The sequence below is a fragment of the Parapedomonas caeni genome, assembly GCF_041060555.1.
Taxonomy (GTDB): Bacteria; Pseudomonadota; Alphaproteobacteria; order Sphingomonadales; family Sphingomonadaceae; genus CAUJIW01.
Map to the genome: position 1 here is coordinate 112,005 of NZ_JBEUDS010000003.1, position 55,718 is coordinate 167,722.

Annotated in this window: 57 protein-coding genes and 3 tRNA genes (2 of these 60 cut by a window edge); 47 read left to right on the forward strand and 13 right to left on the reverse strand. The window is 66.2% G+C overall.

Annotated elements, in window-relative coordinates; genetic code table 11:
* The 6 genes from secG to ABU113_RS03675 form a co-directional block, all read left to right on the forward strand.
* On the forward strand, positions 1–104 hold the 3' end of the coding sequence (secG, locus tag ABU113_RS03650) for a preprotein translocase subunit SecG (protein ID WP_454558122.1). Its footprint begins 223 nt before the window's first position; the window shows 104 of its 327 coding nt (coding positions 224–327); its start codon lies beyond the left edge, outside the window; the stop codon is at positions 102–104.
* 82 nt (positions 105–186) lie between these two features.
* Complete coding sequence (locus tag ABU113_RS03655) at positions 187–1,815, forward strand: CTP synthase (protein WP_454558123.1); 1,629 nt, start codon at positions 187–189, stop codon at positions 1,813–1,815.
* Between the two features lie 108 nt (positions 1,816–1,923).
* Positions 1,924–2,745 carry a potassium channel family protein gene (locus ABU113_RS03660; RefSeq protein ID WP_454558124.1) on the forward strand — a complete coding sequence of 274 codons (822 nt, stop codon included), beginning with the start codon at positions 1,924–1,926 and terminating at the stop codon, positions 2,743–2,745.
* A 108-nt stretch (positions 2,746–2,853) separates the two neighbouring features.
* A tRNA-Pro gene (locus ABU113_RS03665) sits at positions 2,854–2,930 on the forward strand.
* Positions 2,931–3,024: 94 nt separating this feature from the next.
* Positions 3,025–4,014 (forward strand): hypothetical protein, encoded by a 990-nt coding sequence (locus tag ABU113_RS03670; RefSeq protein WP_454558125.1) that lies wholly within the window; start codon positions 3,025–3,027, stop codon positions 4,012–4,014.
* A 190-nt stretch (positions 4,015–4,204) separates the two neighbouring features.
* Complete coding sequence (locus ABU113_RS03675; protein WP_454558126.1) at positions 4,205–5,758, forward strand: lipopolysaccharide biosynthesis protein; 1,554 nt, start codon at positions 4,205–4,207, stop codon at positions 5,756–5,758.
* A gap of 21 nt (positions 5,759–5,779) precedes the next feature.
* Here ABU113_RS03675 and ABU113_RS03680 read toward each other — a convergent pair whose 3' ends face one another.
* Entirely contained in the window at positions 5,780–6,190 is a 411-nt protein-coding gene (locus ABU113_RS03680; RefSeq protein ID WP_454558127.1) for a nuclear transport factor 2 family protein, read from the reverse strand.
* Between the two features lie 210 nt (positions 6,191–6,400).
* Here ABU113_RS03680 and ABU113_RS03685 point away from each other — a divergent pair, with 210 nt between their 5' ends.
* The 3 genes from ABU113_RS03685 (at position 6,401) to ABU113_RS03695 (ending at position 9,206) form a co-directional block, all read left to right on the forward strand.
* Positions 6,401–7,513: an S-(hydroxymethyl)glutathione dehydrogenase/class III alcohol dehydrogenase gene (locus tag ABU113_RS03685; protein ID WP_454558222.1), complete on the forward strand. Its 1,113-nt coding sequence runs from the start codon at positions 6,401–6,403 to the stop codon at positions 7,511–7,513.
* Between the two features lie 113 nt (positions 7,514–7,626).
* A tRNA-Asp gene (locus ABU113_RS03690) sits at positions 7,627–7,703 on the forward strand.
* A 156-nt stretch (positions 7,704–7,859) separates the two neighbouring features.
* Positions 7,860–9,206 (forward strand): L,D-transpeptidase family protein, encoded by a 1,347-nt coding sequence (locus ABU113_RS03695; protein WP_454558128.1) that lies wholly within the window; start codon positions 7,860–7,862, stop codon positions 9,204–9,206.
* A 20-nt stretch (positions 9,207–9,226) separates the two neighbouring features.
* On the opposite strand, the gene ABU113_RS03700 is transcribed toward ABU113_RS03695, so the two are convergent.
* The 7 genes from ABU113_RS03700 to ABU113_RS03730 all read right to left on the reverse strand — a co-directional run bounded on the left by ABU113_RS03700 (position 9,227) and on the right by ABU113_RS03730 (position 12,540).
* Positions 9,227–9,736, reverse strand: a complete 510-nt coding sequence (locus ABU113_RS03700; protein ID WP_454558129.1) for a murein L,D-transpeptidase catalytic domain family protein — start codon at positions 9,734–9,736, stop codon at positions 9,227–9,229.
* Positions 9,737–10,000: 264 nt separating this feature from the next.
* Positions 10,001–10,273 (reverse strand): chorismate mutase, encoded by a 273-nt coding sequence (locus ABU113_RS03705; RefSeq protein ID WP_454558130.1) that lies wholly within the window; start codon positions 10,271–10,273, stop codon positions 10,001–10,003.
* Positions 10,274–10,292: 19 nt separating this feature from the next.
* A complete protein-coding gene (locus ABU113_RS03710) occupies positions 10,293–10,514 on the reverse strand; it encodes a DUF2842 domain-containing protein (RefSeq protein ID WP_454558131.1) in 222 nt (73 codons plus the stop codon).
* Positions 10,511–10,993, reverse strand: a complete 483-nt coding sequence (locus ABU113_RS03715) for an NUDIX hydrolase (RefSeq protein ID WP_454558132.1) — start codon at positions 10,991–10,993, stop codon at positions 10,511–10,513. Before ABU113_RS03715 ends, ABU113_RS03710 begins: the two co-directional genes overlap by 4 nt.
* On the reverse strand, positions 10,983–11,684 hold the full coding sequence (locus ABU113_RS03720; RefSeq protein WP_454558133.1) for a 5-formyltetrahydrofolate cyclo-ligase: 702 nt from the start codon (positions 11,682–11,684) through the stop codon (positions 10,983–10,985). Before ABU113_RS03720 ends, ABU113_RS03715 begins: the two co-directional genes overlap by 11 nt.
* Positions 11,685–11,861: 177 nt before the next feature.
* The gene (locus ABU113_RS03725; protein ID WP_454558134.1) at positions 11,862–12,179 is read right to left on the reverse strand and encodes a cell division protein ZapA; all 318 of its coding nucleotides are present in this window, start codon (positions 12,177–12,179) and stop codon (positions 11,862–11,864) included.
* 1 nt (position 12,180) lies between these two features.
* On the reverse strand, positions 12,181–12,540 hold the full coding sequence (locus ABU113_RS03730) for a hypothetical protein (RefSeq protein ID WP_454558135.1): 360 nt from the start codon (positions 12,538–12,540) through the stop codon (positions 12,181–12,183).
* Positions 12,541–12,680: 140 nt separating this feature from the next.
* Here ABU113_RS03730 and tkt point away from each other — a divergent pair, with 140 nt between their 5' ends.
* The 35 genes from tkt (at position 12,681) to queA (ending at position 47,977) form a co-directional block, all read left to right on the forward strand.
* On the forward strand, positions 12,681–14,654 hold the full coding sequence (gene tkt / locus ABU113_RS03735) for a transketolase (RefSeq protein ID WP_454558136.1): 1,974 nt from the start codon (positions 12,681–12,683) through the stop codon (positions 14,652–14,654).
* Between the two features lie 48 nt (positions 14,655–14,702).
* Positions 14,703–15,710, forward strand: coding sequence for a type I glyceraldehyde-3-phosphate dehydrogenase (gap, locus tag ABU113_RS03740; protein WP_454558137.1), 1,008 nt, complete (start codon positions 14,703–14,705; stop codon positions 15,708–15,710).
* 111 nt (positions 15,711–15,821) lie between these two features.
* Positions 15,822–17,018, forward strand: a complete 1,197-nt coding sequence (locus tag ABU113_RS03745; RefSeq protein WP_454558138.1) for a phosphoglycerate kinase — start codon at positions 15,822–15,824, stop codon at positions 17,016–17,018.
* Between the two features lie 115 nt (positions 17,019–17,133).
* Positions 17,134–18,054 carry a class I fructose-bisphosphate aldolase gene (locus ABU113_RS03750; protein WP_454558139.1) on the forward strand — a complete coding sequence of 307 codons (921 nt, stop codon included), beginning with the start codon at positions 17,134–17,136 and terminating at the stop codon, positions 18,052–18,054.
* A 111-nt stretch (positions 18,055–18,165) separates the two neighbouring features.
* Positions 18,166–18,855 (forward strand): thiamine phosphate synthase, encoded by a 690-nt coding sequence (gene thiE / locus ABU113_RS03755; protein WP_454558140.1) that lies wholly within the window; start codon positions 18,166–18,168, stop codon positions 18,853–18,855.
* Between the two features lie 156 nt (positions 18,856–19,011).
* Positions 19,012–19,311: a hypothetical protein gene (locus ABU113_RS03760; RefSeq protein ID WP_454558141.1), complete on the forward strand. Its 300-nt coding sequence runs from the start codon at positions 19,012–19,014 to the stop codon at positions 19,309–19,311.
* Positions 19,312–19,448: 137 nt separating this feature from the next.
* Positions 19,449–21,686 carry a hypothetical protein gene (locus ABU113_RS03765; protein ID WP_454558142.1) on the forward strand — a complete coding sequence of 746 codons (2,238 nt, stop codon included), beginning with the start codon at positions 19,449–19,451 and terminating at the stop codon, positions 21,684–21,686.
* A gap of 215 nt (positions 21,687–21,901) precedes the next feature.
* On the forward strand, positions 21,902–22,465 hold the full coding sequence (gene efp / locus ABU113_RS03770) for an elongation factor P (RefSeq protein ID WP_454558143.1): 564 nt from the start codon (positions 21,902–21,904) through the stop codon (positions 22,463–22,465).
* Between the two features lie 147 nt (positions 22,466–22,612).
* The gene (locus ABU113_RS03775; RefSeq protein ID WP_454558144.1) at positions 22,613–23,431 is read left to right on the forward strand and encodes an inositol monophosphatase family protein; all 819 of its coding nucleotides are present in this window, start codon (positions 22,613–22,615) and stop codon (positions 23,429–23,431) included.
* 148 nt (positions 23,432–23,579) lie between these two features.
* A complete protein-coding gene (locus ABU113_RS03780; protein WP_454558145.1) occupies positions 23,580–23,957 on the forward strand; it encodes an NADH-quinone oxidoreductase subunit A in 378 nt (125 codons plus the stop codon).
* Positions 23,948–24,499 carry a NuoB/complex I 20 kDa subunit family protein gene (locus tag ABU113_RS03785; protein WP_454558146.1) on the forward strand — a complete coding sequence of 184 codons (552 nt, stop codon included), beginning with the start codon at positions 23,948–23,950 and terminating at the stop codon, positions 24,497–24,499. The genes ABU113_RS03780 and ABU113_RS03785 overlap by 10 nt, the downstream gene beginning before the upstream one ends.
* A complete protein-coding gene (locus ABU113_RS03790) occupies positions 24,496–25,134 on the forward strand; it encodes an NADH-quinone oxidoreductase subunit C (protein WP_454558147.1) in 639 nt (212 codons plus the stop codon). Before ABU113_RS03785 ends, ABU113_RS03790 begins: the two co-directional genes overlap by 4 nt.
* A gap of 14 nt (positions 25,135–25,148) precedes the next feature.
* Complete coding sequence (locus tag ABU113_RS03795) at positions 25,149–26,327, forward strand: NADH-quinone oxidoreductase subunit D (protein WP_454558148.1); 1,179 nt, start codon at positions 25,149–25,151, stop codon at positions 26,325–26,327.
* Positions 26,327–26,956, forward strand: coding sequence for an NADH-quinone oxidoreductase subunit NuoE (gene nuoE, locus ABU113_RS03800; RefSeq protein WP_454558149.1), 630 nt, complete (start codon positions 26,327–26,329; stop codon positions 26,954–26,956). The genes ABU113_RS03795 and nuoE overlap by 1 nt, the downstream gene beginning before the upstream one ends.
* Before the next feature lie 12 nt (positions 26,957–26,968).
* Complete coding sequence (nuoF, locus tag ABU113_RS03805; RefSeq protein WP_454558150.1) at positions 26,969–28,261, forward strand: NADH-quinone oxidoreductase subunit NuoF; 1,293 nt, start codon at positions 26,969–26,971, stop codon at positions 28,259–28,261.
* Between the two features lie 11 nt (positions 28,262–28,272).
* Positions 28,273–30,327: an NADH-quinone oxidoreductase subunit NuoG gene (gene nuoG, locus ABU113_RS03810; RefSeq protein ID WP_454558151.1), complete on the forward strand. Its 2,055-nt coding sequence runs from the start codon at positions 28,273–28,275 to the stop codon at positions 30,325–30,327.
* Entirely contained in the window at positions 30,320–31,366 is a 1,047-nt protein-coding gene (nuoH, locus tag ABU113_RS03815; RefSeq protein WP_454558152.1) for an NADH-quinone oxidoreductase subunit NuoH, read from the forward strand. The genes nuoG and nuoH overlap by 8 nt, the downstream gene beginning before the upstream one ends.
* A 13-nt stretch (positions 31,367–31,379) precedes the next feature.
* On the forward strand, positions 31,380–31,865 hold the full coding sequence (nuoI, locus tag ABU113_RS03820; RefSeq protein WP_454558153.1) for an NADH-quinone oxidoreductase subunit NuoI: 486 nt from the start codon (positions 31,380–31,382) through the stop codon (positions 31,863–31,865).
* A gap of 114 nt (positions 31,866–31,979) precedes the next feature.
* On the forward strand, positions 31,980–32,588 hold the full coding sequence (locus tag ABU113_RS03825) for an NADH-quinone oxidoreductase subunit J (protein WP_454558154.1): 609 nt from the start codon (positions 31,980–31,982) through the stop codon (positions 32,586–32,588).
* A gap of 11 nt (positions 32,589–32,599) precedes the next feature.
* Positions 32,600–32,908, forward strand: coding sequence for an NADH-quinone oxidoreductase subunit NuoK (nuoK, locus tag ABU113_RS03830; protein WP_454558155.1), 309 nt, complete (start codon positions 32,600–32,602; stop codon positions 32,906–32,908).
* A 5-nt stretch (positions 32,909–32,913) separates the two neighbouring features.
* The gene (nuoL, locus tag ABU113_RS03835; protein ID WP_454558156.1) at positions 32,914–34,965 is read left to right on the forward strand and encodes an NADH-quinone oxidoreductase subunit L; all 2,052 of its coding nucleotides are present in this window, start codon (positions 32,914–32,916) and stop codon (positions 34,963–34,965) included.
* A 6-nt stretch (positions 34,966–34,971) separates the two neighbouring features.
* The gene (locus tag ABU113_RS03840) at positions 34,972–36,600 is read left to right on the forward strand and encodes an NADH-quinone oxidoreductase subunit M (protein WP_454558157.1); all 1,629 of its coding nucleotides are present in this window, start codon (positions 34,972–34,974) and stop codon (positions 36,598–36,600) included.
* A gap of 5 nt (positions 36,601–36,605) precedes the next feature.
* Positions 36,606–38,057, forward strand: coding sequence for an NADH-quinone oxidoreductase subunit NuoN (gene nuoN, locus ABU113_RS03845; RefSeq protein WP_454558158.1), 1,452 nt, complete (start codon positions 36,606–36,608; stop codon positions 38,055–38,057).
* 82 nt (positions 38,058–38,139) lie between these two features.
* Positions 38,140–38,868, forward strand: a complete 729-nt coding sequence (locus tag ABU113_RS03850) for a biotin--[acetyl-CoA-carboxylase] ligase (protein ID WP_454558159.1) — start codon at positions 38,140–38,142, stop codon at positions 38,866–38,868.
* A 5-nt stretch (positions 38,869–38,873) separates the two neighbouring features.
* Positions 38,874–39,656 carry a type III pantothenate kinase gene (locus tag ABU113_RS03855; protein WP_454558160.1) on the forward strand — a complete coding sequence of 261 codons (783 nt, stop codon included), beginning with the start codon at positions 38,874–38,876 and terminating at the stop codon, positions 39,654–39,656.
* Positions 39,653–41,296 (forward strand): ribonuclease J, encoded by a 1,644-nt coding sequence (locus ABU113_RS03860; protein ID WP_454558161.1) that lies wholly within the window; start codon positions 39,653–39,655, stop codon positions 41,294–41,296. Before ABU113_RS03855 ends, ABU113_RS03860 begins: the two co-directional genes overlap by 4 nt.
* Before the next feature lie 16 nt (positions 41,297–41,312).
* Positions 41,313–41,717 (forward strand): methylmalonyl-CoA epimerase, encoded by a 405-nt coding sequence (gene mce, locus ABU113_RS03865; protein WP_454558162.1) that lies wholly within the window; start codon positions 41,313–41,315, stop codon positions 41,715–41,717.
* A gap of 3 nt (positions 41,718–41,720) precedes the next feature.
* Positions 41,721–42,002 (forward strand): DUF1467 family protein, encoded by a 282-nt coding sequence (locus ABU113_RS03870; protein WP_454558163.1) that lies wholly within the window; start codon positions 41,721–41,723, stop codon positions 42,000–42,002.
* Between the two features lie 412 nt (positions 42,003–42,414).
* Positions 42,415–42,762 carry a hypothetical protein gene (locus tag ABU113_RS03875; RefSeq protein WP_454558164.1) on the forward strand — a complete coding sequence of 116 codons (348 nt, stop codon included), beginning with the start codon at positions 42,415–42,417 and terminating at the stop codon, positions 42,760–42,762.
* Between the two features lie 125 nt (positions 42,763–42,887).
* Positions 42,888–44,207 (forward strand): proline--tRNA ligase, encoded by a 1,320-nt coding sequence (proS, locus tag ABU113_RS03880; RefSeq protein WP_454558165.1) that lies wholly within the window; start codon positions 42,888–42,890, stop codon positions 44,205–44,207.
* Between the two features lie 40 nt (positions 44,208–44,247).
* A complete protein-coding gene (locus ABU113_RS03885) occupies positions 44,248–45,495 on the forward strand; it encodes a lipoprotein-releasing ABC transporter permease subunit (RefSeq protein ID WP_454558166.1) in 1,248 nt (415 codons plus the stop codon).
* A complete protein-coding gene (locus tag ABU113_RS03890) occupies positions 45,488–46,186 on the forward strand; it encodes an ABC transporter ATP-binding protein (RefSeq protein WP_454558167.1) in 699 nt (232 codons plus the stop codon). The genes ABU113_RS03885 and ABU113_RS03890 overlap by 8 nt, the downstream gene beginning before the upstream one ends.
* Positions 46,186–46,728 carry a phosphatase PAP2 family protein gene (locus ABU113_RS03895; RefSeq protein WP_454558168.1) on the forward strand — a complete coding sequence of 181 codons (543 nt, stop codon included), beginning with the start codon at positions 46,186–46,188 and terminating at the stop codon, positions 46,726–46,728. Before ABU113_RS03890 ends, ABU113_RS03895 begins: the two co-directional genes overlap by 1 nt.
* 89 nt (positions 46,729–46,817) lie before the next feature.
* Positions 46,818–46,892, forward strand: a tRNA-Glu gene (locus ABU113_RS03900).
* A gap of 32 nt (positions 46,893–46,924) precedes the next feature.
* On the forward strand, positions 46,925–47,977 hold the full coding sequence (queA, locus tag ABU113_RS03905; protein ID WP_454558169.1) for a tRNA preQ1(34) S-adenosylmethionine ribosyltransferase-isomerase QueA: 1,053 nt from the start codon (positions 46,925–46,927) through the stop codon (positions 47,975–47,977).
* 12 nt (positions 47,978–47,989) lie between these two features.
* On the opposite strand, the gene ABU113_RS03910 is transcribed toward queA, so the two are convergent.
* Entirely contained in the window at positions 47,990–49,330 is a 1,341-nt protein-coding gene (locus ABU113_RS03910) for a protoglobin domain-containing protein (RefSeq protein WP_454558170.1), read from the reverse strand.
* Positions 49,331–49,591: 261 nt separating this feature from the next.
* On the opposite strand from ABU113_RS03910, the gene tgt reads away from it, so the two are divergent.
* The 3 genes from tgt (at position 49,592) to ABU113_RS03925 (ending at position 51,754) form a co-directional block, all read left to right on the forward strand.
* A complete protein-coding gene (gene tgt, locus ABU113_RS03915; RefSeq protein ID WP_454558171.1) occupies positions 49,592–50,737 on the forward strand; it encodes a tRNA guanosine(34) transglycosylase Tgt in 1,146 nt (381 codons plus the stop codon).
* 93 nt (positions 50,738–50,830) lie between these two features.
* Positions 50,831–51,169: a phasin family protein gene (locus ABU113_RS03920; RefSeq protein WP_454558172.1), complete on the forward strand. Its 339-nt coding sequence runs from the start codon at positions 50,831–50,833 to the stop codon at positions 51,167–51,169.
* Positions 51,170–51,265: 96 nt separating this feature from the next.
* The gene (locus ABU113_RS03925; RefSeq protein ID WP_454558173.1) at positions 51,266–51,754 is read left to right on the forward strand and encodes an Hsp20/alpha crystallin family protein; all 489 of its coding nucleotides are present in this window, start codon (positions 51,266–51,268) and stop codon (positions 51,752–51,754) included.
* Between the two features lie 34 nt (positions 51,755–51,788).
* On the opposite strand, the gene ABU113_RS03930 is transcribed toward ABU113_RS03925, so the two are convergent.
* From ABU113_RS03930 to ABU113_RS03945, 4 genes are all read right to left on the reverse strand, one after another.
* Positions 51,789–52,484 (reverse strand): TadE/TadG family type IV pilus assembly protein, encoded by a 696-nt coding sequence (locus ABU113_RS03930; protein ID WP_454558174.1) that lies wholly within the window; start codon positions 52,482–52,484, stop codon positions 51,789–51,791.
* A gap of 4 nt (positions 52,485–52,488) precedes the next feature.
* Positions 52,489–53,088, reverse strand: coding sequence for a TadE/TadG family type IV pilus assembly protein (locus tag ABU113_RS03935; protein ID WP_454558175.1), 600 nt, complete (start codon positions 53,086–53,088; stop codon positions 52,489–52,491).
* A 17-nt stretch (positions 53,089–53,105) separates the two neighbouring features.
* Positions 53,106–54,989, reverse strand: a complete 1,884-nt coding sequence (locus ABU113_RS03940) for a pilus assembly protein TadG-related protein (protein ID WP_454558176.1) — start codon at positions 54,987–54,989, stop codon at positions 53,106–53,108.
* A gap of 148 nt (positions 54,990–55,137) precedes the next feature.
* On the reverse strand, positions 55,138–55,718 hold the 3' portion of the coding sequence (locus ABU113_RS03945) for an MlaA family lipoprotein (protein ID WP_454558177.1). 346 nt of this gene lie beyond the right edge of the window; only the last 581 of its 927 coding nucleotides appear in the window; the start codon falls outside the window, past its right edge; it ends in the stop codon at positions 55,138–55,140.

Below are 55,718 nucleotides of genomic sequence, written 5' to 3' on the forward strand. Positions count from 1 at the left end.
AGGGGCCGAGCCGGGTCGACAAGTTGCTGGAGGCGCCCGTGGCGCCCGTGGCGACGCCGGTCACGCCGGTGCCTGCCGAGCCGACGGTCCCCGTTTCCGACTAAATCGGGTTGTCCACAGGTTTATCGCCCACCATCGCAAGATTTGGTGGTGCGAGAGGTTTTTGTTCGTCTATAGTGTAGGCCCATGGCGCGGTTCATCTTCATCACCGGCGGCGTGGTTTCGTCCCTTGGCAAAGGCCTGATGGCAGCGTCGCTCGCGGCTCTGCTGCAGGCGCGTGGCTTCAAGGTGCGGCTCCGCAAGTTCGACCCCTATCTCAACGTCGATCCGGGCACCATGAGCCCGTATCAGCACGGCGAGGTCTATGTCACCGACGACGGGGCGGAAACCGACCTCGACCTCGGGCACTACGAGCGTTTCACTGGTGTGCCGTCGAAGCGCACCGACAACATCACCTCCGGCCGCATCTACTCGGACATCCTGGCCAAGGAACGCCGGGGCGAGTTCCTCGGCGGCACGGTGCAGGTCATTCCGCACGTCACCGATGCCATCAAGACCTTCGCGCTCACCGACGTCGACGATGTCGACTTCGTGCTGTGCGAGATCGGCGGCACGGTGGGCGATATCGAGAGCCTGCCGTTCCTTGAGGCGATCCGCCAGCTGGGCAACGAGCTGGGGCGCGGCAACGCCGTGTTCATCCATGTGACGCTGGTGCCCTACATTGCAGCCGCCGGCGAACTGAAGACCAAGCCGACCCAGCACTCGGTGAAGGAGTTGCGCGGCATCGGCATCCAGCCGGACGTGCTGGTGTGCCGTTCCGAGCAGCCGCTGCCGGAAAGCGACCGGGCCAAGATCGCGCTGTTTTGCAACGTGCGTCCGTCCGCCGTGGTGCCGGCGCTGGACGCCGAAAGCATCTACGCGGTGCCGCTGCAATATCATGAGGCCGGTCTCGACACCGAGGTGCTGGCCGCGTTCGGTATCGCCGACGCCCCGGCGCCCAGCCTCACCAAGTGGACCGACATCATGGAGCGGATCGCCCAGCCGGAAGGCGAGGTGACCATCGGAGTCGTCGGCAAGTACACCGGCTTCAAGGATGCCTACAAGTCGCTCAACGAGGCGCTGGTGCATGGCGGCATCGCCAACCGGGTGAAGGTCAACATCCGCTGGATCGACTCGGAGATCTTCGAGCAGGAAGACGCGGTGCTGCACCTGGAGCCGATGCACGGCATTCTGGTGCCCGGCGGCTTCGGCCAGCGCGGCGCGGAAGGCAAGATCGCCGCCGCCCGTTTCGCCCGCGAGCGCAAGGTTCCCTATTTCGGCATCTGCTTCGGCATGCAGATGGCGGTGATCGAGGGCGCGCGCCATCTTGCCGGCATCAATGGTGCTTCCTCCACCGAGTTCGGCGCCTGCGCCGACCCGATCGTCGGCCTGCTCACCGAGTGGAAGCAGGACGGGCGGACCGAGACCCGTGCCGAAGGCGGCGACCTCGGTGGCACCATGCGGCTGGGCGCCTTTCCGGCCAGGCTGCGCGGGGACACGCGGATCGCCGGCATCTACGGCTCGACCGAGATATCCGAGCGGCATCGCCATCGCTACGAGGTGAACATCGGTTACCGCGAGCGGCTGGAGCAGGCGGGCATGTGCTTCTCCGGCCTTTCGCCCGACGGCGCGCTGCCGGAGACCATCGAATATCCGGATCATCCATGGTTCATCGGCGTGCAGTTCCACCCGGAACTCAAGTCCAAGCCGTTCGATCCGCATCCGCTGTTCGCCAGCTTCATCGAGGCGGCGGTGGCCCAGAGCCGGCTGGTCTGAGGCGAGGATGACGTCCCCGACCCTGGACGTGATGGGCACCCCCCGCGGTGTCCCCACGCGTCGCGGGACGACCCGGCGGCGCCGGCACCGACAGGAGGCGAGGTCGCGATGAGGACAAGGCGTCCCGCGCATCGTCCATCGGACGACGGCGATCCGTCACGCGACCGGCGACTGCAGTCGCTGCTCAAGGAGCTTTATTTCGGCCAGACCCCCGCCGCCGTACGTTTCCAGGGCTGGATGTTGCTGTTCGACATCGTGCTGATCGCCCTGTTCATCGTCGCGCCGTTCCTGGAAAAGGGGTTCTGGTTCCTGGTGGTCGACTACTGCATCGCCGCGTTGCTGTTCCTTGACCTTGCGGCGCGCGCCTGGGCCTATGGCGACTTCAAGCGCTGGATCATGCGTCCCATCGTCTGGGCCGACCTCGCGGTGCTGGCCTCGCTGGTGGCGCCACTGTTTGCCGCCAATCTCGGTTTCCTCCGGATTTTGCGCGCCTATTCGATGGTGCACGGCAAGACCTTCTGGCGCTGGCTGGGGGGCGGGCGCTGGCGCGATACCCAGGTTGCCGACGCGGTGATCGCCGGCGTCAACCTGTTCGTGTTCGTGTTCATGATGACGGCGCTGGTGCATTCGCTGTTCGCGGCCCGCGTGCCCGAGATCGGCTCCTTCGTCGATTCCCTCTATTTTACCGTGACTTCGCTCACGACGACGGGGTACGGCGACATCACCTTGCCGGGTGTTGCCGGCCGACTGTTATCCATCTTCATCATGATTGGCGGCGTTTCGCTGTTCTTCCGGCTGATACAGGTAGCCATGCGCGCCCCCAAGGTGCGCTACCCCTGTCCCGGCTGCGGCCTGACCCGTCACGAGGGCGATGCCGTCTACTGCAAGGCCTGCGGCACCCGGCTGAAGATCCTGCAGGACAACGACTGAACCGTGCCGCCGGTCGCGACGGGGGCGGCGGCTGATTGCCCCTGCCAGTTTGCCCCTGCCAGTTTGCCCTTGCGAGCCTGTGCACGGACACTTAAGGGATGGGGCTGTCGGGGAGTAGCGCAGCCTGGTAGCGCATCTGCTTTGGGAGCAGAGGGTCGCAGGTTCGAATCCTGTCTCCCCGACCATTTCTGTTTTTCTATTATTTTTCAGTATCTTAAGCGGTTTCATCCCGGCAAGTTGGGACACCTTTTTGGGGGTACTTGACGTCGGAGGGGCGGCATGAGTCGTGAGCAGCGGGATCAGCCCGCAGGTGAACACCAGCGTCCGGCGGCGGCCTCCGTGAAGGCCTCGCTGATTGCGCGCGGCGTCCGCGCAACGATCGAGTTTGTCGGCACGCATCCCTTTGCCACCGGATTGATGGCCATCCTCGGCATTGTCGGCTTTGTGCTGTCCGTCATCTCATTCCGCATGGACATCGAGAATGCCGCGCAAAGCCAGGCCGACACCGATGCGCTGAAACAGGGGCTGGAGACCGTGGTGGCGCAGACGACCGCCGACTGCCGGCAGGCGCCCTGCTGGGATCTGGCGACGTTCGTCAGGAACGACCCCATCGGCAAGCCCAAGGAGCTGATCGAGAACAAGCTGCCGGCGGCGCTGGCGAAGAACGGCGGCGAATATCTCCACGAGATCGACGGCTGCCGGGTGCGCATCGAATATACCAATGACGCGGTGACCTATTTCATGGTCTCGCTGTACCGCCACCAGTCGGGCGGTGCCGTCACGCCGTGCCTCTTCGACATCGCCGATATCGTGCCGACGGAGACGACGCCGCTGGGCAAACCGCATGAGGCCGTGGAAATGGCGGACCTGCTGCGGATGATGGTCCGCCCGGCCAGCGCCTCGGCGGACGCTTTCGTCCCGGAACTCTATATCGCCCAGGCGTGCATCGACTGCGGCAATGCCGCCGAGCCGTTTCTGGAACTCCAGAAGCCGGGAACCCATGCCGAGAATTTCCGCGCCGTGCATGTCCGCACCGAGTTCGCGGCGGTGAACGACGTCGACGATCAGGGCTTCGCGATGTGGAGCGATTTCAGCCAGGCGATGAAGGCACGCATTGGCCCCGACGCCGCGTATGGCATCGAGCTCAGCGCGTTGTGCGACAAGGACGTTTTCCAGGAAACAGTGACGATCCTCGGCAGCAGCCAGATCAGCGAAGTCGGGGTCAGTGTTGCCCCGCGCGTCCAGCCCAACGCCTTTCATTGCACCTGAAGTCCGACGTCGGTGCCATGGCGGCCAGCCCGCTCTTGCCCGCCCCGCCTTTTCCCGGCATGGCATCCGCCAGGGATGGCGGCCAGCGACGTCGCAGAACTGGCGGGTGCCGCGCGGCGGCGTATAGACGGAGCCGCACGGCGGCGGGCAGGATGATGCGCATGACGATCGACCGGGGATTGCCCGAGGCATGAGCCAGACGCCGGACGGAGCGGACCCGGCGGGGAAGACCCGCGCCCACGTCACCTCGCGCGATGTGGCCCGTGGTGCCGGCAGCGCGACGCTGGCGCGCCTGGGCGCGCTGATCGAGGTGGTGAGCCAGCCCGCCTACACCTGGATGTTCGGCCTGGCGACCTACGGTCTCTACACCGTGCTGTGGTCGCTGGTGAACATGCTCTCCAACGTGCTCGATCTCGCCATGACCAGTGCGTTGCAGCGGGTGGTGCCGCAGGCCGATGGCGAGGAGCGGGCACATGCGGTGGTGAAGATGGCGCTGCTGCTGGGCGTGCTGCCCAGTCTCGCTGTCGCGGCGGGGATCATTGTGTGCGCCGAGCCCTTGTCGGGGCTGCTCAATGTCGCGCCCGCCGACGCTGGAGATCTTGTGCTGTCGGTGCGTATTTTCGCGCTTGCCCTGCCGCTGTGGAGCCTGGTCGAGGTGGTGACCTCGGCGGTGCGCGCCCGCCGTGCCTTCGGGCCGGAAATCCGTCTGCGCCTGTTCTGGGAGCAGGTGACGCGGCTGGGGCTGGCCGCCGGGCTGTTTCTGGCCGGGCTGCACAGCATCGGCCTGATGGTGGCGCATGTCGCCTCGCTCACCCTGACCGCCGGCCTCGGCGTGCGGCTGCTCGGCCGCTACTACCGCCTTGAGCTGCTGTGGGCCGCGCCGCTCGACCGGGCGGCGGCGCGCGAACTGCTGCGCTCGGGCCTGGCCATTCTGCCGGCCAACATCATCCGCCGCTGCTTCAGCGATCTGCCGCCGGTATTGCTCAACCTGATGTTGCCTGGTGCCGCGGGCGCCACGGCGGCCGGGCTCTACGGCATTGCCCGCAAGGTCTCCAGCGTGGCTCAGAGCATCCGCATCGCGTTCGGCTATGTGCTGGCGCCGCTGGCCTCCCACCAGTCGACGCTGGACCGTGCCGGCATCCAGCCGCTCTACGGCTTCGCGGTACGGCTCTCGACCCTGCTGGTGGTGCCGCTGGCCACCGTCACCATCCTGCTGGCCGACGAGATCTTGCGGCTGTTCGCGCCGGAGGCCCACGCCGCGCGCGATCTGCTGATCGTGCTGACCGTCGCCCGCGCACTGGAGGCCGTGGCTGGGCCGTCCAACGCGATCCAGGAGGTGATCGGCCGTCGGGTGCTGCCGGCGGTGAACAGCGTCGTCGGGCTGGCACTGTGGTTGCTGGCCGCCGCACTGCTGGTGCCCCGTCTGGGTGCACTGGGCATGGGGCTGGCGGTTGCCGTCGGCATGGTGGTGTCGAGTTACCTGTCGGTGTTCCAGCTGATCATGTCGGACAGTCTGCGGCCGTTCGCGCCGCCATTCGGCCGCACCGCACTGGCCGCCGCCATGGTGGCCCTGGTGCTCGCGAGCCTGTCGAGCCTGCTGTCATCGCTCCCCGACCCGGCGCAGGCCACGGTTCTGGTCGTGGCCTGGCTGGCCGGCACCTGGCTTGCCCTCCGGCTGGGTCTGGCGCGCGAGGATGTCGCCGCGCTGGGGCGGCTGGGTGCTGTCCTGCGCCTGCGTCGTTGAGCGGGCGGGAACGGCCATCGGTCAGGCGCGGTGGATGTTCTTGAACACCCGGCGGCTGAACAGCCAGCGGCCGTCCTGCTTCACCAGTTCGTCGTTGTAGACGCCGCGATCGCGCTTGGTGACGCCCTCCTGGTCATAGACCTCCGAGGTGTAGGAACGCGCGGTGGCGCGGTCGCCCTCGACGATGATCTCGCCCGGTGTGGCGACGAAGATGATGCCCGGATAATGCTTCATCGCCTCGATCCACATGGCGACGATGGCGGCCTTGCCCTTGACCTCGCCGAACTGGGGATAGTCCGGCATCGACCACACCGAGTCTTCCGCCCAGCAGGCACCCCAGGCCTCGGCATCGACACGGCAGACGGCATCGGCGTAGGTTTCAAGCAGTTCGCGGATGGCGAGACGGTCTTCGATCGGCCCGGAATAGCTCATGGCGTGTCCTTCCCCAGGATGGTCTGATATCGGCACGCGATGCGCGCCCTTGTTGGACGCCAAGTTAGCCACAGCCGGGTCGGCCCGCGCGCCTGCGCTTATGGATAGATCGCTGCCTGGACCTTGTCACAGGCTGGCGATAAGACGGTGACAATAGTTTCATTGGTTACGGCTTTTGCCGTGACGGTGCTCGAAAGGACCCAGTTCGCCATGAAAACCCGTGCCGCCCTTGCCGTTGCCCCCAACAAGCCGCTGGAAATCGTCGAGCTGGACCTGGCGGGTCCCAAGGCCGGCGAGGTGCTGGTGGAAGTGATGGCGACCGGCATCTGCCATACCGACGCCTACACCCTGGAGGGCAAGGACTCCGAGGGCATCTTCCCCTCCGTGCTCGGGCATGAGGGCGCGGGCATCGTCCGCGAGGTCGGTCCGGGTGTCACCTCGGTGAAGGTGGGCGACCACGTCATCCCGCTCTACACGCCGGAATGCCGCCAGTGCAAAACCTGCCTGTCGCGCAAGTCCAACCTGTGCACCGCCATCCGGTCGACCCAGGGGCAGGGGCTGATGCCAGACGGCACCAGCCGGTTCAGCCTCAACGGCAAGCCGATCTACCACTACATGGGCTGCTCGACCTTCTCCAACTTCACCGTGATGCCGGAAATCGCGGTAGCGAAGATCCGGCCAGACGCCCCGTTCGACAAGGTCTGCTACATCGGCTGCGGCGTCACCACCGGCATCGGCGCCGTCCTCTACACCGCCAAGGTGGAGGCGGGTGCCAACGTGGTGGTGTTCGGCCTGGGCGGCATCGGCCTCAACGTCATCCAGGGCGCGCGCATGGTGGGCGCCGACAAGATCATCGGCGTCGACATCAATCCCGCCAAGCAGGCGATGGCCGAGAAGTTCGGCATGACCCACTTCGTCAACCCGATGGAGGTCGGCAACGACAAGGTGGTGCAGGCGATTGTCGACCTCACCGACGGCGGCGCGGATTATTCCTTCGACTGCACCGGCAACGTGCGGGTGATGCGCCAGGCGCTGGAATGCTGCCATCGCGGCTGGGGCCAGTCGATCATCATCGGCGTCGCCGAAGCCGGGCAGGAGATCGCCACCCGGCCGTTCCAGCTGGTCACCGGCCGGGTCTGGAAGGGCTCGGCCTTCGGCGGCGCGCGCGGCCGCTCGGACGTGCCGAAGATCGTCGACTGGTACATGGACGGCAAGATCAACATCGACGACCTCATCACCCACACCATGGGGCTGGAGCAGATCAATTCGGCGTTCGACCTGATGCACGAGGGCAAGTCGATCCGCTCGGTGGTGGTGTATTGAAGCGGTCAGGGTGGCGTCGGGGCGGGCCGGGGGGAAGATGTGGATTTTACAGAATTGCGATGCGAGATCGCTTGACAGGGCAGGGCTCACCCCATAGGAAGCACCCCTGTCGCGCGGGTGTAGCTCAGTCGGTTAGAGTGCCGGCCTGTCACGCCGGAGGTCGCGGGTTCGAGCCCCGTCACTCGCGCCACTTTCCCTTCAGGAAAGGGTAAAGCAAGCCACCGCAAGGTGGCTTTCTTTTTGCCGGACCGGTCGGGGCGACAGTGCCGCCGCCATGTGCTATCCCACTTTCATGTTTGCTGTTGTGCACTCCTTACGGACGTCGCGGACCGGGCGTTCGGCCGCCATGGCCATCGCGGTCATCGCGCTGGCTGCCTGCCAGCCTTCCCAGCCGTCATCCGTACCCGACATGCTGGTGGACAGCAGGCCGGTGCAGGCCGTGCCGACGCCGGCGGTGGTGGCGCGGGTTGACCGCAATCTTGGCGATCTGCTGGCGGCGATCACCGAGAGTGCAGCCCATGGCCTCAATCCGGCGGACTATCAGCCGGAACGCCTCAGGGCACTGGCGGGCACCGCCGCGGGCACGTTGCTGACGCGGGAAATGGCGCTGCGGCTGGCGCGTGATCTGGCGCATGGCCGGGTGTCGGCCGGGCGGGTCGATTCGGCGTGGCACATCCGCGACTCCGATCCCGATCCGACATCAGCCGTGGACGCTGCCCTGCACGCGCAAACCCTGGCGATGACGCTGGCGGGATTGGCGCCGGCCGCCGCTGAATACCAGCTTCTGACGACCGAAATGCGCAGCCTTGGCGCCGGTAACGCCATCGTGTCGGCCGATCCGGCCCGCCAGCGGCGTCTTGAAAGCCTGCGCGCGACCCTGGAACGCTGGCGCTGGTTGCCGCGAACCCTGCCGGCGCACCGGCTGTGGGTCAATCTGCCGGAATACCGGCTGTTCCTGTGGCGGGGTGGCGCTGCGGTGCGTGCCCACGATGTGATCATTGGCAAGGTCGCGCACCCGACGCCCTCCTTCCGTGTCGACGTTACGGGCGTGGTGTTCAATCCGTGGTGGGATCCGCCGCGCCGGCTGGTCAGCGAGTCCGTCATTCCGGCGCTGCGTCGCGGCCAGGGCGCCAGGCTGGATTACAGGCTCTATCGCGACGGCCTGCCGGTGCCGTTGACGACGCTGGGCTGGAAGAGCCTGTCGTCACTGCCCAGCGGGTATCGCCTGCGGCAGGCGCCCGGGCCCAGCAACGCGCTGGGCCAGGTCAAGCTGCGGATGTACAACACCTATGACATCTATCTTCACGACACCCCGAACAAGGAACTGTTCGATCAGCCGAAACGGGCGCTGAGCAACGGGTGCATCCGCACCCGCGATGCCCTCGGTCTTGCCCGGGCGCTGGTCGCCGGCACGGCGGGGTGGGACGCGGCGCGGGTTGCCACCGCGCTGGAGACCCGGCGGGAAACGACGGTTGGACTCGGTCAGCCGCTGCCGGCCTTCCTCGTCTACATGACGGCAGTGGTGCGCGATGGCGCCGTGATCACGCTGGACGACGTCTACGGCCGGGATGCCGGGGTAGTGGCGGCGCTCGATACGCCGCGCGACGCACGGGCCGATCTCGACGCGCCTGTCGCGGCGACAGCGGCGACCGGGGCCGCTGATGACGATGGCGCGTCACGCTGCGCGGTCTGACCTCTGGCGGGTGACGGCGATCAGACCTTGGCTGCGTAAAGCAGCCGGCCGTTGCCAAAATTGTCGAGAAAGTAGGCCAGCTCCTGCGGGTTGACGGCGAAGCAGCCCTGGCTGCGGCCGATCTTGCCGTGCTGGCGCACCAGGTCTTTCGATACATACCAGGCCGAATGCAGCACGATGGCGCGGGCCTCGGCGTTGTCATTGGTCGGGTCGACGCCATGGAGGCGCATCGAGGGGCCGTGCTGGCCGACATAGCGGGCGCCGGTGATGTAGGCGCCATCCGACGAGGCGTTGGATCCTGGTGTATTGGAGAAGCGTTGCAACAGCCCGGTATGCGCGGGGTCCGAACCACGCCCGTGAGACACCAGGTGCGTGCTCACGTCACCGCTGTGCATGTCCAGCACATGAAAGCGCGGCTCGCTGGAGTGTCTGGAGAAATCGACGATTCCAATGAGATCGCTTGCCTTGATGCGCGGTTTCAGCTCATGGAACCGCTCCAGGGCAGCGTCCAGCAGCGGCCGTCGGATCACGCGTTTCGGGTCATGCCGGCTGATTGTCGCGGGTGCCGTGAAGGCCCGGCCGACAGAGGGGCGGGCAGCGGCGGTGGCGGCAATCGCCAGGGGAACGGAACGCAGCAGGGATCGGCGAGAGATCATGGCGGGTCCATCGGTTCGCGCGCTGTACCAGCGCGGCATGGCACACATTCCCCCTCAAGATAGGAAGTGCCGGCGATAGTAAAAGACCCGAGGCGGGTGCTGCAAGATGTCGCGGCCGGGGACGAGGGCGGCGCGGCGTCAGCCGTTCAGGGCGTCAAAGCGGTCAAATTCATGGGCGATGCTGAACTCGACCAGGCGTTCGTAGAGGTCTTCCACCAGGGCGGCGGGCAGGTTGAGCCGTTTGGCCTCGGCGACGGCGTTGGCGATCACCGCGGCCTTGCGGACCTCGTCGCGAACCAGGGCGCGGGCCGGTTTGATGCGGGCGGCGGCCTCGATGAAGTCGAGCCGGCGGCGCAGCAGCGCCACCAGTTCGCGGTCGATGTCGTCGATGGCCGCCCGAACCTCGGCCATGGATGTCACGCTAGCCGGATCAACGCTCACGACGTACCCACCATTTTCCTGTTTCCATCCACACCAAGACCGGCCGGGCGGCGAAAATCCAGGCGATGCCGGCCACGGCGTAGAGCAGCAGCCGCGCGGCCTCCGGCAAACCCTGCATGGCACCGATGACGCTGGCCGCGACCAGGACGTAGGTGAGCAGGCCGCCGACCAGCAGCAGCATGCCCGCGAGCTTGCGTGTCTTGATCGTCATCCTTCTGGTGTCCCCGTACCGGCGGCCCCGGCGCGCGCGAGAGCCTGATCGATCACGGCGCGGGTCTTGGACCATAGATCGAGCATGGTCAACTCCTCGGGGGTGAACCAGCGCGCATCGGCCGCGTCGTCACCGGCCACCGGCTCGCCGGCCGCCGCCGTGCCCCGGAAGTCGATGAGCGTGTAGTGGCGCCGGACTCGCCCCGCGTCATCCGGCTCGATCATGTCGATGACGTCGAGCAGATCGTGCAGTGTCACCTCAAGCCCGGTTTCCTCGCGTACCTCGCGGATGCCCGCCTCGCGCACGGTCTCGCCGATCTGCTGCATCCCGCCCGGCAGGCTCCATTGGCCGGCACGCGGCGGCTTGGCGCGGCGGATCAGCAGCACCTGGCCGTCGCGGATGACAACGACACCGACGCCCACCAGCGGATGGGCGGTATAGAGGCGCGGATCGGCCGCCGCGGAGAGCTCATCGGTCAAGGGTGTTGTCCTCGTTGTCGGGGCGCGCGGTGTCAGGGCGGCAGCCGATCCAGCATGTCGGCGTCAGCACGGCATCGAGCGGCTGATCGTGCGGCTCGGCCGGGATCGGGGTGATCTGGGCGTCGTAGGCCAGACCGAGCGCCAGCACCGGCCCTGTCGCGCGCAAGGACGCCAGCGTGCGATCGTAGTAGCCGCCGCCCTGGCCAAGGCGGTGACCGGCGGTGTCGGCGCCCACCAGCGGCACCAGCAGCACGGCGGGTCGGACGACCGGCAGGCTCGGGTCAGGCTCCGCGATGTCGTGGGGGCCAGGGATCAGCCGGGCGGGGTCGTCGAGGCGGTGGAAGGCCAGCGCCTGATCCGGCCTGGTGATGCGGGGCAGGGCGATGCTGTGGCCATGATCGCGCAAAACCGCCTCGATCGGCGCGGGATCAAGCTCGCTCGCCACGGCGCGGTAGCTGGCGATGATGGTGGGCGCGGCGGGCAGATGCGCCAGCAGTCGGGTGGCCATGTCGCCGGTGATGCGCTGTCGCGTGACGGCGGGCAGGGCTGTAAACGCGGCATGGGCCTCTCGCCGTGCCGCCCGCAGTGACGCGCGCAGCGATGACTTGCCGGCTCGCGCGGCGGTGTCGGGCTGGCCGATGTCCGGCGGGCCGATGTCCGGCGGGCCGTCAGGGGGGGGCGTGTCAGGCATGGCGGGGTGGCGGGACCGCATGGGTCGGTGGCTGGAAGATCCTCTGACGCCCAAACGTCAGGTGGGCGCCGTATAAGTCAAGCCAGGACTTGCTCAGGGACAGCTCCCATAGGATGTTAATATCGCCTCAGGGATGTTCGCGACGCTCGTATCCTGCAGTACCCGCCGACGTCCTATTTAGGCGCTGATGGGCAAAGGCTCAAGGCCATCGGCCAGAGCGTCGAGTCGGGCTGCGGCCGAGGCGAGCGCCTGTTCGGCGGCTGCCAGCGTCGATGGATCGCTGCCGGCCTGCTGGCGCGCTTCCGCCAGTTCGTCCGCCAGCATCAACGCCGCCATCAGCAGCAGCCGGCCCTCACCCATCTGGCCGAGCGCCGCCGTCAGCTCATCGGCCTTGCGGTTGACGATGTCGGCAAGCCGGCGGACCTGCTCCTCCTCGCCGTCGCCACAGGCGATCGGGTAATGGCGGCCGCCGACCAGGATGTTGATCTGGCCCATCTCAGTTGCCTCCCGCCTGCTGCACCCGCGCGATCAGGCCATCGACCCGTTCCAGCGCCCCGTGGGCCGCCTGTTCCAGCTCGGCATGACGCAATTCCAGTTCGCCATAGCGCTGGATCAGCGCGTCGTGCGCGGTGGCCATGGCGTCCAGTTCATCGAGCAGGGCGGCGATCTCGCCCGCCGGCGCCTCGGCGTCCGTTGGCGGGCCGGCAGCGGCCTGCTGGACCTGTTCGATCAGCATGTCGCGCTCGATGCGCAGCGCCGCCACCTCGGCCTCCAACGCGCGAATCCGCCCGTCGATGCGGGATTCGAGGCGCCGCATGGCGTCGTCCAGATGCTGGATGGCCGTTTGCAGGGGCATGGTCGGCCTTCGTTCTCAAAGAGTTGTCGCAAAAGCATAAGACTTTGCTTGCAGCGGCGTCAACACGAGTCACGGCATAAGTTGACGTCGGGCGCCGCATCCCTATTGTGCGCGCGATTTCAATCCAGGTAGTTCCGCCCATGACCGTCACGCAGCAGCAAATGGCCAACGCGATCCGCGCCCTCAGCATGGACGCCATCGAAAAGGCCAAGTCCGGCCATCCCGGCATGCCGATGGGCATGGCCGACGTCGCCACCGTCCTGTTCACCAGGGTGATGAAATATGATCCGGCGGCGCCGCGCTGGGCGGACCGCGACCGCTTCGTGCTGTCGGCCGGTCACGGCTCGATGCTGCTGTATTCGCTGCTGTATCTCACCGGCTACGCCAACCCGACCATCGACGAGATCAAGGCTTTCCGCCAGCTCGGCAGCCCGTGCGCCGGTCACCCGGAGTTCGGCGAGCTGGCGGGTGTCGAGACCACCACCGGGCCGCTGGGGCAGGGGCTGGCGACCTCGGTCGGCATGGCGCTGGCCGAACGGCACCTCAACGCGCTGTACGGCGACGACCTGGTCGACCACCGCACCTATGTGATTGCCGGCGATGGCTGCCTGATGGAAGGCATCAGCCAGGAAGCCATTTCCATGGCCGGCCACTTCAAGCTCGGTCGGCTGATCGTGCTGTGGGACGACAATAACATCTCCATCGACGGGCCGATCAGCATCGCCTCCTCGGAGGACATTCCGGCCCGCTTCGCGGCGGCCGGCTGGCACGTCCAGCGGGTCGACGGCCATGATCCGGTGGCGGTGGAAGCCGCCCTGCTGGCGGCACAGGCCGATCCGCGCCCCTCGCTGATCGGCTGCAAGACCGTCATCGGCAAGGGCGCGCCCAACAAGCAGGGCAGCAAGGACACCCACGGTTCGCCGCTGGGGGCCGCCGAGATCGCCGCCACCCGCGAGAACATCGGCTGGTCCGCCGAGCCGTTCGTGGTGCCGGCCGACATCCTGGAGGCCTGGCGCGCCGCCGGTCGCCGGGGCGCGGCCGATCATGCCGCCTGGGTCCAGCGTTTCGCCGCCGCGCCCGCCGAGACCCGCGCCGAGTTCGAGCGCCGCATGGCCGGCGACCTGCCGGCGGGCCTCGATCAGGCGCTCGCCGACTATATCGCCGGGCTGATCGAGAAGCCGCAGACGGTCGCCACCCGCAAGGCGTCCGAAATGGTGCTGGAGGCGATCAACGTCGCCGCGCCGGAAACAGTGGGCGGCTCGGCCGACCTCACCGGCTCCAACAACACCAAGACCAAGGGGCTCGCCATCCTCAACGCCGACAACTACGGCGGCCGCTATGTCCACTACGGCATCCGCGAGTTCGGCATGGCGGCGGCGATGAACGGCATGAGCCTGCATGGCGGCATCATCCCCTATGGCGGCACCTTCCTGGTGTTCACCGACTATTGCCGGCCGGCGATCCGCCTGTCGGCACTCCAGCACCAGCGGGTCGTCTATGTCATGACCCACGACTCCATCGGTCTGGGCGAGGATGGGCCGACCCACCAGCCGATCGAGCATCTGGCGAGCCTGCGGGCGATGCCCAACGTGGCGGTGTTCCGCCCCGCCGACGTGGTGGAAACCGCCGAGTGCTGGCAGCTGGCGCTGCAGCGCGCCGACGGGCCGTCGGTGCTGGCGCTGACCCGGCAGAACCTGGCGCAGCTTCGCCTGGAGGCCACCGGCGGCAACCTGTCGGCCCGTGGTGGCTATGTGCTGCGCTCCGCCGACAATGCCCGGGTGACCCTGATCGCCACCGGCTCCGAGGTCGGCATCGTCTGCGACGCGGCGGCCCTGCTGGCTGAGGCGGGGATCGCCGCCGAGGTCGTCTCGATGCCCTGCACCGAGCTGTTCGACGCCCAGGACGCGGCTTATCGCGCCTCGGTGCTGAAGCCCGGCACGCTGAAGGTGTCGGTGGAGGCCGGCTGCACCCAGGGGTGGCGCGCCTATGTCGGCGACAACGGCCTGACGCTGGGCATCGACCGCTTCGGTGCCAGCGCGCCGGCGGAGCAGCTCTACGATTTCTTCGGGTTAACCGCGAACAAGATTGCCGAAAAGGTCAAGGCTGCGCTATAGCCCCGCGCGATTTGCGACGTTCACGTTCTTTGCCATTGGGAGACTAGGATGACCGTTCGGGTTGCCATCAACGGGTTTGGCCGCATCGGCCGCAACGTATTCCGGGCCATTGTTGAATCGGGCCGGACGGACATCGAGGTGGTCGCCATCAACGACCTCGCTTCCGCCGAGGACAACGCCCACCTGCTGAAGTACGACTCGGTGCATGGCCGCTTTCCGGCCGCGGTCAGCGTCGACGGCAACAGCCTGGTGGTCAACGGCAAGAAGGTGGCCGTCACCGCCGAGCGTGATCCCGCCAAGCTGCCGCACGCCGACATGGGCGTCGACATCGCCATGGAGTGCACCGGCTTCTTCACCGACGCCGACAAGGCCGGCGCCCACTTGGCCGCCGGCGCCAGGAAGGTGCTGATCTCGGCGCCCGCCAAGGGCGAGGACATCACGGTGGTCTATGGCGTCAACCACCAGCTGCTGAAGCCGGAGCACAAGATCGTCTCCAACGCGTCGTGCACCACCAACTGCCTGGCGCCGGTCGCCAAGGTGCTGAACGACCTGGTGGGCATCGAGCGTGGCTACATGACCACCATCCACGCCTACACCAACGACCAGCGCATTCTCGACCAGATCCATTCCGACATGCGCCGCGCCCGCGCCGCCGCGCTGTCGATGATCCCGACCTCGACCGGTGCCGCCAAGGCCGTCGGTCTGGTGCTGCCGGAACTCAAGGGCAAGCTGGACGGTTCGGCCATCCGCGTGCCGACGCCCAACGTGTCGGTGGTGGACCTGAAGTTCAACTCCGCCCGGGACACCACGGTCGAGGAAGTCAACGCCGCGCTGAAAGCGGCCGCTGAAGGCCCGATGAAGGGCGTGCTCGACTATGTCACCGAGCCGCTGGTGTCGATCGACTTCAACCATTCGGCCTTCTCGTCGAACTTCGACGCCACCCAGACCCAGGTGATCGACAAGCGGCTGGTCCGCGTCGTTTCCTGGTACGACAACGAGTGGGGCTTCTCCAACCGCATGAGCGATACCGCCGTGACCATGGCGAAGCTCGGCTGAACGCCGGCGCGCCCGCTCGCCCTTCGACGGGCTCGGGACGAGCGGGCCTGATGGCTGGAACGGTGCGATTCCGTTCGTGGCGAGCCTGTCCAGCCGCGAACGGAGTCTTTCATGCCGAACTTCAAGACCCTTGATGATCTTTCTGATCTGACTGGTAAACGCGTCCTGGTCCGTTCGGACCTCAACGTGCCGATGCACGACGGCCGGGTGAGCGACGCGACCCGCCTGGAGGCCACCGCGCCGACCATCCGCGACCTCGTCGCCAAGGGCGCGACGGTGCTGGTGCTGGCCCACTTCGACCGTCCCAAGGGCAAGCGGGTGCCGGAAATGTCGCTGAAGCCGGTGGCGCCGGCGCTGGCGACGGTGCTGGGCCGCGACGTGGCCTTCATCGACGACTGCTGCGGCGCCGGGGCGGAAGCGGCGGTCGCCGCCCTGCCGGCGGGCGCGGTGGCGGTGCTGGAAAACACCCGTTTCCACGCCGGCGAGGAAAAGAACGACCCCGAACTGGCGGCGGCGATGGCCCGCCTGGGCGACCTCTACGTCAACGATGCCTTTTCCTGCGCGCACCGGGCGCACGCCTCCACCGAGGCGCTGGCGCGGGTGCTGCCGGCCTATGCCGGCCGCTCGATGGCCCGTGAGCTGCAGGCGCTGGAAAACGCGCTGGGCAACCCGCAGCGGCCGGTCGCGGCCGTGGTCGGCGGCGCCAAGGTGTCGACCAAGCTCGACGTGCTGACCAATCTGGTCGGCCGCGTCGATCACCTGATCATCGGTGGCGGCATGGCCAACACCTTCCTCGCCGCGCGCGGGGTCAATGTCGGCAAGAGCCTGTGCGAGCACGACCTCGCCGAGACGGCGCTGGCCATCCTCGACAAGGCGGAGGCCGCCGGCTGCACCGTCCATCTGCCCTATGACGTGGTGGTGGCGCGCGAGTTCAAGGCCAATGCCGACAATCGCGTCGTCAACGTGCATGAGGTGGCGGCGGACGAGATGATCCTCGATGTCGGCCCGGCCGCGGTCGAGGCGCTGGCGGATGCGCTCAAGATCTGCAAGACGCTGGTGTGGAACGGTCCGCTCGGCGCCTTCGAGATCGCACCGTTCGACAAGGCGACGGTGGCGCTGGCGCAGGTGGCGGCGGCGCTCACCGAGGCCGGCGGCCTGCTGTCGGTGGCCGGCGGCGGCGATACGGTCGCCGCGCTCAACCACGCCGGCGTGGCGGCCAAGTTCAGCTTCGTCTCCACCGCCGGCGGCGCCTTCCTCGAATGGATGGAAGGCAAGGCTCTGCCCGGCGTCGACGCGCTGAAGGCTTAACCGGTTGGCAGGGAGAGGGCGGGTATCCGCGTCGTCTCCTGTACGTTTTCTTGTGGGCGGCTGTGATGTATGAGGCCGCCAGAGCTGTTGGACACCAGATCAGAGGGGCACGCCCATGAAAGTCACACGCAAGGTCAAAGACATTCTCTCGTGGTACGAGACCGAGAACGCCGGCACCAAGGCCAATCTCGCCCGTATCCTGTGCACCGGTCGCCTGGCCGGCACCGGCAAGATGATCATCCTGCCGGTCGACCAGGGTTTCGAGCATGGCCCGGCCCGCTCGTTCGCGCCGAACCCGGCCGGCTATGATCCGTTCTACCACCCGTCGCTGGCCATCGAGGCCGGGCTGAACGCCTACGCCACGCCGCTGGGCATGATGGAAGCGGTGGCTGACCGCGTCGCCGGCCAGATTCCGCTGATCCTCAAGATGAACTCGGCCAACTCGCTGTCGGGTCTGAAGGACCAGGCGATCACCGGCAGCATCAACGATGCGCTGAAGCTGGGCTGCTCGGCCATCGGCTTCACCATCTATCCGGGCTCGGACGACTGCTACAACATGATGGAGGAGTTCCGCGAACTCTCCGAGGAAGCCAAGTCGGTCGGTCTGGCGGTGGTGCTGTGGTCCTACCCGCGCGGTGGCGGCCTGTCGAAGGACGGCGAGACGGCGATGGACATTTGCGCCTATGCCGCCCACATGGCGGCGCTGATGGGCGCCAACATCATCAAGGTGAAGCTGCCGACCGATCATCTGGAGCAGGCGGAAGCCAAGAAGGTGTACGAGAAGGAAAAGATCGACCTCTCGACCATGGCCAAGCGCGTCGAGCACGTCATGCAGGCCGCCTTCGCCGGTCGTCGCCTGGTGGTGTTCTCCGGCGGCGCGACCAAGGGCGCCGACTCGGTGTATGACGATGCCCGCGCCATCCGCGACGGCGGCGGCAACGGCTCGATCATTGGCCGCAACACCTTCCAGCGTCCGAAGGCCGACGCGCTGGCGATGCTGGACAAGATCGTCAACATCTATCTCGGCAAGGCATAAGCCGCCGGGGGCTGTCGGGCCCGTGGCGTGCCACGGGCCTCGAACGACCGCCACGGTCGTGGGTGGCCGGGCTGATGCCCGGCCATGGCATTTGAGGGGCAGGAGAGCATCATGACCGACGCGATCGACAGCGACATCACCGCCTTCGGACGCGACGACGCGCGCCCGCCCTGCCAGCTCTATCTCATCACGCCGCCGGCGCTGGAGATTCCGGCCTTTGTCGAGACGTTCCGCCGGGCGCTGGACGGCGGCCCGGTGGCGGCGTTGCAGCTGCGGCTGAAGGACGTGCCGGACGACGTGGTGCTGCGCGCGGCGGAGGCCCTGCTGCCGGTGTGCCAGGCGTCAGATGTGGCGCTGATCGTCAACGACCGGGCGGACCTCGCCAAACAGGCCGGTGCCGACGGCGTGCATCTGGGCCAGACCGACGGCTCGGTGCGCGAGGCGCGCCGCTTGCTGGGCGAGGGCGCGCAGATCGGCGTCACCTGTCATGCCAGCCGTGACCTTGCCATGCGCGCCGGCGAGGAGGGGGCGGATTACGTCGCTTTCGGCGCCTTCTATCCCACCGACACCAAGACGCCGCCGAGTTTCGCGCAACCGGATATCCTCACCTGGTGGGTGGCGCTGTCGGAAATTCCCTGCGTCGCCATTGGCGGCATCACGCCCGCCAATGCCGCCCCCCTGGTGGCGGCGGGCGCGGATTTTCTCGCCGTCAGCGCTGGCGTGTGGGCCCATGCGGCCGGACCCGCCGCTGCGGTCGCGGCCTTCAATGCCCTGTTTGTCACACAACCTGCTGGCGAATAAGAGTTAATCAAGACTCCGGCGAAACAACAGCGGCAGTCGTGCGGCCGCTGTGGTATAAGCGCAAGCATCAGCCAAACGACAAAAACAGACCATCTGGGTCGCATCGAACTGGTTCCGGGGGGGAGCCGGTAGCACGTGCGTTCGTGGTGGAGAGATATGCCTGTATTGACCGTGGATCTGCAGGAAGGCTTTGCCGACGATCATGTGACCGTTCTGGTGGATGATCGCGCGGTGTTTGACCGACGCGGCGTGCGCACCCGCTATGAGATCGGCTTCGCGGCTCGTGCCGAGATCGAGCTGGATCGGGGCGCGCACAAGGTGTGCATCCTGCTGCCCGACAAGGGCGAGGTCGCGGAGACGACCGTCGACACCCAGTCGGTCAGCCATGTCGGCGTGGAACGCGCCGAAGGGCAGGTCATCATGCGACCGTCCGCCGAGCCGTTTCGCTATATGTAGGCCGGAACCGCCGGGCATCGCCTGACGATCGGTTATCGCCGGAAGGCCCGTTATCGAAAGTCTCTCCACGTCGTTGCGTGGCGCTGGCGCGCTCATGTTCGCGCGCCCGTTCCCAACCAGATAATGGAGAGACGACGATGACCGACATCAAACACGGTGAGAACGGATATGGCGACGAGGCCGACGCGGGCTTCGATGAAACCGCCTACTATCCCGAAACGGCAACCCAGCTGACGCCGGCGGACCGCCTGACCCCCAGGCTGCCCCTGCCGCTGTTCGCCAGCGGCTTGTATCAGTGGAGCCAGCGGCTGCTGGTGCCGGACCTGCCCGTCCGGCCCATTCCGACGCCGTTGCCCATCCATCCCGACCTGCCGATCCCGCCGCGGCCCGGTCCGGGGCCGAGCCCGACCGGCCTGGAGACGGAGGCGGCGACCGACGAGGCGCTGCTGCCGATCCTGTTCAACCGGGAAGAACTGCGGCTCGACGTCGACGGCCGCTATCCGCAGATGACCGCCAGCGGCACGCTGTTCCGCCGATTCACCATGCGCACCCACTGGATCGCCTCGCTGACCCGTACCGGCAGCAACAGCTACACCGGCGCCATCTGGTTCAAGGACGGCGACACGGCGGGATTTCCGTTCACCAATGTCAACATCACGGTGATCCGCAGCCTGTTCCCCAACCAGCGGCGGGTGACCATCCAGTTCGCCGGTGGCGGCGCTACCCGCACCCGGACCTACGGTTTCGTGTCGAGCTATTTCCACAAGGTGGAGTTCGAGTTCGATCACCAGGTCGGGGCGACGCCGGTGCTTGACATCAACACCACGGCGCATCCCAACCGGCCGGCATCGCTCGGGGCCGAGACACTGACAGCGACCAAGGTATTTCAGCGGGCGGGCTTCGATGTCCGCGTGAACGGCGCGGTGAGCGCCATCCCCAGCGATGGCGCGGACACCAACACCACCTGGAGCGACGCGGAAATGCATGACGCCATGCAGGTCTACTGGTCGCGCTTCGCCGACAGGTCGCAATGGGCGATGTGGGTGCTGACCGCCAGGCAGCATGACATGGGCTCGGGCCTGGGCGGCATCATGTTTGATTCCATCGGCCCGAACCATCGCCAGGGCACGGCGTTGTTCACGGACAGCTTCATCAACGTCGCGCCGGGGGGCGATCCGGCGCCCGACGCCTGGAAGCGCCGGATGCAGTTCTGGACCATGATCCACGAGATGGGCCACGCCTTCAATCTGGCCCACAGCTGGCAGAAGAACCTCGGCACGCCGTGGATTCCGCTGGCGGCGGACGGTGAAGCGCGCAGCTTCATGAACTACCCGGTCCGGGTTGCGGGGGGGCAGCAGGCGTTCTTCGCCGACTTCCAGTTCCGTTTCTCCAATCCCGAGATGCTGTTCATGCGCCACGCGCCGAGCCGCTTCGTCGAGATGGGCAACGCCGACTGGTTCGACCACCACGGCTTCGAGCAGCCGGATGGCGCGGGCGAGCTGGAACTGGAGCTGCGGATCGACCGCGACAAGCCGCACTATGACTTCATGGAACCGGTGGTCGTCGAGCTGCGGATCACCAACCGCGCGACCGAGCCGAGGATCGTGCCGGAGAGTCTGCTCGCCGACGCCCAGGAGATGCTGGTCATCACCAAGCGCGATGGGCAGGCGGCCAGGCAGTGGCGACCGTTCGCCCACCACTGCCGCGAGCCGCGCGGGCGGGTGCTGCAGCCGGGCGACAGTCTGACCGAGAGCCTGTTCGTGGCGGTGGGCGAGGGTGGCTGGCACATCGACGAGCCAGGCAACTACACGCTGCAAGTGGCGCTGGAGGCCAATGGCCAGGAGCTGATGTCCAACCCGCTGCGTATCCGGGTGGCGCCGCCGCGCTCGTTCGAGGAGCAGCATCTGGCGCAGGACGTGTTCACCGAGGATGCCGGCCGGGTGATGGCGTTCGATGGCTCGATGGTGCTGGAGAGCGGCATTGATGCCTGGCGTCGGGTGATGGAACAGCTGCCGAAGTCGCGGGCGGCGATCCATGCCGCCATCACCCTGGCGACGCCCAGGAGCCGGCGGTTCCGTACGCTCGACTGGAAGGCGGCGCGGGCCGGGCAGGAAGAGGCGAAGTGCTTCCGCTTTGCCAAGGTGGACCATGATGGCGCCCGCAAGCTGCTCGACAAGGCGCTGGGTGACACCCGGCTGGCGGTGGAGACGCTGGGAGGCGTCGATTTCCTCTACTATGCCGGGCATTACAGCGACTGGCTGGAGAAGGAAGGCGACAAGGCCGACGCCCGCAAGATGGGCGATGCCTGCAAGAAGGCAGCCGATCTGCGCGCGGCGCGCGACAAGCCGGGGCGCGAGCGGCGGCAGGTTGCCTGAGGTGGCCCGTAACTGACCGGAATGATGTCGGTCGTGGGGGTGCGGGCCGTGCATGGTCCGTACCCTCCTTTTTTGCCGCCGCCAGGCCGACGGAGCAGGGGTCGGGATGTGCCGGCGGGCGGGAAGAACGGGTGCGCGCGTCGCGTCCGTTGCTTTCACCGGCCGCGCCTGCTATGGCCGCGACCGACCAAATCCATCATCGCGAGAGCAATCCCATGAAGATCAGCGGCGTCGACATCCGCCCCGGCAACATCATCGAGTTCGAAGGCTCGCACTGGCGGGCGGTGAAGATTCAGCACACCCAGCCCGGCAAGGGCGGCGCCTACATGCAGGTGGAGCTGAAGAACGTCTATGATGGCCGCAAGAGCAACAACCGCTTCCGTTCGTCGGAGACGGTGGAGCGGGTGCGCCTCGACCCCAAGGACTACCAGTTCCTGTTCCGCGATGGCGAGCAGCTGACCTTCATGGATACCGAGACCTTCGAGCAGATCACCCTGCCGGCGGAAATCCTCGGCGAGGAGATCGACTTTCTGGCCGATGGCATGCCGGTGGTGATCGAATCCATCGAGGAGCGCGCGGTGTCGATCAAGCTGCCGGAGCAGGTGACGCTGACGGTCGCCGAGGCCGATCCGGTGGTCAAGGGTCAGACCGCGGCCTCCTCCTACAAGCCGGCCAAGCTGGAGAACGGCGCGCGTGTCATGGTGCCACCGTTCATCGAGACCGGCGAGAAGGTGGTGGTCAACGTTTACGAACGCGAATACGTCCGTCGCGCCGACTGACGGCCGCGACGTTGCGTCAATCCTGATCCCGTTCGTCCCGAGCCCAGTCGAGGGACGAGTCCCGATGGCACAGCGACCGTTCATCCCTCGACTGGGCTCGGGACGAACGGACTGATCCGTTATAGAATTGAACTCGCTGGAGCCCCCATGCCCATTCGTTCCGCCCTCATCACCGTCATGGATCGCGCTGTCCGCAAGGCGGGTTCCAGCCTGCGCCGGGACTTCGGCGAGGTCGAGCAGCTGCAGGTGAGCAAGAAGGGGCCGGCGGACTTCGTCTCCAACGCCGACCGCAAGGCCGAGCGGGTGCTGTTCGAGGAACTGTCGCGCGCCCGCCCGGACTTCGGCTTCCTGATGGAGGAAGAGGGCGAGCAGGCCGGATCGAGCCCGGACATGCCGCGCTGGATCGTCGATCCGCTGGACGGCACCACCAACTTCCTGCATGGCATCCCCCACTATGCGATTTCGGTGGCGCTGGAGGATCACGGCGAGATCGTCGCCGGCATGGTCTACCAGCCGCTGACCGACGAAACCTTCTGGGCGGAAAAGAACAAGGGCGCCTGGCTGGGCGAACGGCGGCTGCGGGTCTCGGGCCGTACCGACCTTGCCCAGTCGGTGATCGCCACCGGCATTCCCTTCCATGGTCATGGTAACCATGACAGTTTCTCGGCCATCCTGGCGGCGGTAATGCCGCAGGTGGCCGGCGTGCGCCGTTTCGGCGCCGCCGCGCTCGACCTGGCTTACGTGGCCGCCGGCCGCTTCGACGGCTTCTGGGAAGCGGGCCTGCAGCCGTGGGACATCGCCGCCGGCATCCTGCTGGTGCGCGAGGCGGGTGGCTTCGTGAGCGACTTCAAGGGTGGCGACAAGATGCTGGCCTCGGGCGACGTGGTGGCTGGCAACAGCCACATCCAGTCGCGGCTGCACAAGCTGGTGGCCCAGTCGTTGAAGAAACCCCCGGTCATCGGCTAGTATGGAACGGCTTTAATTGCGAACTGATCGCAACAAACCGTTGAAATCGCAAATTTCGCGTCCGCGGAATCGACTTTTGGCCAGAGCCCCTTGCGCCGATCCCCACGGGTGCTAAACGGGGCGCCGTTACGGAAGGTGAAGAGGTCTCATGCCAGAGGTCGCGCAAGAGTATTTGCCGATTCTGATCTTTCTCGGAATCGCGATCGTTTTCTCCGGCATCTTCGTTGCCCTGCCGCTGGTTATCGGCACGCTCGGGGGCATCCAGAAGCCGGACCCCGAGAAGTTGTCGGCGTATGAGTGCGGGTTCGAGGCGTTCGAGGACGCCCGGCGCAAGTTCGACGTCCGCTTCTACCTGGTCTCGATCCTGTTCATCATCTTCGACCTTGAAGTGGCGTTCCTGTTCCCCTGGGCGGTCAGCCTGGGGTCGATCGGCGTGTTCGGCTTCTGGTCGATGGTGGTGTTCCTGGGCGTCTTGACCGTCGGCTTCATCTATGAATGGAAGAAGGGGGCGCTCGAATGGGAGTGATCCAGCCCGTCACCGGTGAGGCCGGCGCCGTGCCGCTGTCGCGCGGCAACGACCAGTTCTTCAACGATCTCAATGCCGAACTGGCTGACAAGGGCTTCCTTGTCACCAAGGCGGAAGACCTGATCCACTGGGCGCGCACCGGCTCGCTGTGGTGGATGACCTTCGGTCTGGCCTGCTGCGCGGTCGAGATGATGCACACCAACATGCCGCGCTACGACCTGGAGCGCTTCGGCGTCGCGCCGCGTGCCAGCCCGCGCCAGTCGGACGTGATGATCGTCGCCGGCACGCTGACCAACAAGATGGCGCCGGCCATGCGCAAGGTCTACGACCAGATGTCGGAGCCGCGCTACGTCATCTCCATGGGCAGCTGCGCCAATGGCGGCGGCTATTACCACTACAGCTACTCGGTGGTGCGCGGCTGCGACCGCATCGTGCCGGTCGACATCTACGTGCCGGGCTGCCCGCCGACGGCGGAAGCGCTGCTCTATGGCGTGCTGCTGCTGCAGAAGAAGATCCGCCGCGAAGGGACGATTGCCCGATGAGCGCCAACACCCTGTGGTCGCCGCCGGTCGAGCGGCTGGAAGCCCTGGCCGCCACCGCCGCCGAGAAGCTGGGCGGGGCGCTGCTGGCGACCACCATCCACGCCGGCGAGCTGACGCTGACGGTGGCGCGCGACAGCATTGTCGCCACCCTGACCACGCTGCGCGACGATCCGGCCTTCCTGTTCAAGACGTTGATCGAACTGTGCGGCGTTGACTACCCTGAGCGCGCCGAGCGTTTCGACGTGGTCTATCACCTGCTGTCCTACAAGCATAACCTGCGCCTGCGGGTGAAGCTGTCGACAGACGAGGACGGTGCGGTGCCCAGCGTCACCGGGGTCTACCCCGCCGCCATCTGGCCGGAGCGCGAGTGCTGGGACATGTACGGCGTGCTGTTCGAAGGTCACCCGGACCTGCGCCGCATCCTCACCGACTACGGCTTCCAGGGGCATCCGCTGCGCAAGGACTTCCCGCTCACCGGCTATGTCGAACTGCGTTACTCGGAAGAGCACAAGCGCGTGGTCTATGAGCCGGTCAAGCTCACCCAGGACTTCCGCCAGTTCGACTTCCTGAGCCCGTGGGAAGGCGCCAAGTACATCCTGCCCGGCGACGAGAAAGCCGGCGAGAAGCAGGGCTGAGGAGCAGGGCTGAGATGGCCGACATCGACATTCAGAACTACTCGATCAACTTCGGTCCCCAGCACCCGGCGGCCCACGGCGTGCTGCGCATGGTGATGGAACTCGATGGCGAGATCATCGAGCGCGTCGATCCGCACATCGGCCTGCTGCACCGCGGCACCGAAAAGCTGATCGAATACAAGACCTACCTGCAGGCGGTGCCCTATTTCGACCGCCTCGATTACGTGTCACCGATGTGCCAGGAGCACGCCTACGCGCTGGCGGTGGAGCGGCTGCTGGGGCTGGAGGTGCCGGAACGCGGCCAGTATCTGCGCGTGATGTGGTCCGAGATCACCCGCATCCTCAACCACCTGATGAACGTCTGCACCCACGCCATGGACGTCGGCGCGCTCACCCCCATCCTGTGGGGTTTTGAAGAGCGCGAGAAGCTGATGGTGTTCTATGAGCGCGTCTGCGGCGCCCGCATGCACGCGGCCTATGTGCGCCCGGGCGGCGTCCACCAGGACATGCCGGCGGGACTGGCCGAGGACATCTGGGCCTGGACCGAAAGCTTCCCCAAGGTCGTCGACGATCTGGCGACGCTGCTGCTGGGCAACCGCATCTTCAAGCAGCGCAACGTCGATATCGGCGTGGTGTCGGCGGAAGACGCCATGGCCTGGGGCTTCTCCGGCCCGATGATCCGTGGCTCGGGCATCGCCTGGGACCTGCGCAAGAACCAGCCCTACGACGTCTATGACCGGATGGATTTCGACGTCGTCATCGGCAAGAACGGCGACTGCTACGACCGCTACGTGCTGCGGTTCGAGGAAATGCGCCAGTCGCTGAAGATCATCCGCCAGTGCCTGAAGGAAATGCCGGAAGGCCCGGTGTCGTCGACCGACCGCAAGGTGGTGCCGCCCAAGCGCGGTGAGATGAAGCGCTCGATGGAGGCGCTCATCCACCACTTCAAGCTCTATACCGAGGGCTACAAGGTGCCGGCGGGCGAGGCCTATGCGGCGGTGGAAGCGCCCAAGGGCGAGTTCGGCGTCTATCTGGTGTCGGACGGCACCAACCGGCCGTACCGCTGCAAGATCCGCGCGGCCGGCTTCGCGCATCTGGGCGCCATGGACTTCCTGTGCAAGGGCCACATGCTGGCGGACGCGCCGGCCGTGCTTGGCTCGCTTGATATCGTGTTCGGTGAGGTGGACCGCTAATGGCTGATCACGCGCCCCAGAAGGTCGATCCCAGCATCGGCCGCGGCTTCCAGTGGACGGCGGAGAACGCCGAGCTGGCCAAGGCGATTGTCGCCAAATACCCGGAAGGTCGTCAGCAGTCGGCGGCCATGCCGCTGCTCGATCTCGCCCAGCGGCAGTTCGGCGACCAGAACGGCGGCCATGCCTGGCTGCCGGTGCCGGTGATCGAATATGTCGCCGACTATCTCGGCATGCCCTACATCCGGCTGTACGAAGTCGCCTCCTTCTACACCATGTACAACCTCAACCCGGTCGGCGTGCACCATGTGCAGCTGTGCGGCACCACGCCGTGCTGGCTCAAGGGTGCCGACGAGGTGATGCGCGCCTGCAAGGACATGGGTCTGGAGAAGGGCAAGACCACCGAGGACGGGCTGTTCACGCTCACCGAGGTCGAGTGCCTGGGGGCCTGCGTTAACGCGCCGATGGTGCAGATCAACGACGATTTCTACGAAGACCTGACCTACGACACCACCAAGGCGGTGCTGGAGGCCCTGAAGAAGGGCGAGCAGCCGAAGCCGGGGCCGCAGGTCGACCGTCAGTTCGCGGCGCCGCAGGGCGGGCCGACGACGTTGACGGACATGGTGAAGTAAGGGACCGGGCGTATGCTGGAAGACAAGGACCGCATCTTCACCAACCTTTACGGTTATCAGGGTTGGGATATCGATTCCGCGATGAAGCGCGGCGACTGGGACGGCACCAGGGAGCTGCTGGCCCGTGGCCCGGACGCCATCATCCAGGAAATCAAGGACTCCGGCCTGCGCGGGCGCGGCGGCGCCGGCTTCCCGACCGGCATGAAGTGGAGCTTCATGCCCAAGGAAAGCAAGGACGGCCGGCCGAGCTACCTCGTCATCAATGCCGACGAGTCCGAGCCCGGCACCTGCAAGGACCGGGAAATCATTCGTCACGACCCGCAGAAGCTGGTGGAAGGCGCGCTGATCGCCGGTTTCGCCATGCGGGCGAAGGCAGCCTATATTTACATTCGCGGCGAATTCGTGCGCGAGGCGGAGCGGCTCAATGCCGCTGTCGCGCAGGCCTATGCCAAGGGCTTCCTTGGCAAGAACGCCTGCGGCTCGGGTTACGATTTCGACGTGTACGTCCACCGTGGTGCGGGGGCTTATATTTGCGGCGAGGAAACGGCGCTGATAGAAAGCTTAGAGGGTAAGAAAGGCCAGCCACGCCTCAAGCCCCCGTTCCCGGCCGGTGCCGGCCTCTATGGCTGCCCGACCACCGTCAACAACGTGGAATCCATCGCGGTGACGCCGACCATCCTGCGGCGCGGCGCTTCGTGGTTCTCGTCGTTCGGCCGGCCCAACAACGCCGGCACCAAGCTGTTCTGCATCTCCGGCCACGTGAACAAGCCGTGCACGGTGGAGGAGAGCATGTCGATCAGCTTCCGCGAGCTGATCGAGAAGCATTGCGGCGGCATCCGCGGCGGCTGGGATAATCTGCTGGCGGTGATCCCCGGCGGGTCGTCGGTGCCGGCGCTGCGCGCCGAGCAGATCATCGACGCGCCGATGGATTTCGACGGCCTGCGCGAGCTGCGCTCCGGCCTCGGCACGGCGGCGGTGATCGTGATGGACAAGTCCACCGACATCGTGAAGGCGATCGCCCGGCTGTCCTACTTCTACAAGCACGAGAGCTGCGGCCAGTGCACGCCGTGCCGCGAGGGCACCGGCTGGATGTGGCGGATGATGGAGCGCATGGTGAAGGGTGACGCCGAGCTCGAAGACATCGACATGCTGCAGCAGGTCACCACCCAGGTCGAAGGTCACACCATCTGCGCGCTGGGCGACGCGGCGGCGTGGCCGATCCAGGGCCTGATCCGCAACTTCCGCCCCGTCCTTGAAGAGCGCATCGCGTCCGCCAAGGCCGCCAAGCGCATTGCCGCCGAGTAACGGAGTCATCCATGCCCAAACTCAAAGTCGACGGCATCGAGGTCGAGGTTCCCGCAGGCGCCACCGTGCTGCAGGCCTGCGAGGCGGCGGGCGTCGAGATTCCGCGTTTCTGCTACCATGAGCGGCTGTCGATCGCCGGCAACTGCCGCATGTGCCTGGTCGAGGTGAAGCCCGGACCGCCGAAGCCGCAGGCCAGCTGCGCGCTGCCGGCCGCCGACAACCAGGAAGTGTTCACCAACACGCCGGTGGTCAAGAAGGCTCGGGAAGGGGTGATGGAGTTCCTGCTCATCAACCACCCGCTGGACTGCCCGATCTGCGACCAGGGTGGCGAGTGCGACCTGCAGGACGAGGCGATGGCCTACGGCAAGGGCACCAGCCGCTTCGAGGAAAACAAGCGGGCGGTGACCGAGAAATACATGGGGCCGCTCATCAAGACGACGATGACGCGCTGCATCCATTGCACCCGCTGCGTCCGCTTCGCCGAGGAAGTGGCCGGTGTCGAGGAAATCGGCGCCATCTTCCGTGGCGAGAACATGCAGATCACCTCGTATCTGGAACGCGCGGTGACCTCCGAGATGAGCGCCAACGTCATCGACCTCTGCCCGGTCGGCGCGCTCACCTCCAAGCCCTATGCCTTCAACGCCCGCCCGTGGGAGCTGAAGAAGACCGAGACCATCGACGTCATGGACGCGGTGGGCTCCAGCATCCGGGTCGACAGCCGCGGCAACGAAGTGCTGCGCGTCATGCCGCGCCTCAACGAGGACGTGAACGAGGAGTGGATTTCCGACAAGACCCGCTTCGTCGTCGACGGCCTGGGCAAGCGCCGGCTCGACCGGCCGTGGGTGCGGGTCGACGGCACGCTGCGCGAGGCGAGCTGGGCGGAGGCCTTTGCCGCCATCCAGCAGGGCCTTTCGGGGCTGGGTGGTGACAGGATCGCGGCCCTGGCCGGCGATCTCGTCGAGGTCGAGGCGCTGGTCGCCCTGAAGGATCTGATGGGCCGGCTGGGTTCGTCGCAGGTCGAGGCGCTGCTGGACGGCGCCAGGCTCGATCCGGCGGTGCGCGCCTCCTACCTGTTCAACTCGACCATTGCCGGCATCGAGCAGGCGGACGTGATCCTGCTGGTGGGCACCGACGTGCGCCATGAGGCGGCGATCATCGCCACCCGCATCCGCAAGGCGGTGCGCAAGTTCAAGGCGCGGGTCGCCAACATCGGCCCGGCGACCGACCAGGCGTTCAAGGTCGAACAGCTGGGCGACGATCTGTCGATCCTGAAGTCGATCGTGTCCGGCGCACATCCGTTCGCCGAGGTGCTGAAGGGTGCCAGGAAGCCGATGATCATCGTCGGCCAGGGCGCGCTGGCGCGCGCCGATGGCGCGACGGTGCTGGGCACCGCCCGCTCGCTGGCCGAGAAGGTGGGCGCGGTGAGCGCCGAGTGGAACGGCTTCAATGTGCTGCACACCGCCGCTGCCCGCGTCGGCGCGCTGGACGTCGGCTTCACTCATGCCGGCGGCATCGAGGACATTCGCGCCAAGGTCGCCAGCGGCGCCATCAAGGCGGTGTTCCTGGCCGGCGTCGACGAGATCGACACCGCGTTCCTTGAGCAGGCCTTCACCGTCTATATCGGCACCCATGGTGACGCGGGCGTGCGCCACGCCGACGTCATCCTGCCGGGCGCGGCCTATACCGAGAAGTCGGGTACCTGGGTCAACACCGAGGGCCGGGTGCAGGTGGGCCAGCGGGCGACCTTCCCGCCGGGTGACGCCCGCGAGGACTGGACCATCTACCGCGCGCTCTCCGACGTGCTGGGCGTGACGCTGCCCTATGACACGCTGGCGCAACTGCGTTCGCGCATCGGCGAGGCCTTCCCGGTGCTGGCGGCCCAGGGGCTGACGCCGGCGGCGTGGGCCGAGTTCGGCGCCACCGGCGACATCGCTTCCGGCCCGATTGCGCTGCCGGTGGCGAACTTCTATCAGACCAACCCGATCGCGCGGGCCAGCGCCACCATGGCGGCCTGCGTGACGGCGATCCGTGAGACCCAAGAACAGGCGACCGGCACCCATGGTTGAGTGGTTCCAATCCTATCTCGGTGAGTGGGGCGGCTATCTCGTCGCCCACGTGCTGCTCATCCTGGCGATCGTGCTGCCGCTGCTGCTGGCGGTCGCCATGTCGGTCTACGCCGACCGCAAGATCTGGGCGGCGATGCAGCTGCGTCGCGGTCCCAACGTGGTCGGCCCGTTCGGTCTGCTGCAGTCCTTCGCCGACGGCCTCAAGCTGTTCCTGAAGGAAACCATCATCCCGTCGAGCGCCAACAAGGGCATCTTCCTGATCGCGCCGATGATCACCTTCACCCTGGCCCTGGTCGGCTGGGCGGTGATCCCGTTCGACGCCGGCCTGGTGCTGGCCGACATCAACGTCGGCATCCTCTACCTGTTCGCCATCTCGTCGCTGGGCGTCTACGGCATCATCATGTCGGGCTGGGCGTCCAACTCGAAGTATCCGTTCCTGGGCGGTCTGCGCTCGGCGGCCCAGATGGTGTCCTACGAGGTCTCGATCGGCTTCGTCATCGTCACCGTGCTGCTGATGGTCGGCTCGCTCAACCTGTCGGACATCGTCAAGGCGCAGCAGGGCGCCGTGCTCGGCATCGTCAACATGTATGTCGTGCATCCGCTGCTGCTGCCGATGGCGGTGATCTTCTTCATCTCCGCGCTGGCCGAGACCAACCGGCCGCCGTTCGATCTGCCGGAGGCGGAAGCGGAGCTGGTGGCGGGCTATCAGGTCGAATATTCGTCCATGGCCTTCGCGCTGTTCTTCCTCGGCGAATACGCCAACATCATCATGATGTGCGCGATGACGTCGATCCTGTTCTTCGGTGGCTGGCTGCCACCGGTGGACTGGGCGCCGCTCTACGCCGTGCCCGGCTTCATCTGGCTGTTCGCCAAGATCTGCTTCTTCTTCTTCGTGTTCGCCTGGGTGAAGGCGACGGTACCGAGGTACCGCTACGACCAGTTGATGCGGCTGGGCTGGAAGGTGTTCCTGCCGCTGTCGCTGTTCTGGGTCATCGTGGTGTCGGGCGTGCTCGTCTACACCAACAGCCTGCCGAAGTGACGGGAGAGTATTGATGTCCCTCGCTCAAGCCGCCAAATCCCTGCTCCTGACCGAGTTCGTCAAGGGCATGGCGCTGACCTTCTCCTACATGTTCAAGGAGAAGGCGACCATCAACTACCCGTTCGAGAAGGGGCCGCTGTCCCCGCGCTTCCGGGGCGAACACGCGCTGCGCCGCTACGCCAACGGCGAGGAACGCTGCATCGCCTGCAAGCTGTGCGAGGCGATCTGCCCGGCCCAGGCGATCACCATCGAGGCGGAACCGCGCGAGGACGGCTCGCGGCGGACCACCCGCTATGACATCGACATGACCAAGTGCATCTATTGCGGCTTCTGCCAGGAAGCCTGCCCGGTGGATGCCATCGTCGAGGGACCGAACTTCGAGTTCGCCACCGAGACGCGCGAGGAACTGATGTACAACAAGGCGAAACTGCTGGCCAACGGCGACCGTTGGGAGCGCGAGATCGCCCAGAACATTGCCATGGACGCCCCCTACCGTTAAGGGGGCGCCTGGATTGCGCAGCCGTTCGTGCCGCCTTCGTTCAAGGCCCGCGAACACGTGTGAAACCGCCGTTGCCGGCTGACGGCCACGGTTAACAAGGGGGGCCTGAAGCTCGTGGTTCACGCGCTGGCCTTTTATCTGTTCGCGAGCATCGTGGTCTTTTCGGGGGCCATGGTGATCACTGCCAAGAACCCGGTTCACTCGGTGCTCTGGCTGATCCTGGCCTTCTTCAACGCGGCGGGGCTGTTCGTGCTGCTGGGTGCCGAGTTCCTGGCGATGATCCTGGTCATCGTCTACGTCGGCGCGGTGGCGGTGCTGTTCCTGTTCGTGGTGATGATGCTCGACATCAACTTCGAGGAGCTGCGCAAGGGCTTTGCCTCCTACCTGCCGATCGGCCTTCTGGTCGCCGGCCTGCTGCTGGTGGAACTGGTGCTGCTGGCCGGCGCCTGGAAGTTCGCCGGCGGCGCGGAAGCCGCCCGCAGGGCGCCGGCGGTGGCGGATCTCGCCAATACCAAGGCGCTGGGCAGCATTCTCTATACCGATTACGTCTATGTGTTCCAGGCCGCCGGCCTGATCCTGCTGGTCGCCATGATCGGTGCCATTCTGCTTACCCATCGTCAGCGACCGGGTGTGCGCAAGCAGAACGTCGTCCGCCAGAACGCGCGGCAGCCGGAAGACGCGATCGAACTGGTCAAGGTCCAGCCGGGCCAGGGCGTCGAGTAAGGGGGCGAAGCATGACCATCGGACTGAGCCATTACCTGACCGTCGCCGCGATGCTGTTCGTGCTCGGCGTGATCGGCATCTTCGTCAACCGCAAGAACGTCATCATCATTCTGATGTCGGTCGAGCTGATCCTGCTCGCCGTCAACATCAACCTGGTGGCCTTCTCCAGCTATCTCCACGACATGGTGGGCCAGGTGTTCGCCATGTTCGTGCTGACGGTGGCCGCCGGCGAGGCGGCGATCGGTCTGGCCATTCTCGTCGTCTACTTCCGCAACCGCGGCTCCATCGCGGTTGAGGACATCAACATCATGAAGGGCTGAGCGGGATGTATCAGGCGCTTGTATTCCTGCCGCTGCTGGCCTCGATCATCGCGGGCCTGGGCGGGCGCGTCATCGGTCTGCGACCCTCGCAGATCGTCACCACCGGCGCGGTGTTCATCTCCTGCGCGCTGTCATGGCTGGCCTTCGTCGACGTCGCCCTGGGTGACGGGGCGACCACTGTCACCGTGCTGCACTGGATCAGCTCGGGCGACCTGACGCTGGACTGGTCGCTGCGTATCGACACGCTGACCGCCGTCATGCTGGTGGTGGTGACGTCGGTTTCCGCGCTGGTGCACCTCTATTCCTGGGGCTACATGAGCGAGGATCCGCACCAGCCGCGCTTCTTCGCCTATCTGTCTCTGTTCACCTTCGCCATGCTGATGCTGGTGACCGCCGACAACCTGGTGCAGATGTTCTTCGGCTGGGAGGGCGTCGGTCTGGCGTCCTATCTGCTGATCGGCTTCTGGTACCAGAAGCCGTCGGCCAACGCCGCCGCCATGAAGGCGTTCGTCGTCAACCGGGTCGGCGACTTCGGATTCAGCCTCGGCATCTTCGCCTGCTTCCTGGTGTTCAACTCGGTGGGCTTCAACGAGATTTTCGCCGCCGCACCCGATGCCGCCGGCAAGACCTTCGAGTTTCTGGGCTATCAGGTCGACATCATGACCACGATCTGCCTGCTGCTGTTCATCGGCGCGATGGGCAAGTCAGCCCAGCTCGGCCTGCACACCTGGCTGCCGGACGCGATGGAGGGCCCGACACCGGTCTCGGCGCTGATCCACGCCGCCACCATGGTGACCGCCGGCGTGTTCATGGTCGCCCGGCTGTCGCCGCTGTTCGAGCTGGCGCCGTTCGCCCTGCACGTCGTCACCGTCGTCGGTGCGCTGACCGCTTTCTTCGCGGCGACGGTGGGCACCACCCAGAACGACATCAAGCGGGTGATCGCCTACTCGACATGCTCGCAGCTGGGCTTCATGTTCTTCGCGCTGGGCGTCGGCGCCTATGGCGCGGCGATGTTCCACCTGTTCACGCACGCCTTCTTCAAGGCGCTGCTGTTCCTGGGTGCCGGCTCGGTGATCCACGCCATGCACCACGAGCAGGACATGCGCTACTACGGCAACCTGCGCAAGGCGATCCCCTTCACCTGGGCGATGATGCTGATCGGCACCCTGGCGCTGACCGGCTTCCCCTACACCGCGGGCTACTTCTCCAAGGATACCATCCTGGAGGCGGCCTACGGCGCGGGCGGTCAGACCGGCATGTTCGCCTTCTGGATGGGCATTGTCGCCGCCACCATGACCAGTTTCTATTCCTGGCGACTGGCCTTCCTCACCTTCGAGGGCAAGCCGCGCTGGTCGGGCTCGGAGCACATCCAGCACGCGGCGCATGGCCACGGTCACGGCGACCACGGGACGGCCGCGCACGGTCATGACGACCATCACGCCCACGGCCATGGCAGCCACGACGACGGCACGGCGGGCTATCACCCGCACGAAAGCCCGATCGTGATGCTGATCCCGCTTGCCGTGCTGGCGGTGGGCGCGCTGGCGGCGGGCTTCGCGTTCAAGGAATATTTCGTCGGCCACCACTACGAGGAGTTCTGGAAGGGCGCGCTCAGCGTCTCGGGCGAGAACATCCTGCACAAGATTCACGAGCCGGGCGTGCTGCCAGCCTGGGTGCCGTGGGCGCCGACCGTGGCGATGGTGATCGGCTTCCTGCTGGCGGTGAACAGCTATCTCGTCAACACCCAGGTGCCGGCGATGTTCACCCGTACGTTCAAGGGGCTGTACCAGTTCCTGTACAACAAGTGGTACTTCGACGAGCTGTATGACCTGCTGTTCGTCAAGCCGTCGATGTGGCTTGGCCGCCTGCTCTGGAAAGGCGGGGACGGGCGGATCATCGACGGGTTTGGTCCCGATGGCGTGTCAGCGGCGGTGGGCGCGGTTGCCCGTCAGTCCCGCCGGCTGCAGACCGGGTACCTCTATACCTATGCCTTTGCCATGCTGATCGGCGTCGCGGCGGCGGTCTCCTGGTTCCTGCCCAAGCTGTTCGCGGAGTAAGCGCTCGTGTCGGCCGGATTTCCCATTCTGACTACCATGATGCTGCTGCCGCTGCTTGGCGCGGCGTGGATCCTGCTCGCACCTGGCGGCGATGCCGCCGCCCGGGCGCGCAATGCCCGCATGACGGCGCTGATCGCCACCGTGCTGGTATTCGCGCTGTCGGTGCAGCTGTGGCTGGGCTTCGACACCTCGACGGCGGACTTCCAGTTCGTCGAGAAGGTCAACCTGTTCGGACCCTACTTCACCTATCATCTGGGCATCGACGGCATTTCGCTGCTGCTGGTGGTGCTGTCGGCGTTCCTGATGCCGATCTGCATTCTCGCCAGCTGGGAGGCGATCGAGAAGCGGGTGACCGAATACATGGTTGCCTTCCTGCTGATGGAAACGCTGATGATCGGCGTGTTCACCAGCCTCGACCTGTTCCTGTTCTACATCTTCTTCGAAGGCGGCCTCATTCCGATGTATCTGATCATCGGTGTGTGGGGCGGCAAGCGGCGCATCTACGCCAGCTTCAAGTTCTTCCTCTACACCCTGCTGGGCTCGGTGCTGATGCTGCTGGCCATGCTCTACATGGTGGCGCAAGCTGGTACGACCGAGATTCCGGCGCTGATGGAAGCGGGCTTCGATCCGGCGATCCAGACCTGGCTGTGGCTGGCCTTCTTCGCCTCGTTCGCGGTCAAGATGCCGATGTGGCCAGTGCACACCTGGCTGCCGGACGCGCACGTCGAGGCGCCGACGGCCGGTTCGGTCATCCTGGCCGGCGTGATGCTGAAGATGGGCGGCTACGGCTTTCTGCGCTTCTCGCTGCCGATGTTCCCGGAAGCCAGTCATGAGCTGGTCTGGATCATGTACGGCCTGTCCATGGTGGCGGTGGTCTACACCTCGCTGGTCGCCCTGGTGCAGGAGGACATGAAGAAGCTGATCGCTTATTCGTCCGTCGCGCACATGGCGTTCGTCACCATCGGCCTGTTCACGTTCAATACCCAGGGTGTCGAGGGCGCGATCTTCCAGATGCTCTCGCACGGCGTGGTCTCGGGCGCGCTGTTCCTGTGCGTTGGCGTGATCTACGATCGCGAACACACCCGCGATATCGCGGCTTACGGGGGTCTGGTCGAGCGGATGCCGAAGTACGCGCTGGTGTTCATGATCTTCACCATGGCCTCGGTCGGCCTGCCGGGCACTGCCGGCTTCGTCGGCGAGTTCCTGGTGCTGGTGGGCGCCTACAAGGCCAATAGCTGGGTGGCTCTGGTAGCCGCCACCGGCGTTATCCTCGGCGCGGCCTACATGCTCTACCTGTATCGCCGGGTGGTGTTCGGCGCGCTGACCAAGGAGAACCTCAAGGGCATCCTCGATCTCAGCCCGCGCGAGGTCGCCATCTTCGCGCCGCTGGTGGCGGTGGTGTTCTGGATGGGCGTCTACCCGGCGTCTTTCCTCGAACCGTTGCATGCGCCGGTGGAGAAGCTGCTGGTCCAGACGGCCGTCAACACGTCGCCCGCCGCCGTGGCGACGCCAACGGCTACTGCGGCTCCCGAGCCTGTGACCGCTGCTGAACCCGCGCCTGCCGAGGCCGCCACCACCGCGCCGGCATCTGCCGAGACTGTACCGGCCGCCGTTCCGGCCGCGCCGACGGAGTAACCCGCATGAACCTCGCCGCCAGTCTTTCTATCGCAGCGCCGGAACTGCTGCTTGCCATCGGCGCACTCGCCCTGCTGATGCTGGGCGTGTTCAACGGCGACAAGGCGTTGAAGCCGCTGACCTGGGCCAGCGTCGCCCTGTTCGCCGCTGCCATCGTCATGGTGCTCGGTGGTGGTGCCGAGCGGGTGACCGCGTTCAATGGCCTGTTCGTGGTGGACAGCTTTGCGGTCTTCCTCAAGGTGGTGGTGCTGGTGGGCGCCGCGACAGCGGCCGTCGTTGCCGTGCCCTATCTCGAAGCCGCCGGCATCGGCCGCTTCGAGTACCCCATTCTGCTGCTGCTGGCGACGCTCGGCATGCTGATGATGCTGTCGGCCAACGACCTGCTGTCGCTTTATCTCGGCCTCGAACTGCAGTCGCTGGCGCTGTATGTGCTGGCGGCCTACCAGCGGGATTCCCAGCGGTCGACCGAGGCCGGCCTGAAGTATTTCGTGCTCGGCGCCCTGTCGTCGGGCCTGCTGCTCTATGGTGTGTCGCTGGTCTACGGCTTCACCGGCACCACCAATTTCGAAGGCCTGTCGCAGGTGCTGACAGCGGCCGCCGGCGAGGGTCTGTCGGTCGGGCCGCTGTTCGGCCTGGTGTTCATTCTCGCCGGTCTCGCCTTCAAGGTGTCGGCGGTGCCGTTCCACATGTGGACGCCGGACGTTTACGAAGGCTCGCCGACTCCGGTGACCGCCTTCTTCGCCACCGCGCCCAAGGTCGCGGCGATGGGCCTGTTCCTGCGGGTCATGCTGGAGGCCTTTCCGGCCGCCATCGACCAGTGGCGCCAGGTCATTATCTTCATCGCCATTCTGTCGATGGCGCTGGGTGCGGTCGCCGCCATCGTGCAGACCAACATCAAGCGCCTGCTGGCCTATTCGTCGATCGGCCATGTCGGCTATGCGCTGGTCGGTCTCGCCGCCGGCTCGGAAGCCGGCGTGCGCGGCGTGCTGGTCTACATGGCGATCTATGTCGCCATGACCATCGGTTCCTTCCTGTGCGTGCTGGCGATGCGCCGCGATGGTCAGCAGGTGGAGTCGATCGACGAGCTGGCCGGTCTGGCGCAGACCCAGCCGAAGCTGGCGCTGTGCTTCGCCACGTTGATGTTCAGCCTGGCCGGCATCCCGATGCTGGCCGGCTTCTTCGGCAAGCTCTACATCTTCATGGCGGCCATCGAGGCGCAGCTTTACGCGCTGTCGATCATCGGCGTGCTGGCGAGCGTGGTGTCGGCGTACTATTACCTGCGGGTGGTCAAGATCATGTATTTCGATGAGCCCAAGGGCGCGTTCGAGCCGTATGGCAACGTCACCACCAACGCCGTGCTGGGCGCTTCCGCCATTCTCTGCTCGCCGGTGAGTTTTGCCTACATCGCGCCGTTGCTGGCGGCGGCCGGTGTCGCGGCGAAGGCCCTGATCGGCTGAAGATCGTCGGTTCCTCTTCATCCCGACCCCTGACAAGGGACGCGTGGGGCGGGGGCGCCGCCGCCCCGTCACGGGAGGCTGCGTGAGCGCGACCATTCACCATTACGACGAGCTGGGCTCGACCAATGACGAGGCCATGCGGCTGGCCCGCGAGGGCGCGGCCGACGGCACCTGGGTGCTGGCAGATCGCCAGACCGCCGGGCGCGGCCGGCGCGGCCGGGCGTGGGAGAGCAAGGGCGGCAACCTGTTCACCACTGCTATCGTCCGCCCGTGGCCGGGCGAGGGCGCCTTGTCCCAATTGTCCTTCCTGGTGGCGCTGGCCCTGCATGAGGCGACCACACACTGGGTGGCGCGCGACCGGCTGGCGCTGAAATGGCCCAATGACGTGCTGCTGGATGGCGCCAAGCTGTCGGGCGTGCTGCTGGAGTCCGCCAGCCATGGCAACGGTGGCGATCGCTGGCTGGTGGTCGGCATCGGCGTCAACCTCGCTGATCATCCCGAGGGTCTGGAGCGCCCGGCGATGTCGCTGGCGGGCGCAGGGGTGACGCCGCCGACGCCCCGTGATTTCCTGGAAAAGCTGATCGAGGCCTTCGGTGTCTGGCGGGAACGCTGGCGGCTGGGCGGCTTCGCGCCGATCCGTACCGCCTGGCTGGCGCGCGCGGCGGGGCTTGGACAGCGCATCGCCGTGCGGTTGCCGGACAGCACGCTGGAGGGCCAGTTTCTCGATGTCGCGGAGGATGGCGCCCTGCTGCTCAGGCTTGACTCGGGCGCGATTGAGCCCATTCATGCCGGCGACATTTTCGGGATCTGAGCCTCATGCTGCTGGCCATTGACGTTGGAAACACCAACACCGTGTTCGCCGTGATCGAGGGGAACGCGATTCTCCATCGCTGGCGCATCTCGACCCAGAGCCATCGCACCGCCGATGAATACATGGTGTGGCTGAACCAGCTGATGGCGATCGATGGCTATGACCGTAACGCCATCAAGGGCGCGATCATCGCCACCGTGGTGCCGCCGACGCTGTTCAACCTGCGCCTGCTGTGCCGCCGCTATTTCGATCTGGAGGCGGTTGTCGTCACCAAGGATCTCGATCTGGGCATCGGCATCGACCTGCCCAACCCGCAGGAAGTGGGTGCCGATCGTCTGGTCAACGCCGTCGCGGCGCACGCTGAATATTCCGGTGACCTGATCATCATCGATTTCGGCACCGCCACCACTTTCGATGTGGTGTCCGGTGACGGCGTCTATCGTGGCGGCGTCATCGCGCCCGGCATCAACCTGTCGGTGGACGCGCTGGTGATGGCCTCGGCCAAGCTGCCCAAGATCGCCGTCGAGCCACCGCCGACAGGCCGTGCCGTCGGACGTTCGACCGTCGAGGCGATGCAGTCCGGCGTGTTCTGGGGCTATGTCGGCCTGATCGAGGGCCTGGTCTCCCGCATCCGTGCCGAACGCGGTACGCCGATGCGGGTGATCGCGACGGGCGGCCTTGGCGTGCTGTTCGAGCGCCATACCCGGGCCATCGAGATCGTCGACGTCGACCTGACCGTGAAGGGCCTGGCCCTGATTTTTGAGCGCAATCGCAAGGAAGCAGCGTGACCCCAGCCGATGAACTGATTTTCCTGGCCCTTGGCGGGTCGGGCGAGATTGGCATGAACGTCAATCTCTATGGCTGCCAGGGCAAATGGGTGATGGTCGATCTCGGCATGACCTTCGCGGACCCCGGTACGCCCGGCGTCGAGCTGGTGCTGCCGGACCTCGATTTCATCGAAAAACGCGCGAAAAACCTGCTTGGCATCGTGCTGACTCACGGGCACGAGGACCATATCGGCGCCATTCCCTATCTGGCGGCCGAACTCAAGGTGCCGCTCTACGCGACGCCGTTCACCGCCGGCCTGATCCGTCACAAGCTGATCGAGGAAGGGCTGGAGAAGGAGGTCAAGCTCAAGGTCATCCCCATGGGTGGCACGTTCCAGCTTGGCCCGTTCGGCTTCACCTATGTGGCGCTGGCGCACTCGATCCCCGAGGGCAACGCGGTGGTGATCGACACCCCGTATGGCCGGATTTTCCACACCGGCGACTGGAAGCTGGACGACGAGCCGATTCTCGGCCGGCCGTCCACCGCCGAGGAACTGACCAAGTTCGGTGACGACGGCATCCTGGCGCTGGTGGGTGATTCCACCAATGTCTTCAACAGGCGGGAATCCGGTTCCGAGGGCGGGGTGCGGGATTCACTGCTGAAACTCGCGCAGGGTCGCAAGGGGCGGATTCTCGTTTCCACCTTCGCCTCCAACGCCGCCCGGCTGGATACGCTGGGCAAGGTCGCGGTGGCAACGGGGCGCCACCTGTGCATTGCCGGCCGGTCGCTGGAGCGGATCGTGCGGGTGGCCAAGGAGACCGGATACCTCAAGGACTTCCCGCCGCTGGTCGACCTGGAGGACGCCGAGCGCCTGCCGCCGCAGAGTGTGCTGATCGTGGCCACGGGCTGCCAGGGCGAGCCGCAGGCGGCGCTCTCGCGCATCGCCCGTGGCGAGCACAGCCATATCAGGCTGGGGCGCGGCGACCTCGCCATCCTGTCGTCAAAGAACATTCCCGGCAACGAACTGGGGATCGGTCAGGTCATCAACCAGCTCACCGCCCGCGAGGTGACGGTGATCACCGAGAAGGACGCCCACGTCCATGTCTCGGGACACCCCGGCCAGCCGGAGCTCAAGGCGATGTACGGCTGGATTCGCCCGAAATACGCGGTGCCGGTGCATGGCGAGCTGCGCCACATGGCGGCGCACGCGGCGTTCGCCCGGCGCTGTGGCGTGGAGAAGGCGATCGTCCAGACCAATGGCGACGTGGTGCGGCTGGCGCCCGGTGAGCCGGCGATCATCGGCAAGGAGACGGTCGGCCGCCAGGTGCTGGATGGCGACGTGATCGTGCCCGCCGATGGCACCACGGTGGTGCAGCGTCGCCGGCTGGCCCACAACGGCTATCTGTCGGCCACCCTGGTACTTGGCAGGGGTGGAAAACTGATGCACGAACCCCACATTGTCGTTCATGGCGTGCCGGTCGAGAACGAGCTGGACAAATTCAGGCGGGATTGCGCCAGGGTTGTCCATCAGACGCTCGACAAGGTGGGTGTGAAGGACCAGGAGCGGCTGGCGGAACAGATCCGCATTGCCATCCGCCGCCTGGCCCGCGACTACACGGCCAAGCGTCCTGTTGCTGAAGTTCATATTCTGTCGGTCTGATTTTAGGGTGATGACAATGATTGGTGTCTTGAATCATGTGGCGATCGTGGTGCCGGACCTGGCGGCGGGGGCTGCTGTTTACCGCGATACACTGGGCGCGCGGGTCAGCGAGGCCGTCGACCTGCCGGACCACGGCGTGACCACCGTGTTCGTCGAGCTGCCCAACACCAAGATCGAGCTGCTGCATCCGCTGGGCGAGGGCTCGCCGATCGCCAACTTTCTCAAGAACAATCCGGCCGGTGGTATCCACCACCTGTGCTACGAGGTCGCGGACATCAACGCCTCGGTGGCCAAGCTGAAGGCGGAGGGCTTTCGCATCACCGGCTCGGGCGAGCCGAAGATCGGCGCCCATGGCAAGCCGGTGGTGTTTCTGCATCCCAAGGAATTCCTGGGCACGCTGATCGAGCTGGAGCAGGCTTGAGCCATGTCCGTCGCCATGGGCATCGCCATCTATTTCATCATCTGGTTCGTGGTGCTGTTCGCCGTTCTGCCCTGGGGCGTGCAGACCGCCGCCGAGGCGGGTGAGGATGCGGTGGATGGCCAGGCGACCAGTGCCCCGGTGCGGCCTCTGCTGCTGAGGAAGGCACTGTGGACGACGATGATCGCCACCGTGTTCTTTTTGCTGTTTCTCGCCAATCATCACTATCAGTGGATTGGCCTTTACGATGTCGCCGGCCCGTTTCGCGAGTTGAAACCGGCCGACTGACGCCGCCGTCGTTACTCGCCGCGCTTCCGGTTCCGCGCCCGGTACTTTCGCGCCCCGGGCCGGTGGCCGGTGCCGGTTGAGTCTGAACGTTCAGTATCGGTTCAGGTCGGCCATGCTTCAGTAAAGTGCATTTGCTTCGGCGGTGCCGCTGTGGCCGGCGCTGAAAGCATGAAGGGGCCCGAACAATGTTCGAACCCCTTCATGTCGTGACGAGTCTTGAATAGCGTGCCGATTTTTCGGCTTGTTCCCTGAACCTTGGCCACCTGTCGTGTCCCAAGCAGGAGTGACGCTACTCAACGCTCCGTTCATTGTCATCGGTCTAGCATGGCTGCCATGCACTGACTCGATACGAAAGTCCCCGGCTGTGACCTCACTGCAACAAATCACTCTCGCATACGTGGTGTTGATCGCCATGCCCGCGCGCGCAGGTGAGGTGAATTGCGCCGATGTGGTTCATCGGCCGGCCGGCGACGTCGCCGCGTCCGCGCCTGCCGGCGTGGCGCCGGCGACTCTCGACGGCGAGACGACGGTGGACGTCTCGAAAATCGACATCCCGCTGGTGGCTGATCTGTTGAAGGGGCGTACCGCCGGCGGCCGGCCGCTGGTGGGGGAGGCGCGGCTGGGCACCGTCACCACGGATGGCCAGACCACCACCATCCAGGGCGCCGCGATCAATGGCGGCAAGCCGCTGGTGATCGCGCCGGACTGCCGGCCGAAGCGGCCTGTCGTCGAGCGTCCGGCGATCCGCCAGCCCCGCTGAGGGTTGCCCGAGGCCGCGCCGGCACGGGATCGAGCCGGCGGGCGCTGACGCGCCGGAGATTGCGCCGGCCGCGTGCGCCGGGTAAGACCGTCGCTCCCATATCGTCTGACCGGCAACAGGTTCCCATGCGCCTCTCTCGTTATTTCCTCCCCGTCCTCAAGGAAGACCCCTCCGAGGCGCAGATCGTCTCGCACAAGCTGATGCTGCGCGCCGGCATGATCCGCCAGCAGGCCGCCGGCATCTACGCCTGGCTGCCGCTGGGCCTGAAGGTGCTGCGCAACATCGAGCGCATCGTGCGGGAGGAGCAGAACCGCGCCGGCGCCATCGAGGTGCTGATGCCGACCATCCAGTCGGCTGACCTGTGGCGGGAGTCCGGCCGTTATGACGCCTACGGGCCGGAGATGCTGCGCTTCCTCGACCGCCATGAGCGCGAAATGCTCTATGGCCCGACCAACGAGGAAATGATCACCGCGATCTTCCGCGACAATGTCCGCAGTTACCGCGACCTGCCGAAGAACCTGTACCATATCCAGTGGAAGTTCCGCGACGAGACCCGCCCGCGCTTCGGCGTGATGCGCGGCCGCGAGTTCCTGATGAAGGACGCCTACAGCTTCGACCTTGATGCCGAGGCGGCCAAGAAGAGCTATGACGCCATGTTCGTCGCCTACCTGCGCACCTTTGCCCGCCTGGGCATGGTGGCGGTGCCGGTGCGGGCGCCCACCGGACCGATCGGCGGCAACCTCAGCCACGAGTTCCATATTCTCGCCGACACCGGTGAGAGCGAGGTGTTCTACGACGCCGCGCTGGAACAGATCGGCCTGGCCGAGCTGGAGGCGGCGACGCCGGGATCGGCGGTGGTCGACCGGCTGCAGTCGATCTACGCCATGGAGCAGGAGGAGCACGAGAAGGTGACCGATTGCCCGGTGCCGGCGGACCAGCTGCGCAAGCGCCGCGGCATCGAGGTCGGCCACATCTTCTATTTCGGCACCAAATATACCCAGGCCATGGGCTGCACGGTGCAGGGGCCGGACGGCCAGGTGCTGTATCCCGAGATGGGCTCCTACGGCATCGGCGTGTCGCGTCTGGTGGGCGGCATCATCGAGGCCAGCCACGACGCCAGCGGCATCATCTGGCCGGATGCGGTGGCGCCGTTCCAGGTCGGCCTGATCAACCTGCGGGTCGACGACGCCAAGTGCGCGGATGCCGCTGACGAGCTGTTCGCCCGCCTCAACCTCGCCGGCATCGACACGCTGTACGATGACCGCGACGAGCGTGGCGGCGCCAAGTTCGCCACCATGGACCTGATCGGCGTACCGACCCACGTCACCATCGGTCCCAAGGGGCTGGACAAGGGTGTGGTCGAGGTCAAGGACCGCAAGACCGGTGCCAAGGAAGAAATGAGCGTCGAGGCGCTGATGAACAAGCTGACGGCGCGCCGGGCGTGACGGGTCCGGCCGGACGACCAGCGACGGGGAGGGGCGGCGCATGATCTCGGCCTATGAGCGGATGATCGCCGCCCGTTACCTGCGACCGATCAAGGGTGAGCGCTTCATCTTCATCGTTTCGGTGATCTCGCTGATCGGCATCGCCATCGGTGTCGCCGCGCTGATCTCGGTGATGAGCGTGATGAACGGCTTCCGGGCCGAACTGCTGGATCGCATCCTCGGCGTCAACGGTCATGCGCTCGTGCAGGGCTATGATGGCCGGCTGTCGGACTGGGAGGCGCTGCGCCGGAAGGTCGAGGCCGTGCCCAATGTCGCGCGGGTGACGCCGCTGATCCAGCAGCAGCTGATGGCGACCAAGCGCAACCTCGCCGCCGGCGTCATCGTGCGTGGCGTTGTTCCCGAGGATGTCTCGCCCACCAGCATCGTCGGCCAGAACGTGGTCGAGGGCTCGATGGCGGCGTTCAAGGATGGCGAGCCGGTGATCGCGCTTGGCTCCAAGCTGGCGGCGCAATTGCTGGCGCGGGTTGGTGACACCGTGTCGCTGATCTCGCCCGATGGGCAGGTGACGCCGTTTGGGGTGACGCCGCGCATCGCCGCCTACCGGGTGGTCGCCGTCTTCGAGGTCGGCATTTACGACTATGACAACGCCTTCGTGCTGATGCCGATGCAGACCGCCCAGGGCTATTTCCGCATGGGCGACGATGTTGGCGGGCTTGAGATCATGCTCCAGCGGCCTGATCGGGTGGATGAGGTGGTGAAGGCGCTGCCGCCCGTTGTCGGTGACGCTGGCGTCATTGTCGACTGGCGGTCGCTCAACCGCTCGCTGTTCGAGGCGCTGGAGGTCGAGCGGGTGGTGATGTTCTGGATTCTCTCCATCATCATCGTCGTCGCCGCCTTCAATATCGTGGCCAGCCTGATCATGCTGGTGCGGGCCAAGACCCGCGATATCGCCATCCTGCGCACCATGGGGGCCACGCGCGCGGCGGTGATGCGGGTGTTCATTCTCGCCGGCACGCTGATCGGCACCGCCGGCACCATTGCCGGGCTGGGACTGGGCTTCCTGCTGCTCGCCTTCCGCCAGGAAATTGTCTCGGGCGTCAGCCGGCTGTTCGGCATCGCCATCTGGAACCCGGAAATCCGCTTCCTGTCGGAAATGCCCTCCAGGACCGATCCGGTCGAGGTGGCGATCACGGTGGGGCTGGCGTTCGTGCTGACCATCATCGCCACCCTCTATCCGTCGTGGAAGGCGGCCAACACCGACCCGGTGCAGGTGCTGCGCTATGAGTAGGCCCGTGCTTGAGGTGCGTCATCTCTCCCGCCGCTTCGAACAGGGCGGGCAGGTCATCCATGTGCTGCGTGACGTCAACCTGACCGTCAACGCCGGCGAGGTGGTGGCGCTGCTCGGCGTGTCCGGCGCCGGCAAGTCAACGTTGTTGCAGGCGGTCGGCCTGCTGGAAGGCGGCTTCGAGGGTGAGATCGGCATCGCCGGCGAAGCCTGTGCCAAGCTGTCCAATGGCGAACGTACCCGGGTGCGGCGGGAGAAGCTGGGTTTCGTCTACCAGTTTCATCACCTGCTGCCCGACTTCACGGCGCTGGAGAACGTGGTGATGCCGCAGCTGGTGGCCGGCAAGCCCCGGGGGGCGGCCGAGCGCCGGGCCGGCGAGTTGCTGGCCGAACTGGGGCTGGGGGCGCGTCTTGAGCATCGGCCATCGCAGCTGTCGGGGGGCGAGCAGCAGCGGGTGGCGGTGGCGCGCGCGCTCGCCAATCAGCCGGTGCTGGTGCTGGCGGACGAACCCACCGGCAATCTCGACGAGGCGACCGCGCGCATCGTCCTTGATGCGTTCCTGCGCTTGGTGCGGGAAACCGGGGCGGCGGCGCTGGTCGCCACCCACAACCGAGATCTCGCCCGCGCCATGGACCGGGTGGTGTTGCTGCATAACGGGGTGCTGGAGCCCGTCACGTTTGAGGAGAAGGCTTGATGAAGCGCCTTGTCGCCAGTGTCACGCTGCTTGCCGTTGCCGCTACCGCGATGCCGGCCGTTGCAGGGCCACACGATGGCTGGAAGACCACGGCCGATGTCGGGCGGGCCGGTCTGGTGGCGGCGGCGCTGCTGATGGCGGCCACCAACGAGGATTGGGAGGGTGTCGGCGAGCTGGCGCTGAGCGAGGGCGTGACGGCGGGCGCCACCTGGGGGCTCAAGCATGCGATCTCGGCCGAGCGCCCCAACGGCGCCAATGACGAGAGCTTCCCGTCCGGCCACGCGTCGATTTCCTTTTCCGCGGCCGCTTTCGTGCACCAGCGCTACGGCTGGCAATGGGGCCTGCCGGCTTATGCCGTGGCCGGCGTGGTCGGCTGGGCGCGGGTGGAGAGCAAACACCATCACTGGTACGACGTGGCCGCCGGCGCGGCGCTGGGCACGGCGACGTCGTTCCTGCTGTCGTCGCGCTATGACGATCAGGTGCGGCTCTTCCCATGGTCGGACGGCAAGGGCGGCGGTGTCGCCATGAACGTCAGGTTCTGACCGGCCGGGACAATTGTTTGCCGCGATGGCGTGTTTGAAGCCTTGACCGGCCGGCGCGCGATGTATATCAAGCCCGCACTTCCGGCCGTGACCCCTTCGTCTAGCGGTTAGGACACTACCCTTTCACGGTAGTAACACGGGTTCGATTCCCGTAGGGGTCGCCACCGCCGCTTGAGCGGCGCGGACATTCAAGCTCATGCGCGTTGACCTTTTCGACTTCGATCTGCCCGAGGATCGTATTGCCTTGCGGCCGGCGAACCCGCGCGATTCGGCGCGTCTGCTGGTGGTCGATCCGGCGGCGCCGGCGAACCAGCAGCTCGGCGACGGCCATATCCCGGATCTGCTGAAGCATCTGCGGGCCGGCGACGTCATGGTGTTCAACGACACCCGCGTGATTCCCGCCCAGCTGTTCGGCCGGCGCGGCGAGGCGCGCGTCGGCGTCACCCTGCACAAGCGGGTGACGGCGGACAGCTGGTGGGCGTTCATCAGGAACTCCAAGCGGTTGAAAACGGATGACCGGATCGGCTTCGCCGGCGACCTGTCAGCGCGGGTGGTGGAGAAGCTGCCCGACGGTCAGGTGCTGCTGCGTTTCGCGATTGCCGGCGGCGGCGACCTGATGGCGGCGCTGGCGGTGGCTGGCGTCATGCCGCTGCCGCCCTATATCGCCGCCCGCCGGCCGGCCGATGATCGCGACCAGGCCGACTACCAGACCGTCTATGGCCGCACCGAGGGCTCGGTGGCCGCGCCCACCGCCGGGCTGCATTTCACCGACCGGCTGCTTGCCGACATCGACGCGCTGGGCGTCGAGCGGCTGCATGTGACGCTGCATGTTGGCGCCGGCACCTTTCTGCCGGTCAAGGCCGAGGATACCGACGCCCATGTCATGCACGCCGAGTGGGGCACGGTGACGCCGGCGGTGGCGGCGCGGATCAATGCCGCCCACGCGCGCGGCGGCCGGGTGCTGTGCGTCGGCACCACCTCGCTGCGGCTGGTGGAAAGCGCCGCGGCGCCCGACGGCGAGGTGCGGCCGTTCACCGGCGAGACGGCGATTTTCATCACGCCGGGGTACCGCTTCCGGGTCGCCGACATGCTGATGACCAACTTCCACCTGCCGCGCTCGACCCTGTTCATGCTGGTATCGGCGTTCGCCGGGCTGGACGTCATGCGGGCGGCCTACGCGCACGCCATCGCGACCGGCTACCGCTTCTACAGCTACGGTGACGCCAGCCTGCTCCATCGCGCCGGCTGAAACCCTGGCGTCTCAGGCCGCGCGAACGGCCTGGAAGAACGCCTGCACCTCGCCGCGCAGCTGGACCGAGACGGCTTCCATGCTGCCCACCGCCGTCACCAGACCGTTGGCGATGCTGCCGGCGGTATCCGCCGACAGTCGTACGCCGCTGATGTTGCTCGATACTTCCGTGGTGCCGGCGGCAACCTGCTGGACGCTGTAGGAAATCTCGCGGGTCGCCGACGACTGTTCGTCGATTGCCGAGGCGATGGTGGCGGCCGAGCGGTTGACGTCGTTGACGATGCGGCCGACCTCGTGGACCGCCACCACGGCGTTCCCCGTCGCGTCCTGCATCGACTTGATGTGCTCGGCGATCTCGCTGGTGGCGCGCTCGGTCTGGGCGGCCAGGCTCTTCACTTCCGAGGCGACGACGGCGAAGCCCTTGCCGGCCTCGCCGGCACGGGCCGCCTCGATGGTGGCGTTAAGCGCCAGCAGCTTGGTCTGGCTGGCGATGCTGTTGATCAGGCTGACCACGCTGCCGATGCTCTCGGCGGCCGAGGACAGGCCCTGGATCATCGTTTCCGCCCGGCCGGCGCTGCCGACGGCGGCGGTGGTCATGTCGGAAGTGACGCCGACCTGACGGGCGATCTCGGCGACGCTGGCGGTCAGTTCCTCGGCGGTGGCGGCGACGGTGCGGACATTGACCGCCGCCTGTTCGGACGCCGCCGCCACGGCGGTGGCCTGGCGCAGCATCTGGTCGCTGTTCTGGTTCAGCATGCCGGCGTTGCTGCCGAGTGTGTCGCCAGCCTCGGCAAGGGTGGCCAGCACCTCGCTCATGGTGGCGTTGAAGCCAGCGACCGCGGCCTCCATGGCGTGCTGGCGCTGCTGACGCTCCTCCAGCATGGCTTCCTGATAGACCGAGATGGCGATGCTCATGTCGAGCATGACGGCGGAGACGATGGCCTGACTCAGGGGCGTGGCGGTGTCGGCCCCCTGACCGTCGATGGCCCCGGTGGCCAGTGCCAGCAGGCGACCCAGGACGTAATTATAGCCACTGATGTACCAGTGCGGCTCAAGGCCGATGCGATTGTGGGCCAGACCGATGGTGCGCACGCCGTGGAAATAGGCGGAGTCGAAGCGACCCGAGAACAGTCGCTCCCAATGGGCTTCCTGCGCCCCCTTCAGGCGCCGCTCGTTCCGGCCGATCAGGGCGGCGAGCTGCGGTATGCTGCTCATGTGGGCATAGAAGCCATCCAGGATATCCGGCAGATTGTGACGAACCGTCGGCCAGAAGGCCCGCAGGCGTTCGCCGCTGGCGGCGTCGAGGCCGCATAGTCGCAGATGTTCGTTCCACGTGCTGGTGGTGTCCGGCATGGTTCCCCCCATTGCCCGAATTGCAGCCGACAACCATTACGCAACATGATTCACGGGGGCGGAGACGAGTTCTCCGACCGTCTTCTCATTCAATAAGACTATGAGAATGGTTAATTCTACGTATAGTGGATTATATATTTTGCAGCGACTCGTTATTTTTCGGGCTGGGGGCAAGGCGCGACGACCCGACCGACTCAGGATCGGTCGCCCGGCCGGCCCCGCGTGCTTCCCTCGCGCGCGAACAGGCGATATGAGGCCGCCATGCCCGAACCTGATTCACGCCCCCGTTTCGCCTTCGCCATCCAGGCCACCGATGGCCGCGCCCGCACCGGCGTCATCCACATGCAGCGTGGCGATATCCGCACGCCGGCGTTCATGCCGGTGGGGACCGCCGCCACCGTCAAGGCGATGCGCACCGAGGAGGTCGCGGCGAGCGGCGCCGACATCATTCTTGGCAACACCTATCACCTGATGCTGCGCCCGACGGCGGAACGGGTGGCGGCGCTCGGCGGCCTGCACCGGTTCATGAACTGGTCGAAGCCGATCCTGACCGACAGCGGCGGCTACCAGGTGATGTCGCTGTCGGCGCTGCGCAAGATGAGCGAGCAGGGGGTGGAATTTTCCTCGCACCTGGATGGCTCGCGGCACCTGCTGACGCCGGAGCGCTCGATGGAGATCCAGCGGCTGCTGGGTTCCGACATTGTGATGGCCTTCGACGAATGCACGCCGCACCCGGCGACCCACGAACAGGCGGCGCAGTCGATGGCGCTGTCGATGCGCTGGGCGCGCCGCTCACGCGACGGCTTCGACAGCGGTGAAGCGCATGCCAGCCGCGCGGCGCTGTTCGGCATTCAGCAGGGCGGGCTGTACCAGGATCTTCGCGGCGAATCGGCGGCGGCGCTCACCGACATCGGTTTCGATGGCTATGCCATCGGCGGCCTGGCGGTGGGCGAGGGGCAGGCGGCGATGTTCGAGGTGCTCGACTACGCGCCGGGGATGCTGCCAGCCGACCGACCGCGCTATCTGATGGGGGTCGGCAAGCCGGATGACATCGTCGGCGCGGTGATGCGTGGCGTCGACATGTTCGACTGCGTGCTGCCGACCCGGTCGGGCCGCAACGGTCAGGCCTTCACCTGGTCCGGTCCGGTCAACATCCGCAATGCCAAGCACCGTGACGATGCCGGTCCGCTCGACCCGGACTGCGCCTGCCCGGTGTGTGCGACCTACAGCCGGGCCTACCTGCATCATCTGGTGAAATCAGGGGAAATTCTGGGCGCCATGCTGATGACCCAGCACAACGTCTGGTTTTATCAGCAGTTGATGGCGGCGCTGCGCGCGGCCATCGCCGGGCAGCGTCTGGAGTCCTTCGCAGCCTCGTTTCTTGACCGTTACAAGGCGTCGCGGTGAGCTGTCCGATCATTTGATCCGTGTCAACGCGGCTGTCATCGACTCAACCTAGTGTGGCAGTGGCCAAGGCACTCATGCACATGGGAGGTCCAGATGACGACCGAACGGAAAGGCAAGACAGACGGTGGCGAGCCGGTTCTAGATGGCGCGGCCGGGCTGGAGGCGTGGGCGCGTCAGCAGAAAGTGATGCTGACGACGATCTCGGCCTGGGGCGAGGAAGCCGCCAAATTCTACCAGAAGCGGCTGGCCGCACAGGCGGAGTTGCTCAACGCCCTGCGGGATGTTCACGGCCCGACACAATGGGTGGAGGTCCAGGCCAGGTTCACGCGGGACATGGCGGAGGACTATGTCAGCGAGGCGCAGGCATTGATGGCGATCGGCCAGCAGGCCGTGGCGCCGCAGGGCGAGACGCAGGCCCGCGACCAGGGCTGACGATCATTCGCCGTCAGGCGATGTGACGTGCCGGGAACTCCGGCGCGGGTTGTGGCGTGCGCGTGATCCCGAACGTCTGATGATGGAGGAATGACGATGAGCACAGGCTCGTGGCTGCCCAATCTCTTTGGCCGAGACCGGCACCCGGTGACCGAATCCTTCGGTTCCCTGCAGCGGGAAATCAACCGTCTGTTCGATGAATTCGGCAGTCTTGCGCCGTGGACGGTGCCGATGGACAGCGCCGCGCGGGTGGTGCCGAAAATGGATCTGACCGAGGCCGACGGCAGTTTCGTGGTGACCGCGGAGCTGCCGGGTGTCGAGCAGGGCGATATCGACGTCAAGCTCGCCGACAATGTGCTCACCATCAAGGGCGAGAAGAAGGCGGAAAGCGAGAAGACGGATCAGAATGTTCACCTGGTCGAACGTCGCTACGGCAGTTTTCAGCGCAGCCTGACCCTGCCGGCGGAGGTGGTGGCCGACCAGGTCAGCGCGCAGTTCGACAAGGGTGTGCTGAAGATCACGCTGCCCAAGGCGCCGGAAGCCGCCCGGAAGGAAAAGAAGATCGAGATCGGCAGTGCTGCCTGAGCGGCACGGGTGGTCGCGCCCGTGGCGTGGCGACTCAGCTCACGGCGTTGCCGTTGGAATCGTACTGGGTCAGGTTGGTGCTGCAGTCGTCCTTGGCCGATGAACCGTCGTCGGTGATGACGCCGAAGCTCAGCGAACGCGGTGCGTAGCGGGCGATGTGGGTGATGGTCTGCTCGGGGAACAGCACCGAGAAGAACATCGGCTCGAAATGGAAGGAGGCCTGGGCGATGACGGTGATCACGCCCTCTTCCAGTTCCGTGCCGTCGGGCAGCGTGACGTCCTTGTTGTCGCTGGAGCCGATGACGCTGCTCGCGGCGCCGAAGGCGCCATCGCAGCGCTGCCAGATGATGGTGTTGCCGATGCTGGGCGCGCCGCCTTTGATCGCGCTGATGAATACCCGGCCGTCGGTCAGGATGTTGTAGGGGTCCGAGATCATGTTGGCGGACAGGAACAGGTTGCTGATCTGGCTTTCCATCACCCCCACCGGCGACTGGGCGGTCAGGTCGGCCATGGTCTGCGCGACCCGCGCCACCTTCTGGTGCAGCAGCACGTAACGGGCGCCCTCGACGCCGCCGAGAAACAGCGTCATCGAGATTGGCAGCATCAGGGCGAACTCGACCATCGCCACGCCGCGCCGGTCAAGTCCCAGCCGCCGGAGCGCCTGACGTCCCGCCCGCAGCGGGCGGGTGAGGGCGAGCGGGAGATGTCGCGCGAAGGTCATGGGGGTCATGGCGCTACTCGTCGCAGGTATAGGGTTCGTTGCGAACCACGGTGCTGGCGCGCATGTTGACGATATCCTGGCTGAACATCAGCGGCAGGCCGAGAAACAGGGTCTGTGCCTGGAAATTGGTGGTGTAGACCACCACGTCGCCCGGTCCGCCGAGATCACCCAGGGTGCCCTGGTCGGGTGACCATTCACCGTCGCCGTTGATGTCCTCGTAGCTGTCGCCTTCGTCGTACTGGCCGTTGCCATTGACGTCGTTGATCAGCGGTTCCGGCTGGCCGACGCTCTCGAAGCCACCGCGATAGGACCGGACGGTGACCGATACCGGCGTGCCGCCGTCGATGAAGGTCTTCATCGAGTCCTTGACGATGTCCTCGATGGTGGACGAGCGGTCGATCATGCAGCCCGACGTCCGGGTGATCGCCTGACGCGCCGCGTCGCGGGTGACGCTTTCCAGCGTCGCGCGGACGTATGACAGGTAGCCAAGATCGATGGTGCCGAGCACCAGGGTGATGACCACCGGGGCGATGATGGCGAACTCCACCATGTAGGCGCCGCGCTGGTCGGCGGCGAGCCGCTTCCAGAAACGCGCTGTCAGGGGGAGGGGCATCCGCAAGGTTTCCGTCCTTATTTGGTCAGCTGCAACTGCACCAGGTCGACCGCGATCTCCCGGAAGGCGTTCGACAGCTCGGTGGAGTCGGCGGTGTCGTAGAAATAGCTCTCGGTGGTGGCGCACTGCCTGTAGATGTCCCGCGTGCTCTGGTCGTCGGCTTCGATCTTGAAGGCGATGGTGTAGACGCGGATGCCCGCCTTGCGCGCCGCCTCGCAAACCTTGAGCAGCCTGAGCGCCATCTGCGCTTCCGCATAGTAGTCGGCGTAGGAAAGCGGCCAGCTGTAGGTGCTGGTATTGGTCTGATACTGCGTCAGGTTCTTCTCGAACGGCAGGCGATAGGCGGTGTGATAGCCGTGGCCGATCTCGATGGTGCTGCCGGTTTTCGCCGGGTAAGGGTCGTTGACCGTGCGATTGCTCAGTCCCAGGCTGTCGGAGGCGCTGATATAATTGATGAAGCCGTCGGTCATCAGGATGATGGCCTCGGTCTCGGGCCGTCCGTCCGGGTTCTCCGGGGTGATGGACGTGAACAGTTCGGGGTTGCGCAGCATGCGGTAGCCCCAGGTCATGCCGATGTTCGAGTGGGTGCCAAGGCCGGGGTTGATGGCGTGGTTGTTGTCGTCGATCCAGCTGCTGAGCGTGGTCGGATCGTCACCCCATTGCGGCACGCGGGCCTCGGCGACGCAATCCATGTTGGGCGAGGGGTAGTTCTTGTTGCCCGTCGGCGACCAGACGACCGGCGCCTTGAAGTAGCTGGAATAGCTCAGCCAGCTGTCGGAACTGCGATAGCGCGCGCGCAGTCGCGACACGTTGACATAGGTATTGCCGCCGGAGGTGACGGTGATGGTCCTGCCGGCAAGCCGGTCGGTGCCGTGGTAGTAGGCGATCACCAGCGACGTCCATGGTTCGCCATCGATCACCGTGTAGTTGGTGCCGCTGATGTTCACCGTCTTGGTCGGCATGGTGTACCAGTTTTCCATGCTGGAGCTGCTCTGGTAGCGGCTCAGCATGATCGGGGGGACCAGCAGCGGGCGGATCTTCGGCACGGTGACACCATCGGGTGTGCCGCCGTCGTTGGTGTCGTAGAGGTCGCTCTCCATCACCGTTGACGCGCTCGACAGATCGGCGATGGTATCGCCGGCCTCGACGCAGCCGGCCCAGCCGCGCGCGTTGGTCGCCGCGACGTTGGTGAAGCCAGGGATGTCAACGAGGTACTGGCTTTTGATCAGGCGGCCGACGTTCACCGAGGTGTTGTAGGGCACGAAGCCGATGGCGATGGTTTCCTGATCGGCGTCCTCGTTGAGGATCGTGTTGACGAACGACTTGGCGGCCTCGCGCAGCGCCGCGATGCGGCTCTTGCCGCCGCCGGCGTCGCTGGCCGACATGGAGCCGGTGTTGTCGAGCACCAGTACTGCTTGCAGCGCGCCATAATTGCGGCCGGTTTCCGCCTGTGCCGATGCCGAGATGGGAATCGCCGTGTAGCCGAACAGTTTCATGAACAGGGTCGGCATGCTGACCCGCGCGGTCACTTCGACGTTGACGGTGTTGGGCAGGGGATCGGGGACTTCCTCGGGCGACTTGTCGAGGTTGAGCAGACTGGTGCCCAGGTAACCGTCGGGGAAGTTGGCGTTGAAGTACTGGTCGATCTGCGCGTCGCGGGCTTCGGTGGAGGTGGAGTTACGGCCGCCGGCCAGCGCGGCGGCATCGACGGCGGCGCTCAGCTGCGATTTCACCAGGTATGCCCGGCCCAGGTCGATGGCGGCACCGGTGGCGGCGACGGTCGGGATCATCGCCACGGCCATCATCGGCAGGGTGGCGCCACGCACATCACCGAACAGGCGGCGGAGCAGCTGCAGTCTGGCGGCCGAGTGCTTCAGCCGTGTCATCCGGTCCCGGATCATCACATCACCTTCTGGTGCCCGGCGGCAGGCGCTTGCCGCCAATCAACGACCGAAGATGCCGTGACAGGATTAACGAAGCGCCAACGGCCATCGTTAACGACGATGGGTGATGCTGTTAACCTGCTGGAATTGTTATGATACCGTTACGTTATGACAGGCTGTCATCCGCTGCCGCGCCGGTGGCCGTGTCCTGGTCGGGCCGATGTGGCGACCCGCCGTTGTCGGCGGCCGGAGTCTCCTGCGGAACACTGTCCTCGGCGGCTGGCGTCGTGTCCGGCACGTCGTCGTCGAAGATGTCCTCCTCGTCCGAGACGGCGGGAACCGCGCCATCAGCGATGTCGAAGGCCCGCTTCTGCCGGTAGGCGGAACGCATCAGCACATAGGGGTCGTCGGAACTCTTGAGCAGCGGATCGATGGTGTCGACGGCGTTCGCGCGGGCATCAAGGACGCGCGTGCCCAGGTGGGCGTAGCCCGCCTGCTTGCCCAGTTCGTTGGTAATCACGATGCTCGCCGGATCGCCGATGAATTCGACGACGAAGCCGAGCGCGTCGCGCGGGTTGGACGGGCCGAGGAACGGCAGCACCAGATAGGGGCCCTCGCCGACGCCCCAGACCGCGAGCGTCTGGCCGAAATCCTCCTCCTGGGCGGGGATGCCCCATTCGCTGGCGCGGTCGGCGAGGCCGGCGAAGCCGATGGTGCTGTTGATGAGGAAGCGGCCCAGCGACTTCA

Coding starts and splice junctions, on each gene's coding strand:
- ABU113_RS03870 (WP_454558163.1), top strand. CDS start 41,721: ATGTCCGTCGCCATGGGCATCGCCATCTATTTCATCATCTGGTTCGTG.
- ABU113_RS03745 (WP_454558138.1), top strand. CDS start 15,822: ATGCCGAACTTCAAGACCCTTGATGATCTTTCTGATCTGACTGGTAAA.
- ABU113_RS03685 (WP_454558222.1), top strand. CDS start 6,401: ATGAAAACCCGTGCCGCCCTTGCCGTTGCCCCCAACAAGCCGCTGGAA.
- proS (WP_454558165.1), top strand. CDS start 42,888: ATGCGCCTCTCTCGTTATTTCCTCCCCGTCCTCAAGGAAGACCCCTCC.
- ABU113_RS03680 (WP_454558127.1), bottom strand. CDS start 6,190: ATGAGCTATTCCGGGCCGATCGAAGACCGTCTCGCCATCCGCGAACTG.
- ABU113_RS03795 (WP_454558148.1), top strand. CDS start 25,149: ATGGCCGACATCGACATTCAGAACTACTCGATCAACTTCGGTCCCCAG.
- ABU113_RS03705 (WP_454558130.1), bottom strand. CDS start 10,273: ATGGCCGAGGTTCGGGCGGCCATCGACGACATCGACCGCGAACTGGTG.
- ABU113_RS03895 (WP_454558168.1), top strand. CDS start 46,186: ATGAAGCGCCTTGTCGCCAGTGTCACGCTGCTTGCCGTTGCCGCTACC.
- ABU113_RS03695 (WP_454558128.1), top strand. CDS start 7,860: ATGGCCATCGCGGTCATCGCGCTGGCTGCCTGCCAGCCTTCCCAGCCG.
- ABU113_RS03710 (WP_454558131.1), bottom strand. CDS start 10,514: ATGACGATCAAGACACGCAAGCTCGCGGGCATGCTGCTGCTGGTCGGC.
- ABU113_RS03920 (WP_454558172.1), top strand. CDS start 50,831: ATGACGACCGAACGGAAAGGCAAGACAGACGGTGGCGAGCCGGTTCTA.
- nuoL (WP_454558156.1), top strand. CDS start 32,914: ATGTATCAGGCGCTTGTATTCCTGCCGCTGCTGGCCTCGATCATCGCG.
- ABU113_RS03930 (WP_454558174.1), bottom strand. CDS start 52,484: ATGACCCCCATGACCTTCGCGCGACATCTCCCGCTCGCCCTCACCCGC.
- thiE (WP_454558140.1), top strand. CDS start 18,166: ATGACCGACGCGATCGACAGCGACATCACCGCCTTCGGACGCGACGAC.
- ABU113_RS03675 (WP_454558126.1), top strand. CDS start 4,205: ATGAGCCAGACGCCGGACGGAGCGGACCCGGCGGGGAAGACCCGCGCC.
- mce (WP_454558162.1), top strand. CDS start 41,313: ATGATTGGTGTCTTGAATCATGTGGCGATCGTGGTGCCGGACCTGGCG.
- ABU113_RS03780 (WP_454558145.1), top strand. CDS start 23,580: ATGCCAGAGGTCGCGCAAGAGTATTTGCCGATTCTGATCTTTCTCGGA.
- ABU113_RS03660 (WP_454558124.1), top strand. CDS start 1,924: ATGAGGACAAGGCGTCCCGCGCATCGTCCATCGGACGACGGCGATCCG.
- ABU113_RS03925 (WP_454558173.1), top strand. CDS start 51,266: ATGAGCACAGGCTCGTGGCTGCCCAATCTCTTTGGCCGAGACCGGCAC.
- ABU113_RS03775 (WP_454558144.1), top strand. CDS start 22,613: ATGCCCATTCGTTCCGCCCTCATCACCGTCATGGATCGCGCTGTCCGC.
- ABU113_RS03940 (WP_454558176.1), bottom strand. CDS start 54,989: ATGATCCGGGACCGGATGACACGGCTGAAGCACTCGGCCGCCAGACTG.
- tgt (WP_454558171.1), top strand. CDS start 49,592: ATGCCCGAACCTGATTCACGCCCCCGTTTCGCCTTCGCCATCCAGGCC.
- ABU113_RS03760 (WP_454558141.1), top strand. CDS start 19,012: ATGCCTGTATTGACCGTGGATCTGCAGGAAGGCTTTGCCGACGATCAT.
- ABU113_RS03655 (WP_454558123.1), top strand. CDS start 187: ATGGCGCGGTTCATCTTCATCACCGGCGGCGTGGTTTCGTCCCTTGGC.
- ABU113_RS03720 (WP_454558133.1), bottom strand. CDS start 11,684: ATGCCTGACACGCCCCCCCCTGACGGCCCGCCGGACATCGGCCCGCCG.
- ABU113_RS03935 (WP_454558175.1), bottom strand. CDS start 53,088: ATGCCCCTCCCCCTGACAGCGCGTTTCTGGAAGCGGCTCGCCGCCGAC.
- tkt (WP_454558136.1), top strand. CDS start 12,681: ATGACCGTCACGCAGCAGCAAATGGCCAACGCGATCCGCGCCCTCAGC.
- ABU113_RS03855 (WP_454558160.1), top strand. CDS start 38,874: ATGCTGCTGGCCATTGACGTTGGAAACACCAACACCGTGTTCGCCGTG.
- nuoI (WP_454558153.1), top strand. CDS start 31,380: ATGTCCCTCGCTCAAGCCGCCAAATCCCTGCTCCTGACCGAGTTCGTC.
- nuoF (WP_454558150.1), top strand. CDS start 26,969: ATGCTGGAAGACAAGGACCGCATCTTCACCAACCTTTACGGTTATCAG.
- queA (WP_454558169.1), top strand. CDS start 46,925: ATGCGCGTTGACCTTTTCGACTTCGATCTGCCCGAGGATCGTATTGCC.
- nuoN (WP_454558158.1), top strand. CDS start 36,606: ATGAACCTCGCCGCCAGTCTTTCTATCGCAGCGCCGGAACTGCTGCTT.
- ABU113_RS03670 (WP_454558125.1), top strand. CDS start 3,025: ATGAGTCGTGAGCAGCGGGATCAGCCCGCAGGTGAACACCAGCGTCCG.
- nuoE (WP_454558149.1), top strand. CDS start 26,327: ATGGCTGATCACGCGCCCCAGAAGGTCGATCCCAGCATCGGCCGCGGC.
- ABU113_RS03890 (WP_454558167.1), top strand. CDS start 45,488: ATGAGTAGGCCCGTGCTTGAGGTGCGTCATCTCTCCCGCCGCTTCGAA.
- ABU113_RS03725 (WP_454558134.1), bottom strand. CDS start 12,179: ATGGGCCAGATCAACATCCTGGTCGGCGGCCGCCATTACCCGATCGCC.
- ABU113_RS03730 (WP_454558135.1), bottom strand. CDS start 12,540: ATGCCCCTGCAAACGGCCATCCAGCATCTGGACGACGCCATGCGGCGC.
- efp (WP_454558143.1), top strand. CDS start 21,902: ATGAAGATCAGCGGCGTCGACATCCGCCCCGGCAACATCATCGAGTTC.
- ABU113_RS03750 (WP_454558139.1), top strand. CDS start 17,134: ATGAAAGTCACACGCAAGGTCAAAGACATTCTCTCGTGGTACGAGACC.
- ABU113_RS03885 (WP_454558166.1), top strand. CDS start 44,248: ATGATCTCGGCCTATGAGCGGATGATCGCCGCCCGTTACCTGCGACCG.
- nuoG (WP_454558151.1), top strand. CDS start 28,273: ATGCCCAAACTCAAAGTCGACGGCATCGAGGTCGAGGTTCCCGCAGGC.
- ABU113_RS03875 (WP_454558164.1), top strand. CDS start 42,415: ATGCCCGCGCGCGCAGGTGAGGTGAATTGCGCCGATGTGGTTCATCGG.
- ABU113_RS03765 (WP_454558142.1), top strand. CDS start 19,449: ATGACCGACATCAAACACGGTGAGAACGGATATGGCGACGAGGCCGAC.
- gap (WP_454558137.1), top strand. CDS start 14,703: ATGACCGTTCGGGTTGCCATCAACGGGTTTGGCCGCATCGGCCGCAAC.
- nuoH (WP_454558152.1), top strand. CDS start 30,320: ATGGTTGAGTGGTTCCAATCCTATCTCGGTGAGTGGGGCGGCTATCTC.
- ABU113_RS03790 (WP_454558147.1), top strand. CDS start 24,496: ATGAGCGCCAACACCCTGTGGTCGCCGCCGGTCGAGCGGCTGGAAGCC.
- ABU113_RS03910 (WP_454558170.1), bottom strand. CDS start 49,330: ATGCCGGACACCACCAGCACGTGGAACGAACATCTGCGACTATGCGGC.
- nuoK (WP_454558155.1), top strand. CDS start 32,600: ATGACCATCGGACTGAGCCATTACCTGACCGTCGCCGCGATGCTGTTC.
- ABU113_RS03785 (WP_454558146.1), top strand. CDS start 23,948: ATGGGAGTGATCCAGCCCGTCACCGGTGAGGCCGGCGCCGTGCCGCTG.